Source organism: Pararhizobium sp. P1_E7, assembly GCF_056405855.1.
The window spans coordinates 115,344-170,714 of sequence record NZ_JBFUBH010000008.1 but is presented as its reverse complement, the minus strand read 5'-3'; the positions used below and the strand labels follow the sequence as shown (position 1 = coordinate 170,714).

The following is a 55,371-nucleotide window of genomic DNA, read 5'->3' as shown; positions in this document are numbered from 1 at the left end:
CTCGAAGCCGAAACGCAGGCGCAGGAAAAGCGCGTCAGCGATGCCCGCCAGGATCCCGACGTTGCCGCCATTCTCGCCAAATTCCCGGGCGCCAAGATTACGGACGTCAGGATCAAGGGACCGGAGCCGGAAGAGGAAGGCGAAGCGCCCGCCGTGGCGGCTGCCGAATCCGAAGAGGGCGACATCCTTCCCGGCGACGATATAGAGCATTAAATTCCAAGTACGACCACGAGATACACACAGGAGATGACGATGCGCGACATCATGGGCATGATGGGCAAGGTCAAGGAAATGCAGGCCAAGATGGAGAAGATGCAGGAAGAGATTTCTGCGCTCGAAGTCGATGGCGCCTCCGGCGGCGGCCTGGTCACCGTGCGCATGGACGGCAAAGGCAACCTCAAGGGCATCAAGATCGACCCGTCCTTGTTCAAGGAAGACGATGTCGAAATCCTCGAGGACCTGATCGTCGCCGCCCACAAGGACGGCAAGGACAAGGCCGAAGCCATCACCGCCGAAAAGACCAAGGCACTGACCGCCGGCCTGCCGATCCCGCCCGGCATGAAGCTGCCTTTCTAAAGAAGGCAGGTGCTGGCGGGACCTGAAGGTTCCCGCCAGTTCGAGCAAAGACCAATTGGCAGGTTAAGCCCCGCCGGAGATGCGGACCTTGCGGGCCCAGCGCGGGCACGACCTCGGGGCGCCGCGCAGAACGACACCCCCAGAAGCGCTATCTCCAAGGCACCGGCCCAGCCGGTTGAACCGTCTGTGAATTCGAAGGCAGCACATTTGCCGCCGCCGGCATTTTCGACGGTTTCTTTTCAGCGATTCCGTTCCCCGGTGATATGGAGTAGAAACGCCGCATGGCAAAGCGAGTCACCGGCCCCGAAATTGAAAAACTCATCCAGCTCCTGGCGAAGGTGCCCGGGCTCGGGCCGCGTTCGGCCCGGCGCGCCGCCCTTCACCTGGTCAAGAAGAAGGACCAGCTGCTCGGCCCTCTGGCCGAGGCCATGGGCGAAGCGCACCGCAAGGTCCGCATCTGCTCCTGCTGCGGCAATGTCGATACGATCGACCCCTGCAGCGTCTGCTCCGACGACCGGCGCGACAATTCCGTGATCATTGTCGTCGAAGACGTTTCCGATCTCTGGGCGCTTGAGCGGGCGAGCGCGATGAACACGGCCTATCACGTGCTCGGCGGCACACTGTCGCCGCTCGATGGCGTCGGACCTGACGATCTCAATATCAAAGGTCTGGTCGAGCGCGTGGCAAAGGGCGGCGTGCGCGAACTGATCATCGCGGTCAACGCCACCGTCGAGGGCCAGACGACCGCGCACTACATCACCGACCAGCTGGACGGGCTGGGCGTCAAGATCACCCGGCTGGCACACGGCGTTCCCGTGGGTGGCGAGCTGGACTATCTGGACGAGGGCACGCTGACGGCGGCGCTGAGGGCGAGGACGGCGATTTGAGGAAAGCTATGCGCATACCGTTGCTTACCCCCCTCTGTCACTTCGTGACATCTCCCCCACAAGGGGGGAGATCAGCCACGGCACTCTCGCGCATCAAAAGCGAAATAACCGATTTTTTGAGAGATCGGCTGGGGAAAGGAATAATCTCCCCCCTTGTGGGGGAGATGTCGGCCTTGCCGACAGAGGGGGGTAAAGCACGGCATATTCTGGCAGCAATGGTCGCTGCAATTGTCTCGCTGATGCCGCTGCCGGTCCTCGCCGCCTCCAAGGCCGACACCGAGGCGCAGTTCCGTCAATGGCTGCAGAGCGACCTCTGGCCTGAGGCGCAGAAATCCGGCATTTCGGCCGCTGCCTTCAAGGCTGCCTTTGCCGATGTGAAACTCAACTGGGACCTGCCGGACCTCGTTCCGCCAGGCACCAAGCCGCCGGGCGAACAGAAGCAAAGTCAGGCGGAGTTTTCTTCGCCCGGAGCCTATTTCTCCGAAAAGCGCCTGCAGGGCCTGGCAGCGACCGGCAGCAGCCTTGCCAAGGAAAATGCCGCGACACTACGCCGGATCGAGAAGACTTACGGCGTACCGGGACCGATCATCCTTGCCATCTGGGGCCGTGAATCCGGCTTCGGCCGGGCGAAAATCCCACATCCGATCATGGACGTACTCGCCACCAAAGCCTTCATGTCGACGCGTGGCGATCTTTTCCGGCGCGAGCTGATCGCAGCCCTCCATATTCTCGATAGCGGCGACGTGCGCGAGGCCGAGATGAAGGGCTCCTGGGCCGGCGCCATGGGCCAGCCGCAGTTCCTGCCGACCAGCTTTCTGAAATACGCCGTCGATTTCGATGGCGACGGGCGCCGCGACATCTGGAAATCGACGCCCGATACGCTCGCTTCGATCGCCAATTATCTGGCAAAAAAAGGCTGGCAGCGGGGCCGCGACTGGGGCTTTGAGGTTAGCATCCCGGCCAATGTCTCCTGCGCGCAGGAAGGCCCTGACCTTGCCAAACCGATTGGGCAATGGGCTGCCACCGGCATTGCGCGGGTATCCGGCAAGGCGTTTCCATCAGGCGAAGCCAAGGCCGATGGCATGATGCTGGTGCCGGCCGGCCGCCATGGTCCCGAATTCATCGTCACGCCGAATTTCTACGTCATCAAGGAATATAACAATTCCGACCTCTATGCCCTCTTCATCGGCAATCTCGCAGACCGGATTTCATCCGGCGGCGGCGCCTTCAAGGGAGAGTTCGGCAATGTCGGCAAGATGCTGCGTTCCGACGTCTTGAAGATGCAGAAGACGCTGGAGAGCCAAGGCTATGACATCGGCAAGGCGGACGGCCTGCCCGGCTTCAAGACCCGCCGCTCGATCGGCCGCTGGCAGACGGAGCACGGCCTGTCTGCGACCTGCTATCCGCAGGAAAGCCTGATGGGGAAATTCTGAGCAACCCAGCAAAGGTTTTGCGTCCGGACCTTGCTAAAGCGTATCGCGATCTTTCAGATTCGCGTATCGCGCTTTAGGTCTTTGATCTTACGCATGCCGTTATCGAAAAACCGCTGCACACTTTTGCGCGACATCGTGCGCGCCAATCTTGCTTTCGACAAAAGGGCAGGCTGGATGCCATCGACGTGGCTGCCCGCGAACGCGGCCTGACACGTTCGGCCTTTCTTGCCAGCGCCCGTAAGGAAATCGAAGCCGTCTGATCTCGGTGATAGAGACTTGGCATGAAGCGTCAGGCGGCCCACCAGACCGCCAGCAACACGGCCAAAACCACAACAGCGAAGATGCCGAACATCGTCATCTGCTTGCGGGCTTGCCCGAGCACCGCGCGGTCAACCGGCGCGCGGCCGGTCTGGAAGGCCAGGGGCACCTCCGAGGCACCGATCTCGCCTTCACCGCTCTTGATATCTTTGACGATGACTTCTGCGACGCCCTCGGTGACGGGCGGGCGATGTCCGGATCCATGAAGCATCGGCATACTCCACTTGCGCGCCGACATGGGCGCAGCTGCGAGAGCCTGAGCGTGTACCCGTTTCGTCAAGAAAGCAATTGCAAAAGCAAGCGCCTCAGCGCTTGCCCCAGAGCACCTTGAACCGCGCATTGCGGCAGGTCTCGCCCCATTCCTTGAAGGTTTCCGTCATCACCGTTTCATAGGCCAGGCCGCGATTGGCGACCAGCATCAGCCGCCCGCCGATCTTCAGCGCCTTGGCAGCCGCCTTGATCATCGAAGCACCCAGTGCCGGATCGGCAGCCTGCGTCTCGTGGAACGGCGGGTTCATGACGATCAGGTCGTATTTGTCGCGGGTTTCTTCCGACGTCAGGTCCTGCCAGAAGAAACGGGTGGGCACGTTCGGGCAATTGGCCTTCAGGTTCGCCCGGGCGGCTTCGAGGGAATGATAATCGGCCTCGAACAGGTCGATGCCCTTCAGGTTCGGCGCCTTCTCGGCCAGCATCACCGACAGATAACCCCAGCCGGCGCCGAAATCGGCGGCATGGCCCTTGAAATCGTCGGGAAGGCGCGAGGCCAGGAGTTCGGAGCCGGCATCGATCCGCTCATGCGAGAACATGCCAGGCGCTGCATCGAACCGGCCCTCGACGCGAACCGGCTTCTTGGAAAATTTGACGATGACGTCGCTTGCGTCTTCCGGACGGCCGAACCAGAAGGCGATGCCATGATATTTCGGCAGGCTGTCGCCGCCCCAGCCGAGCTGGTTGACGCGCTTGCGCAACGACTGGATGCCGTCGTCCTTGCCGCCGGCGACAACGATCAGGCCGCCGACCTTGACGCGCTTCAACGCTTCGGCGATCCGGTCCTCGTTCTCGCCCTTGTGCTTGCCGCAGAGGATCAGGGCCGCATCGTAGTCCTCGCCCTCGGCAAACGGTGTCACCGGTGCCCTTGCGGCTTCCAGGGCCTTGTACAGCGGCCTTGCGGCCTGCACGGCGGCAATCGAACCTGAAAACTCCGCCGGCAGCCGGTAGCCTGCTTCGGCTCCCAGAAACAGCACACGCTCGCCTTCGCCGGGTGCGGGAACAACGCCGGTCTCGAAAGGATGGAAAAGGGTCTTCAGCGTGTCGCGGCTCATGGTCGAGGTCCTTGGGCTTGTCGGGGAACTTGGAAAGCGGCTTCCCAAAAAGACAAACGATAATAAAGGGCGGTAACAAAGGGAATGAGAGACGTCGGGTTCAGACGGCTTTCACGGAAAATAAGAAAGGGCGCGGAACGATCCGCTCCGCGCCCGTGGTCTCTCAAACGGCCGAGCGCTTATTCAGCGGCTTCGCCGTCAGCCTTGGCAACTTCCTTGCCGGTTGCCTGGTCGACAACCTTCATGGAGAGGCGAACCTTGCCGCGCTCGTCGAAGCCCATCAGCTTGACCCAAACCTTGTCGCCTTCCTTGACGACGTCGGAGGTCTTGGCAACGCGCTCGGAAGCGAGCTGCGAGATGTGCACGAGGCCGTCACGCGGGCCGAAGAAGTTGACGAAAGCGCCGAAGTCGGCGGTCTTGACAACCGTGCCTTCATAGATCTGGCCGACTTCCGGTTCTGCAACGATCGAGTGGATCCACTTGCGGGCCGCTTCGATTTCCTTGGCAGAGGACGAAGCGATCTTGATCGTGCCGTCGTCTTCGATGTTGACCTTGGCGCCGGTCTTTTCGACGATTTCGCGGATGACCTTGCCGCCCGAACCGATGACTTCACGGATCTTGTCGACCGGGATGTTCATGACTTCGATGCGCGGGGCGAATTCGCCGAGCTGGCTGCGGCCTTCGGTGATGGCGTTGGCCATCTCGCCGAGGATGTGCTTGCGGCCGCCCTGCGCCTGGCTGAGCGCGACCTTCATGATCTCTTCGGTGATACCGGCGATCTTGATGTCCATCTGCAGCGAGGTGATGCCGTCGGCGGTGCCGGCGACCTTGAAGTCCATGTCGCCGAGATGATCTTCGTCGCCGAGGATGTCGGAGAGAACGGCGAAGCGTTCACCTTCGAGGATCAGGCCCATGGCGATACCGGCAACCGGCTTGGCCAGCGGAACGCCGGCATCCATCAGTGCGAGCGAGGTGCCGCAGACGGTTGCCATCGAGGACGAGCCGTTCGACTCGGTGATCTCGGAAACGACGCGCAGCGTGTAGGGGAACTGGTCGGCAGACGGCAGCATCGGACGGATGGCGCGCCATGCGAGCTTGCCATGGCCGATTTCGCGGCGGCCCGGAGAGCCCATGCGACCCGTTTCACCGACCGAATAGGGCGGGAAGTTGTAGTGCAGCAGGAACTTTTCCTTGTACATGCCGGTCAGGCTGTCGACGTACTGTTCGTCTTCGCCGGTGCCGAGCGTGGCAACGACGATCGCCTGCGTTTCGCCGCGGGTGAACAGCGCCGAACCGTGGGTGCGCGGCAGGATGCCGACTTCGGAAACGATGGCGCGAACGGTCTCGAGATCACGGCCGTCGATGCGGCTCTTGGTGTCGAGGATGTTCCAGCGAACGATCTTGGCCTGCAGGTGCTTGAAGACGGCGCCGATGACTTCGGCGGTGTACTTCGGCTCAACGCCTTCCGGGAAGAAGTGGGCCTTGACCTTTGCCTTGACCGCGTCGACGGCAGCATAGCGATCAGCCTTCTGGGTGATCTTGTAGGCGGCGCGCAGTTCGGTTTCGGCGATACCGAGCATTTCGGCTTCGAGTTCGGAATGATCTTCCGGGGTAAAGTCGCGCGGTTCCTTGGCGGCGACTTCAGCGAGCTTGATGATCGCGTCGATGACCGGCTGGAAACCCTTGTGACCGAACATGACGGCGCCGAGCATGACGTCTTCGTTCAGTTCCTTGGCTTCCGATTCAACCATCAGGACGGCGTCGTGGGTGCCGGCGACGACGAGGTCGAGGATCGATTCGTCCATCTCGTCGAGATGCGGGTTCAGAACATATTCACCGTTGATGTAGCCGACGCGTGCGCCGCCGACCGGGCCCATGAAGGGAACGCCGGAGATCGTCAGGGCAGCCGAAGCAGCAACCATCGACAGGACGTCCGGATCGTTTTCCAAGTCGTGCTGGACGACGGTGACGACGACCTGCGTGTCGTTCTTGTAGCCTTCCGGGAACAGCGGGCGGATCGGACGGTCGATCAGGCGGGAAACCAGCGTTTCCTTTTCCGACGGACGGCCTTCGCGCTTGAAATAGCCGCCCGGGATCTTGCCGGCAGCATAGGTCTTTTCCTGGTAGTTGACGGTCAGCGGGAAGAAATCCTGGCCCGGCTTCGGCGCCTTGGCCGAAACGACGGTGGCCAGAACGACGGTTTCGCCGTAGGTGGCGAGAACGGCGCCGTCAGCCTGACGGGCGATCTTGCCGGTTTCGAGCTTGAGCGGGCGGCCTGCCCATTCAATTTCGACTGTGTGGGTATCGAACATGTTTTGTCCTTCGTGTGCGGCAATGCCGCGCCGCAGCCAGTGTGGCGCGGGCGGCAGTGTTTTCGCTGATATGACACATCACGGGCAAGACAGCGGGAGGCTTCCAAAATCGGCCGGCGCGCGTTCCGCTCCCTTAAAGCCTGAAGCTCCGGGTGCGTGGAAAACGCGCAAGCGCCGAAGCATCCTGCAATCCTGCCCCATGACAGGTCATCGGTTGGTTCCGCAGAGCCGGCCCATCCGGTCTGCTGGGTGTCCGCTTCCAACGGCGCCGTTTCGGCTTGGCTGGAGACGCAAACGCGGGATCTCCCCCGCAAAAAACAAACCGGCGGGCCCCGTGTTGACGGGTCCCGCCGGTGTAAGGCTTAGCGGCGAATGCCGAGAGCAGTGATCAGCTTGGTGTACCGTGCCTCTTCCTTGCCCTTGACATAGTCAAGAAGCGAACGGCGGGTGGAAACCATTGCCAGAAGGCCACGACGCGAGTGGTTGTCCTTCTTGTGACCCTTGAAGTGTTCGGTCAGATTGTTGATCCGCTCGGTGAGGATCGCAACCTGGACTTCCGGAGAACCGGTGTCGCCTTCGACGATTGCGTATTCCTTGATAAGCGCAGCCTTGCGCTCTGCAGTGATCGACATCGTGTCATCCTTTCAATGTTTAGGATTTCGGGTCGCCAGCAGCCGGGATGTCGTCTAGCTGCGGCCATGAAGGCAAAAGTCCGCGAAGAGCGGGGTCTGATGCTGGCGCTGCCTATAAACCATCCGGCATTAAAAAGAAAGAGGGCGGATAAAGGCGCCGCAATGGCTCAACACGCCATCATTGCGGCGGGGTGCGCGGGTGCATCGGGGCAGATTTTGTGTTGTCATCCGCCATCGTGCAATCGAGATAGGCGGCGAAAACCCAGCCGAGCACCTTGCCATCAGCGGCGACCTTCACCCATCGCTTGGCGCCAAGTGCGCGCTCATCGAGGATCTCGACGAGCGCGCCGTTGTCGAGAATGGACAGGACACGGCCCTGGGGGCCGGATCGCACATTCAGCGGCGTTCCCGTCGGGTCGGCAACGACGCAATCCGCGCCAAGGGCCGCGCCTGCGGTCGCCGTGAGAGCCGCTGCAACGGCAAGGGCGGCCAATCCGGTACTTTTTCGCGGCATCGGCATTCCTTTCAGTCAAAGTAACCTGTCAAATAAGGCAACCCGTGACGGCGCGCAAAGCGCGTCTAGGGTTGAACCGAGAGATCGGCGCTCAGCTTTTCATCCGGGATTTTGACGCGCCATTCGATCCCGTCGTCGTGCATGATCCGCTCCAGCTTGGCATCCAGCGCCATGCCGAGCATGCGTTCCAGCACCATGGTGCCGAAGCCTTTTCGCACGCTGTCACTATCCGCCGCAGCAATGTCGGCACCCTTTTCTCTCCAGACGAACTCAAACGTGCCATCGGAGACAGACCATTTGAGGTCGATCACACCGCCACTGTTGGCAAGCGCTCCATACTTCGTCGCATTGGTGGCAAGTTCGTGCAGGGCCATGCCGAGCGTCTGCGACACCTGCGCATCCAGCCGCACCGGCGGTCCCGACAGATGAACCCTCCCCGGATCGTCGGGCGTGAACGGCTGCAGCTGGTTTTGCGCCAGTTCGCGAAAATCCACGCCCAGTGCGGCATTGGCGATCATCAGATCGGTCGAGCGGGCAAGGCCGGCGATACGCTTGCGGAAGGTTTCGGCGAAATCCACACGGCTTTCGGCCGCGTTGAGCGACTGGTTGAGCATCGACTGGATAACGGTCAGCTGGTTCTTCGAGCGGTGCGCCACTTCGCGCATCAGGAAGCGGATTTCGTTTTCGGCCTTTCTGCGCGCCTGCGCGGCTTCCGCGAGAGCGGAGGACACGGTCTCGATCTCGACGATCATATGTTTGCGCGGCGCAATCGGCCGGCCCGCCCCCAGCAGATGGGCATCACGGGCAAGTACCTTGACGCCTTGCGTCAGAAGCCCCGCGATGGTGGCGGATCCGGCTATGGCTATGCCGGCAAAGAGAAGCCCGCCCAACGACAACCAGAGATAGGACCACAGCACAGGCGCATCAACATCAGCGTTCTTCGCCCATGCAACGGTCTTCCAGCCGGTCAGCACCGAAAATTCGGTGACCGTGCGATATTCTATTCCATCGTGGACCGCCTCGCCGACACCGACACGCAAGGCCGGCACGATCTCCATGAAAAACGGCTTGCCGACCGAAAGCGCCGGATCGGAAGAGGCGACCACGTTGCCGGCGCTATCCAGCAGCGCCGCATTCCAGCCGGGCGACAGCACATCGCGGTTGACCGCCTTCGACATGCTTTCGGCGTTACGCGTGAGGGTCAAAAGATAGTCATTGTTGCCAAGGGGTGTGGTGATGGGCAAATAGACGTTAAAGACCCATTTCTGCGCGGTCTTTCCGAAGAAAACATCTGAAATATATGGCCCGCCGCTTCGGAATGCCCGATCGACCGAGGCCGGATCGGATGCCTTGCCCAGCGGGCTGCCAAACGGGACGCGGGTGTTGAAAAGCTGGTTATATCCTCGGTCGATCACCAGCAGGTTTGAGTCCGTATCGGCAAGCGATGAACGCGCGCGGTCATAAAATTGATCGAGTTTGTTGCCGTCATTCGCGCCAGCAGCAGACAGCACCTTGAGCATGGTCAGCATACCGTCGATCTCACGCTCGACCAGGCGGGTGACCGAGCCGGTCGATGCCTTGAGCAGCGCGGTCACAACACGCTCCTGCTCGTCGGCGCTGCGCTTCAGGATGATCATCGAAAACACGAAGGACGGAACGATTGCAACGAGCAGCAGCACGGTCAGATAAAATGACAGGGGGCGTCTCAATCGGGAACGCAGAAGCGTCCCCCAAGGATCACGCGGCGCACCCTTTCTATCCAGTCCGTCACTCAATCGTCCATCACCCAAAGCCCCATACCCGATGATCGGCAATGCGCCGATTTCGATTCGTGTCACACGCGGGTCACCCGGGATGTTCACGAATCCTAAGCACAGACCGGAACATGCGCCACCGATCCCAGGAAGGCAACCGATGCCGTGCGGCGAAATCTAAGAGGGACTATCCGGGTTTCAAGCGGTGACGAAGACGCGCTTCGGGCGGAATTCGCCTTCGCCGATCTCGCCGATCGCGACGAGCTTGCCACGCGAGGTCGCATAGGCTTCCGGCTCCGCCATCGGCGCATCACGGCCGCGCAGGATGATTGGATTGCCCATTTTCAAGCGGTGCGCCTGGTCTTCGGTGATGGCGATGTGCGGCAGGTTCGACAGCGCTTCGCCGGTATCGATCAGGAACGCATCGAGCGCTTCCAGCCGTTCGTCGTCGCTCTCGATCTTCTCCAGCGCCACCAGTTCGGCCAGCGGCACCATCGCTTCCTCCGCAAAGGGGGCCACGAAGCTACGGCGCAGCGAAGCGATATGGCCGAAACAGCCGAGATCGCGGCCGAAGTCCCGTGCGAGCGAGCGCACATAGGTGCCCTTGCCGCATTCGATCTCGAAATGCGCAAGGTTTGGCGTGCAGCCGAGCAGCGACAGGCGGAACACTTCCACTTCGCGGGCCGGGATATCGACGGTTTCGCCTTCGCGGGCCAGATCATAGGCGCGATTGCCGTCGATCTTGATTGCCGAAAACTGCGGCGGCACCTGGCTGATCACTCCGGTATATTTCGGCAGCAACGCGCGAATGTCTTCCTCGGTCGGACGGGCGCTGGACGACTGCGTCACCTCGCCTTCCAAATCGTCGGTCGAGCGCTCCTCGCCCCAGGCGACGGCGAATTCATAGATCTTGCGGCCGTCCATGACATAGGGAACCGTCTTCGTCGCATCACCAAGCGCGATCGGCAGCATGCCCGATGCCAAAGGGTCGAGTGTGCCGGCATGTCCGGCCTTCTGCGCCTTGAACAACCACTTGATCTTCGACACGGCCTCGGTCGAGCCGAAGTCCAGCGGCTTGTCGAGGATCAGCCAGCCGGAAATCGGGCGGCCCTTGGGCTTGCGGGGTTTTGACATGGTTCAGGCTCTTTTTTTGCGAAACGTCGCAGCCGTCTTGGCAACGCTGCCATCCGGCATTTTCTGGCTGTTGCCCTTTTCGAAACCGAGGGCATAGAGGCGGCGCGCGATCAGGTATCCGGCAGCGATGGTGGCACCATTGTCGGCGCGATAATCCTCGCCGAGGCCCTCGATCATCAAGGGCTCGATGGCACCGAGCGGCGGCTTGCCGGATGCGGCGGCTTCAAGCAGCAGCTTTTCATTATAGGGCGAATAGACGATGGCTTCGAGCGCCTTCATCTCGCGGTCGCCATGGGCGATTTCCTTGCCACGGCGAAACGGCAGGCCGGAAGCGACCATCATTTCGACCAGCCTGACGGCTTCGGCATTGTCGAAGCGGGCAAGGCCGCTGCGATAGAACGTCTGGCGCTGCTCGAACGTCCAGCCGTTGAGTTCGTCCAGAGTGATATGCTTTGCCATCACTCCCCTTTTTCATCTTTCAGGCCGTCTTCGTCCTTCAGGTCGCGCAGGACCTCCGGAGACCGGAGAAGCTCATCGATCTTCTTGTAGTTGTCGAAGCTGGTATCGTCCTTGAAGCGGACTTCCGGCATGTATTTCAACTGCCGGATATGCGGCGTCAGGCGGCCGCGAATATATTTGGCATGGCGGTTCAGCGCTTCGATAACGTTGGCATGATCGGCAACGCCGAGCGGCGTCACGAAGGCCGTGGCGACGCGCAGGTCCGTCGACATGCGGACTTCGGAAATCGAGATGACCGTCGTCTCGAGCAACGGATCGCGCACTTCGCCGCGCTGCAGCACCTGTGTCAGGCCTGCGCGAACCTGTTCGCCGACCCTCAGCATGCGCTGCGAGGGGGCAGAGGATGTCACTTTACTCATGGTTTTTCCGATGTCTGGCGTTTCAAGGAACGCGACCAAGGCGGTCCAATGCTACTTTCAGGCCAAAAGGTCAAGGCTTTCCGGTGATCCGGCCGGCCGCGCCGGCGCCGAAATCGGCCTGCAACCCTCTTGAAAGCAGGCCCGCGGCGTGGTCAACCTGATTGCAACGGCGAGCAGGCGGAGACAGGATGCGGGTTCTGGTAATTGAAAACATGGCGCATTCCGACCTTGGGCAGGTGGGTGTGGCGCTTGAGGAAGCAGGCGCCGGGATCGACCTGCGCCAGCCCTTCACCGGCCAAGCCCTGCCGGGCGACATTCACGGGCATGATGCCCTTGTGGTGCTCGGCGGAGAGCAGAGTGCCGTCGACGATCACGTCCACCCCTACCTGCCGGAACTTGCCCGCCTGATGCGCGCCTTCACCGATGCCGGCAAGTCGGTGCTCGGTATCTGCCTCGGCAGCCAGCTTCTGGCCCGCGCCCATGGCGGCGATAATCTGCTCGGCAAGACTCGGGAATTCGGCTGGCATGGCGTCGCGTTGACCGCAGAAGGCGAACGCGATCCGGTGCTGAGCGCCGCGGGCTCGTCCTTCAAAAGCTTCGAATGGCATTCCGACAGTTTTACGATTCCACCCGGTGCCGTTCATCTGGCCACAAACCCGGCCGTCGCCAACCAGGCTTTTCGCGTCGGCCGCGCCGCCTATGGCATGCAGTTTCATTTCGAAGCGGGAACGCGCGTTGTCGAGGGCTGGAACCGAACCTTCGCAGGGCCGATCAACCGTCTCGATCCGGACTGGCTGGAGCATTACTCGGAGCATGCCGCCCGGCATGCGCAACAGGCGGATGCAGCCGGTCTGGCGCTGGCCCGCGCCTGGGTGGCAACGATCCGGACCGCCGTTGACAACAGTACACGGGAAATGGCCGGCGTGAGCGCCTGACACATAAATGTGTTCAGCCATTTGCCGCAAAGACGTGTGGTTCCTATCTATTGCAACAGGACACACTTTTATAAGCGCAAGAAGTTTGCCCGGCTGAGGCAGACGGAGGAGCGGAGAAGCGCATGACGATATTTTCCATTAGGGACGGGCGCCGGACTGCCCCGGCAACTGGCAAAACCGGACAAATCCCGGCGCTCGCCGCCGCACTGCTTCCCGCCGTCGTGCTGGCGACCTCTCTTGCCGCCTCTTCACCGGCCACCGCCGCCTCTTGCAACGGCACGCCGGAGCCGGGGCTCGACTGGAGCGAGTGCACCAAGAAGAACCTGATGCTGCCTTCCAGCGACCTCCAAGGCGCCAACCTGTCCGGCGCCGACTTTTCGCTGACCGACCTCAGCGGTTCGAACCTGGCATCAGCCAACCTGGAAAAGGCCAATCTGGTCCGCGCATGGCTGGCCGGTGCAAAGGCTGAAAAGGCCAATTTTGCCCATGTTGAGGCCTATCGGTCGAGCTTTGCCAATATTGCCGCCGCCGGCGCTTCGTTTGCCGGCGCCGAACTGCAGCGCGCCGACTTCAGCGGCGCGGATCTCACCGGAGCCAATTTTGAAAAGGCGGAGGCAGGCCGCGTCACGTTCAAGGGCGCCGTGCTGACCGGCACGCGCTTTTCGCTGGCCAACCTGTCCCGTGCCAATCTCAGTGGCGCGACCTTCGAAGGCCCGCTGGACTTCGATCGGGCCTTCATGTTCCTCACCCGTATCGAAGGGCTGGACCTTTCCGCAGCCAAGGGTCTTGAACAGGCCCAGATCGAGCTTGCCTGCGGTGACAAGGAGACGAAGCTCCCAGAAGGGCTGACCACGCCCACCGGATGGCCTTGCGACACAGACTGAGCCGGCTAACGAACCACCGGTTTCATCAGCCGTACGGCCTCGCGTCAATCATTGGCGACACTGGACAAGAGCGGCATCTCCGCTAGCTTCAACAGCAGAATCGGAGGAGCGAAACATGAGCAAGCTGAATGTCCCCCAGGAAGGCGGCTGCCGTTGCGGTCAGGTGCGGCTGAAGATCAGCGTTCCGCCGATTCTGACCATGGCCTGCCACTGCACCGGCTGCCAGAAAATGTCCTCCAGCGCCTATTCGCTGAGCGCCGCCATCCCGGCAGACGGGTTTGAAGTCATTGCCGGCGAACCGGTGATCGGCGGCTTGCACGGCGCCTCGCGCCACTATTTTTGCCCGCACTGCATGACCTGGATGTTCACCCGCCCCGAAGGCATGGACTGGTTCGTCAACCTGCGCCCGACCATGCTGGACGACACAAGCGGGTTTTCCCCCTTTATCGAGACATTCACCAGCGAGAAACTGCCGTGGGCCACTACGGCGGCCGCGCACTCCTACGAGACATTTCCGCCGATGGAGGCCTATGAGGGGCTGTTGAAGGAATTTGCCGGGCAGACGGCGTCCGCCTAAAATCCCTGGAAGAGGAAATCCGTGGCTACGGTAATAGCGCTTGCTTGACCGGTGAGATCGGCCTCGGTCTCTCCGATTTCATTCAACGCCACAACCCCCATAAACTGAGTTGCCATGACATAGGTGCGGCCGCCAATTTCGAATTTTGGATTGAGGCGTGCGATCAGACGGGAGAGTTGTTCGGGCAAAAGAAGCGGCGCCACGTTTCGCGTTTGCAAGTCCGAGAGAAGATCAGCTTGCAGATCGAGCACCAGCGCGCCGCTTTGCCTGAGGCGATAGGCGTGAAATCTCGCCATCAGAATTGGCGATACTTCGCCAATGGCAGGCCATGCTCCTCGACATATTTATTGGACGCCGCGATCGCCTCGGCATTCTCCAGCCGCCAAAGACGTTCCTGCTCGGCCTTGACGGCACGTTCAATGCCATCTTCGGCTGCCCGCGAAAGATTGATCTTGAGATCGCGCGCCTGCGAGACGAGGTTGCTATCGAGGGACAAGTTGGCAGGCTTGCGGGACGGCTGAGACATGATCTTCTCCATCGGCTATGCGCTGAATGTATGCGCATAGCCGATGGAAGAAAAGATATTACTCGTCGCCCATCTTGAGCGCTGCGATGAACGCTTCCTGGGGGATTTCCACCTTGCCGAACTGGCGCATGCGCTTCTTGCCGGCCTTCTGCTTGTCGAGCAGCTTGCGCTTACGCGAGGCATCGCCGCCGTAGCACTTGGCGGTGACGTCCTTGCGAAGCGCCGAGATGGTTTCGCGGGCGATCACGTTGCCGCCGATGGCGGCCTGGATCGGGATCTTGAACATGTGCTTGGGGATCAGCTCCTTGAGCTTCTCGCACATGTCGCGGCCGCGCTTTTCGGCGGCCATGCGGTGAACCATCATCGACAGCGCATCGACCGGCTCGCCGTTGACGAGGATCGACATCTTGACCAGATGGCCTTCCTGATGCTGGGTGATCGCGTAGTCGAACGAAGCATAGCCCTTGGAAATCGACTTCAGCCGGTCGTAGAAATCGAACACGACTTCGTTGAGCGGCAGGTCGTAGGTCAGCATCGCGCGGGTGCCGACATAGGTCAGCTCGACCTGGATGCCGCGCCGGTCCTGGCAGAGCTTGAGGATACCGCCGAGATAATCGTCCGGCGTCAGGATGGTGGCGCGGATCCACGGCTCGTGGATTTCGGCGATCTTGACGACATCTGGCATATCGGCCGGATTGTGCAGCTCGCGCTCGGTGCCATCGGTCATGAACAGCTTGTAGACGACGGACGGGGCGGTCGCGATCAGGTCGAGATCGAATTCACGCTCAAGGCGTTCCTGAACGATTTCGAGATGCAGCAGGCCCAGGAACCCGCAACGGAAACCGAAGCCGAGAGCGGCGGACGATTCCATTTCGAAGGAGAAGGACGCGTCGTTGAGGCGCAGCTTGCCCATGGCGGCACGCAGGTCCTCGAAATCGGCGGCATCGACCGGGAACAGGCCGCAGAAAACCACCGGCTGGGCCGGCTTGAAGCCTGGCAGCATGTTGGCGGTCGGACGCTTGTCCTCGGTGATGGTATCGCCGACGCGGGTATCGGCGACTTCCTTGATCGACGCCGTGATGAAGCCGATCTCGCCCGGGCCGAGCGCATCGACGGTGACCATCTTCGGCGTGATGACGCCGACACGCTCCACCTGATACTTGGCGTCCGTGCCCATCATCCGCACGGTCTGGCCCTTTTTCAGGACGCCGTCGAGAATACGCACGAGAACGATGACGCCGAGATAGGTGTCATACCAGCTATCGACCAAAAGCGCCTTCAGCGGCGCGATCTCGCCGCCCTCGCTCTTCGGCGCGGGCAGCTGATGCACGATCGCTTCCAGCACGTCGGGAATGCCAAGCCCGGTCTTGGCCGAGATCAGCACCGCCTGCGATGCATCGATGCCGATGACTTCCTCGATCTGCTCGCGGATACGATCAGGCTCGGCGGCCGGCAGGTCGATCTTGTTGAGGACGGTGACGATTTCGTGGTTGTTGTCGATCGCCTGATAAACGTTGGCGAGCGTCTGGGCTTCGACGCCCTGGGATGCATCCACCACCAAAAGCGAGCCTTCGCAGGCCGACAGCGAGCGCGAGACTTCATAGGCGAAGTCGACATGGCCGGGCGTGTCGATCAGATTGAGGACATAGGTCTCGCCATTGTTGGCGACGTAATGCAGACGCACCGTCTGCGCCTTGATGGTGATGCCGCGTTCCTTCTCGATATCCATGTTATCGAGAACCTGCTCCGACATCTCGCGCGCGGCAAGGCCGCCCGTCGACTGGATCAGCCGGTCAGCCAGCGTCGACTTGCCATGGTCGATATGGGCGACGATCGAAAAATTGCGGATGTGCGACAGGGGCGTCTTTGAAGGTGTTGTGCTCATGCGCCCGCATACAATGGAACCTTAGAAACTGCAAAGAATTTTACCGATCGCGGCCGACGAAATGCAATGGAGCCCGGCTCTTTGCCGCAAAAGCCGAGACGCGCGGACGCCATTGGCCGGATTTCAGATGATCAGGAAATCGTCAGCCGTGAGTTTGAGCTGGCTGTCGAGCTGCGCAATCTGGACCGCCGCGACCTTGCCCGTTCCGTCGGCGTCGTAGAAGAGTTTGCCGGTCTTGCTATCGTAAATAACGCGGTCGCCGGCATCCGCCGCCTTGGTGCCGATGACGAAGGCCGAGGCTTTCAGGGCGCCGACCGGTAGCTTGGAAAAGATGTCGTGGTCCAAGAGAAGCTGATCATCGGTAACGCTGAAATCGGCGACCGTATCGACATTGCCGGTGGCGAGCTTGGTATCGAAGACGAATTGGTCTTTGCCGCTGCCGCCTGTGAGCGCATCTTTTCCCGCTCCGCCATAGAGCTTGTCATTCCCGGCTCCGCCGGAAATCTTGTCGTTGCCAAGCCCGCCCGACAAGGTGTCGTTTCCGTCTCCACCCGACAGCGCGTCGTTGCCTTCGCGCCCGGCAATCTTATCGTCGCCGCCCAGACCGTCGATCTTGTCGGCGAGCTTCGAGCCGCGCAGGGTATCCGCCTGCGCGGTTGGCCGGATATAGGCTGGGTCGCCGTCATAGGTACCGACCAGCCTGTCGAGATCCCGCTCGGGTGCTGCGAACGGAATGAACCCGTCGGCCAGGACCATCTTGTTGAACGCATCAACGCGCCCGGTGCCACTGATGTAATCCACCACAAAGACCGGTATGCCCTTGTCGACAAAGTCGCGCTTCAGGATTGCGATCGTCTCTTCGTCGGGCCTCAGCGGATTGTTCTCGTCCTTGTCGCCGCGATAATAAAGATCTTCGACCGCGATGCCGCCGATGACGTCCAGATAGGCCTGCTTGCGCGCGGTGTCGCTGCCAAGGTCGTTGAGGATCCAGGCGCCGTTCTGGGGGATGACGAAAAAGTCCGGATTGGTTTCGCGCGCATGTTCCGTCAGGGCGACCACGAAATCGACCATGCGCTGCGCGGCCTGTTTCTGGTTGACGGGATCGCCGGCCTGCCGATCGGCCTTCAAGACTTCGGCACCCCAGAAATAATAGGCGTCGATGATGTCGAGATAGGCGGCATCGAACCCGGCTTTGACGATGGCGTCGAGATCGCCGGTCTTTTGGTCGTTGAACATGGTGTTCTGCCAGTCCGGATCCCAGTAGCGCACCTTGCGCGACTCCGGCCAATCGGGATTGACAGGCCCGAGCCAGTCCGGCGCCTCGTCCGTCAGTTTGCCGGTGGCTTTACCCGTGGTGGTCCAGTCCTTGTCCCAGTAGTCGCGAAAATCAGACGCTTCGCCGATGGAGATATAGGAGACGACCACGGAGCGCCCGCCCATGCCATCCTTCATGCGGGTCACTTCGTCCACCGTGAAACGCCCGCTATTGGTGCCGTCACGCGAGGCATCGATGACGAGCAGATCATGAGTGGCGGAGATGAGCAGGTTGACGTTTTGCGGGTCGCCATTCAGCCCCTGCAACTGGTAGCCCCAGTTGTCGACATTGACGACACCGGTAGACGTCGTGAACTTGAGCATGATGCGGACCGGTTTCCTGTTTCCCGCGGAATGAATAGGAGATTTCCGGCGGATATGGATAGCCCGAACATGCAAATAGCATCAACGAAGTCTTCACATCCCGCTCCCTCGGTGGTCCGGGGAAGACTTTAGTGGAGCCTCCGCAAGACGGCCAAGCGTCACGGACCGCCGCTACCGGTTTTCTCGCCCTCGACCATCGCACCGGCATTCGGCATCTGCGCACTCTTCATTTCGAAACTTTCCCGCAGGTGCGGCGGCACCGTTTCGCGGAATTTCAGACGCACGGCCACGAACGCTGCATAGGCGAGCGCCGTTCCCATCGCCGCATAGATGAAGGTCTTCGGACCGAATACCGGCGTCAAAAGCGTGATCGACAAGGGAATGATCGTGGCGGCAATCGACCAGCACATCAGGAGCGTCGAGGCGAGCGGCACGAAATCGGCGGGTGCTGTGCGATCGTTGGCATGGGCATTGGCGATCGAATAGACGGTTTCGACGGCACCGGCGAAAACAGCGAATACCAGCATCAACAGGATCAGATTGGCGAACGAGACGGAGAGCGCCACGACAGCAGCGGCCGAAATCAGCAGGCAGACGAGGATCAGCACGATACGCCGGTCAATCCTGTCCGACAGAACGCCCATCGGATACTGGATGAAGATCAGACCGAACTGCATGACCAGCATCAACAGCGCCACATCGCCCTGACTGACCGAATTGGCCGCGGCATAGATCGGCGTAAACCCCTGCACGGCCATGGAAAGCCCGCCGGCGGCGAGAACGCCGACAAAGGCGACGGGGGAATTGCGCCAGACCATCGGCACATCGACACTGACTTTTGCCGGCGGCGGCGGGTTGGGCAGACGTGTCAGGCCGATCGGCAGGATCGCCATGGTGGTGAAGAAGATGGTCAGCAGCGGCGCCAGATTTCCGTCGGCGGGGATCTGGCCGAACAGCCAGGCACCGAGCCCGATGGCGATGACATAGACCATGTAAAACACCGACATCGCCTTGCCGCGCCAGCTGTTGGCGCTGGCATGGTTGAGCCAGCTCAGCGAGATGATGAAATTGATATTGCCGGCCGCACCATAAACACCGCGCGCGAAAACCCAGAGCAGCGGATGAAATCCGAGCGCGATCAGGAAGGCCGACAGCAGCACCAGCGCCATGGAGCAGGAAAACGCCCGCGCATGGCCGACCCTTCGGATCATCGGCCCGGCAATGACGCAGCCCGCCAGGCCGCCAAAGGCAAGGGCCGTCACTGCGGCACCGGCAACCCAGGGCGGGCTATCGCCGCGGGCCAGCAGGAACGGCACGTAGGCGAACATCATGCCGTTGCCGATGCCGACGCAGGCCATCGACAGTACGATGCTGGCGATCGACAGCACGGATGCCCGCGCCTGTTCGAACCGGATTTCTTCTACCGCTGCCATCTGCGCCCCCAAATATCCAGCAAGCCCGCCCCTGGGGCGTGCATGCGCAAGTATGCTCTAACATATTGATCGCATGGCTGTTTTGTCCGACCCAGCCGTCAATCGCACCATATCCACATTTGCTGTCTTCGACTGTCGCCGCAGCGGCGCGCAACGGATTTTTTCAACGATGGCCGAATGTGCGTTGACTCCATTATAAGAACGTATAATTCTCTTATAATGGAAAATGCATTCGAAACCGATATCGCCGAACGGATGAAGTCCCTGCGGCTGGCGCAGACGATGACCCTGGACGAGCTCGCCACCCGCGCCGGCGTCAGCCGGGCGATGATTTCACGCATCGAGCGCGGCGAAGCAAGCCCCACCGCCCAGCTTCTCGCCCGGCTCTGCAGCGCATTGGGCACGACCTTGTCGCGGTTTTTCGCCGACGGTGAAACCGCCGGAGATCCTCTTCTGCGCCGGAACGAGCAGCGTATCTGGCGCGATCCGGAAACCGGCTATCTGCGCCGTTCCGTCTCACCGGATGGAACGGGATCGCCCGTCGATATCGTCGAAGTCGAGTTTCCGCCGGGTGCGCGCGTCGTGTTCGAACAGCAGCAGTTCGACGCAGGGCTGACGCAACATCTCTGGCTGTTTCAAGGCAAGCTGACCATGACGGCCGGCGAGGAAACGCATGTGCTTGAAGCTGGCGACTGCCTGTTCATGCGGCTTGCCGAAGCCCATATCTTTCACAATCCCCATGGCGCGCCTGCACGCTACGCCATCATTCTCAATCGCAGCAGAGTCTAGCCCCGATGTCCCAAGTCACGATCCGCACGCTCGCCCCTTCCGAAACCGCCCGCGCCTTACCCGCGCTCGCAGAGGTCCTGTCCGATTGTGTCGAGGGCGGCGCATCCGTCGGCTTCATGTCGCCGCATACGCCTCAGGATGCCATGCCATACTGGGAAAGCGTTGCCGACGCTGTGGCCGAGGGAAACTCGGTACTGATCGTGGCGGAAAAGGGCGACGACATCCTCGGTACCGTTCAGCTCGGTATCGGCATGATGCCCAATCAACCGCACCGCGCCGACCTGAAGAAGCTGCTCGTCCATCGCAAGGCGCGCGGGCTGGGGCTTTCGCGACTACTGATGGATGCCGCAGAAGCCGAAGCCGCCAAGCATGGCCGGCACATCCTCGTGCTCGACACGGCAACTGGAAGTCCCGCAGAAACGATCTATGAGAAATTCGGCTGGCAGCGCGTCGGCGTCATTCCGCAATATGCGCTGATGCCCGATGGCAGCTATTGCGGATCGACATTTTTCTACAAAGCACTTGCCGCCATTTGAAGTGCACCGCGCGGCGGGACTTCCACCTATCCTTGTCACCAAAAATGGCCATATCGCGCGGAAAAAACAGCGAATTTCGCTTGGGAGGCCCATTCCGCCCCCTTAACCTTCGTGTTAGCTGATATTCGGCCGCAAGGCTGATATTCTTAAGGGGAACCCATGAAAACCATTCGTCAACGCGCGGGTCTGGCCGCGCTGTCCGTCCTTCTGGCACTTGGCAGCGTTTCTGCTGCTGCGGCCGCGGACGTTACCTTCCAGATGAAAAACAGCCATCCGAACGCCGTCGAAGTCGAGCTTTACAGCCAGGACCGCGACCATGTCTGGCCGGGCAACGACCAAGTCTACCTTCTCGACGATGGCGAAACCAAGCAGATTCCGCTCTCGTGCGACGACGGCGAGAAGATCTGCTATGGCGCCTGGATTTCCGGCGACAAGAGCACCTATTGGGGAACCGGCCCGGACAACGCCGAAACATGCTCGGATTGCTGCTACACCTGCACCGGCGGCAACACCGAAGAAATCGACCTGACCGAATAGCGGACAGGGGCGCGGGAGCCGTGTTACATGCGCTCCCGCGCCTGTTGTGAACGGTCTCGATGCCATTTGACCGTTATAATGGGCCTGTCCTCTTCATCTTCCTGCCGCAATCGGTAGTATGAAGCACAGTGAGCACCATTGAGGACCTTTGATTCCATGATCAAGAAATTCGCCGTATTGGCCATCGCCGCAGTCTATCTTTCAGGCTGCACCACGACCGACCCGTATACGGGCGAACAGAAGATGTCGAACACAGCCGGCGGTGCGCTGATCGGCGCTGGCCTTGGTGCCGCAACCGGCCTTCTGGTCGGCGGCAGCGCCGCCGGACGCCGCGACGCGGCGCTTGTCGGTGCCGGCATCGGGGCGCTGGGTGGTGGCCTGATCGGCAACTACATGGATAGCCAGGAATCCGAACTGCGCGCGCAGCTGCAGAACACCGGCGTTTCGGTGACCCGCGTTGGCGACCGGATCGTTCTCAACATGCCGGAGAACATTACGTTCGGCACCGACCGGGACCAGGTGAACCCCGGCGCCTATCCGACGCTGGACTCGGTCGCGATCGTGTTGCGCAAGTTCAACAAGACACTGATCGATGTTGACGGCCATACGGATTCGACCGGCAGCGCCAGCCACAACCAGGATCTTTCGGAACGGCGCGCCATATCGGTTGCCAACTATCTCGGATCGCGCGGTGTCGACCAGCGCCGCATGTCGGCCGTCGGCTACGGCCCCGACCGGCCGGTCGCCTCGAATGCCAGCCCGGCAGGACGCGCGCAGAACCGCCGCGTCGAAATCTCGATCGCACCGATCAAGGAGAGCTGATCCAGCGCATGGGTTAAAGGAGCCGGTCACTGCGAATGCAGTGACCGGCTTTTTTGTGGGCGATTTCTCATGAAACGGCATAGAACCAAAAATGGACCCTGAAGGTGCGCGCATGCCGGCCCTGCGCCATTGACGCAAGGAGCCCGGCAAACTTACAGTCGAATATTGCGAATGTGAGCAGATTCGAATGCGCGTCAACGCCGGACTCCTCTCTCAAGCCCTGGATCAGGTCCAGGCTGCAATTTTTGAACCCTCGCTATGGCTGCCGACAATTGAAGCCATCGGCAGGGCGAGCGGTGCCTTGGGTGCCAACATCATGGAGCCGACCGGCCGCGGCAGATTCGGCGCAGCGCTCACCACGGAAAACCTCGAAGGTCTTCTCGAAGGCTACGTGCGCGACGACTGGGGATCGCGGGATTTTCGCGCGCATCTTCTGCAGCCGCTCCAGCGTGCCGGCGTGGTGCTTGAAGCCGATTTCATCACGAAGGAGCAGTTCAGCCACCAGGAATACTATCGGTTTATGAGAAAATACGGCGTTGGTGATTGCGTCCTGATGGATATCTCTACAGGCAAGGACACGCTGTATTTCGTCCTCCAGAACAGGCTGGCGGATGTTTCCCCGCAGACGACGGACATGCCGCACTTCCATGCCATCCGGACCCGGCTGCTGACGGCCGTCCAGCTCGCCCAGCATATTGACGAAAGCAAGGTCACCGGCATGGCAACCGCCTTCCAGACCTCGAACATCGGCTGTATCTTCTTCGACCGGAAAGGCCTCGTCACGTTGACGAACCCGAAGGCCGATGCGCTGTTTTCGGATGATTTGCGCATTTTGCGAGGCGAAGTGCGCGCCGGCTCGGCGCATGAGACCGCGCGCTTCCACCGGGAGCTCAAAATTGCGCTGCAGGCACCCGGCGCGACGGCCGAGACATTGTCTGCGGTTCGCCTGTCGCGCACCGGCAGGCGGCCGCTCATCGTCCGGTTTGAACGGTTTGGCACGCAGCTCGCCGACGTATTTTCGCATTCCTGCGCCATGGCCCTGATCGAGGATCCGGACGACGAGATGCGGCTGAAACCGGAAACGCTGATGGCGCTGTTCGACCTGACCCCGGCGGAAACGCGGATATCGCTCAACGTCGCCTGCGGCATGAGCGCCGTAGACATCGCCAGGCAGCACGGCATCGGCTACGAAACGGTCAGAAGCCATATCCGGTCGATATTCCAGAAAACCGGCACCGGCCGGCAATCCGAACTTAGCGCCCTGTTCGGCAAAATCCGTCTTTAGACAGGCTGGCTCCTTGCGGATGTGGGCGGATACGTATGCTCCCCGCCGTTGAAATCCGAAACCGTGTAGCAGCCGCCGCCATTGTCCGCGATCGTCGTGGCACTGATCACCGTCTTGCCGTGGCCGCCGGGGATATCGAGGATATAGGCCGGCTGGCAAAGGCCGGAGACCCGGCCGCGCAAGGACGCCACCAGCGCCTGCCCCTCTTCGATCGTCAGGCGGAAATGGCTGGTTCCCGGTGCCAAATCGGGGTGATGCAGGTAATAGGGCTTGATCCGGTTTTCGACGAAGGCGCGCATCAGGCTGGCCAGCGTCTCCGGATCGTCGTTGACGCCCTTCAAGAGCACCGACTGGCTGACCATGACGATACCGCTATCGACCAGCCGGGCGCAGGCGGCGCGGGCATCGTCCGTCAGTTCGCGCGGATGATTGGCGTGCAGTGCCAGATAGGTGGTCTTGCCGCTGGCCTTGAGCGCTGCGATCAGGGCGCTATCCACCCGCTCGGGCTCGACCACGGGCACGCGGGTGTGGAAGCGGACGATCTTTACATGGTCGATCGTTGCCAAGCGTTCCATGATCGACGCGAGCCGGCGCGGCGACAGCACCAGCGGATCGCCGCCGGTGAGGATGACTTCCCATATCTCCTCGTGATCCGCGATATAGGCAAAGGCATTGTCCATCGCCTGCGCTGCAAGCGTGCCGAGCCCCTGCGGCCCGACCATTTCACGGCGGAAACAGAACCGGCAATAGACCGGGCAGACATGCACGGCCTTCAACAGTACGCGATCGGGATAACGATGGACGATGCCCTCGACAGGACTGTGTGCGCCGTCGCCGATCGGATCCTCGCGCTCTTCCGGCAGACGCGAGAGCTCCGCCGCATCCGGGATGAACTGGCGTGCGATCGGATCGTTKCGGTCGTTCGGATCGATCAGGGCTGCTATCGCCGGGGTAACGGCCACCGCATAACGGGCGGCAACCTCATCCAGTCCGGCGCGCCGGCCGGCGGAAACCAGGCCGGCCTCTTCCAGATCGTTGATCGTCTTTAAGGAACCAGGTGCGGTCACCGGTGGCCCTCGCTCATTGGCCCGGTCTCTGCCACCGGGGCCCAGATCACCTGATCGATCCGCGATGCGCCGGTTGCCAGCATCACCAGCCGATCAAACCCGAGCGCGCTGCCGCTGGCCTGCGGCATGATTTCGAGCGCTCTCAGAAAGTCCTCGTCCAGCGGATAGGTTTCGCCATAGACGCGGCTCTTCTCCGCCATCTCCATGCCGAAGCGGCGGCGCTGTTCGGCAGCATCGGTCAGTTCGCCAAAGGCATTGGCCAGCTCGACGCCGCAGGCATAAAGCTCGAAGCGTTCCGCCACGCGCGCATCATGCGGCGCCGGCCGCGCAAGGGCGGCTTCGGCAACGGGATACTGATAAAGGATCGTCGCCCGGCCGAAGCCTAGATTTGGCTCGACCTTCTCGACGATCACCCGGCTGAACATATCAGCCCAGGTATCATCCTCCGCGAACCGTAGCCCGGCGGTACGCAACGCGTCTGCCAGCTTTTCCCGGTCGGTTTCGCCATTCCGGCCGATGGAGCAGAGAAGATCGACACCCGCAAACCGCTCAAAGGCTTCGGCCACCGTGATGCGCTGCGGCTCCACAAACGGATCGGCCTGCGCCCCGCGATAGGTCAGCTGTTTTGCCCCCACCGTTTCGGCCGCCAGCCCCAAAATCTCGGCACAATCGCGCATCAGCGTCTCATAGGTCTCATCGGCCCGGTACCATTCCAGCATGGTGAATTCCGGATGGTGCAACGGCCCGCGCTCACGGTTGCGATAAACATGGGCGAAGCAGGCGATGCGCTGTTCGCCGGCCGAAAGCAGTTTCTTGCAGGCAAATTCCGGCGAGGTATGGAGATAGAGCGGCGCAATGCTTCCGTCATGATGGTGTGCCTGCGTTGCAAAGGCATGCAGATGCGCCTCGTTACCGGGCGACACCTGCAGCGTCGCGGTATCGACTTCGACAAAATCTTGATCCGCGAAGAACCCGCGCAACGCCGCCTGAATCCGGTTGCGGCCGATCAGGAAGCCACGGCGGTCGGCATGGACATCGGGGGTCCACCAGGGGGAGGCTTGAGGCATCTTCGTCCTATGTCCGGTTCTCAAGGCAATTCAATGCTTCGCGCAAATTCGCGTTTCTTCGAGCCGGAACCGCTGTCACACTGGCAATTTGCCCAAATATAGGATAGGTGCGGCCCGAAAACGCATTCTGGCGTCTTTGACGCGCATATTTCGTGCGCTCCTCTACGACGCATCAAGCTCAGTTACAAGGAAGACTTATGGTCAAGGTAATCGCCTCTTCAGTCCGCAAGGGCAACGTTCTCGAAGTGGACGGCAAGCTTTACGCCGTTCTCACCGCCCAGAACTTTCACCCCGGCAAGGGCACGCCCGTTACCCAGGTGGACATGCGGCGCATATCCGACGGCGTGAAGGTCTCCGAGCGCTGGCGCACCACCGAGCAGGTCGAACGCGCCTTCGTCGAAGATCGCGAACACACCTTCCTCTATGAGGACGGCGAAGGCTTCCACTTCATGAACCCGGAAAGCTACGACCAGGTCGCCGTGTCGCCGGATGTCATCGGCGACGACAAGGCTTACCTTCAGGAAGGCATGCTCGTTCAGCTGAAGATGTTCGAAGGCGTCGCACTTGCGATGGAGCTTCCGACCCGCATGACGCTTGAAATCGTCGAGACCGAGCCGGTCGTCAAGGGCCAGACGGCCTCGTCGTCCTACAAGCCGGCGATCCTGTCGAACGGCGTGCGCACCATGGTTCCGCCGCATATCGGCGTCGGCACCCGCGTCGTCATCCTGACGGAAGACGCATCCTACGTCGAACGCGCCAAGGACTGATCTTTGTTATCGGCATGAAAAGCGGGCGCGGCTTCAAACCGCGCCCGTTTTCGTTTGATCGAGCCGCCAGAAGCTAATGCTTCAGTTCCGGATAGGCTTTAGACATTTCATCAGCATTGCTCATCGTATCGTCATAGCCCTCAAGGGTGACGCAAACGCTGGCATGCACATCCAGGCCACCTTCCCGGCGCACTGCGATGCGGGAGCCATTGTGGCGGATGAGAACCGCCTCGCCGTTGAAACCCTGTTTCAGCAACCAGTCACGCGGCGCATTCAGGCGAATACGGACCCGACGGCTATCGTCTTCCTCGCGCGCTTCCACAAGCTCATAGGAAACCGGCTGGGAATTGCCGTTGATTTCCAGCTTGCCCTGGCCACTGCCCTCTGCTGCGAATGTCAACATGATTGTCTCCTTTGAAAAGAGTTCACCGGCGCACGGCGCGGCCGACGGCGATCAGGATGCAGGCGCCGATAAAGCCGATGACCAGATAGGCGAGCCAGCCGGCAAAACCGATGCCGGCAAGGGCAAGGATGGCATTGAGGACTATGGCCCCGACAATGCCGAGAATGATGTTCATGAACACGCCCATGTCGGATTTCATGAACCGTTCGGCCAGCCAACCGGCAAAGCCGCCGATGATGATTGCCGCGATCCAGCCTACGCCGTTGACGTCCGTGTTTTTACCCTCGCTTGAAAACACAGCTCTTGCTGCAACCGATAACGGACGAGTGGGCAATATGTTCCAACCGGCTCGGCGAGCACTATCAAATACACTTATGTTAACCCCCACAAATATGAATTTGCCTGAAGTATCCGCTTTCGCTAGAGCCGGTCTGGGCGTGAACAGCACGGCCCGTTGGAGGAGAGCGTCTTGGACCAGCAGACAGCAACCTGTGGCAATGAAGACTTCATTTCGCCCGCACCGGCGCTGCCGAATACCGGCACCGCAGCCGCCCTGACCGGCGGGCTGATGTGTCTCCTGTCGATGTCGAGCGTGCAGTTCGGTTCAGCACTGTCAGCCCCGGCAATTGCTACCTTTGGGCCCTCAGGCACCACCTGGCTGCGGTTGGCCTGGGCTGCCGTTCTGCTTGCCATCGTCGTGCGCCCGCCTGTCCTTCGCTATTCGCGGGCACAGTGGCAGATGGCGGGGCTGCTGGGCGCGTGCATGGCGGGCATGACCCTGTGCTTCTTTGCGGCGATCGAACGGATTCCGCTCGGGCTCGCCGTTGCCATCGATTTCCTCGGTCCGCTGGCCGTTGCGACCTTTGCCTTCGGCCTCGGCTGGCGGCTGGTCTGGCCGCTTCTTGCCGGCGCCGGCGTGCTGTTGCTGGCCCAYGACGGCAATGGCTGGATCGGCGATTCCACCGGCATTCTCTTCGCCTTCGGTGCCGCCGCCGGCTGGGGGCTTTACATTATCCTGATGAAGAAGGCGGGAAGCGCCTTCGAGGGCCTGCAGGGCCTTTCCATGTCGCTGATCGTCGCGGCGGTCGTCGCCACGCCGTTCGGGCTTATGGATGCGCCACGCCTGACGCTCGAGGGTACCGTGACGATCGCGGGGCTCGCGCTGCTCGTGCCGCTGATCCCCTACGCGCTGGAAATGATCGCGCTGCGCCGGATGAGCACGTCTTCCTTCGGCATTCTGATGAGCCTTGAACCGGCGCTCGGCGCCATTGCGGGCTTTCTGGTGCTGAGCCAGCCGATGACGGCCCTGCAGATTACGGGCACCGTTCTCGTCGTCGCGGCAAGCGCCGGAGCCACCGCCACCGGCCGTTGAACGCCCAAGAATTATTGCCGCGCTTTTTGCAAACCCGATGATAGAGTGCTGCTTCGAAAGCGTCGCTTTTTCCATCGAGGTGTGCATGTTTCCACTATCGCATATGATGAAAGCCTTTATTCGCAAGGGCCAGCTGACAGTCATCGACGCCGATGACAAGCCGCATGTTTTCAAGGGCGAACCTGGTCCTGAAGTGACGATGCGGCTGACCGATCGCAAGCTTTACCGCACCCTCGTCTTCAATTCCGAACTGGCCGCCGGCGAGGCCTATATGGACGGCACGCTGCGCTTCGAGGACGGCTCGACGCTGCGCGATTTCCTGACGCTGTTTTCGATCAACCGGCTGTCGCTCGGCTCCTACCCCATCCAGAAGGCGCTCCGCGCCATCAAGATGCGTTTCCGCAAGCGCCAGCAGTCCAACGTCAAGGGTGAGGCGCAGCGCAACGTTGCCCATCACTACGACCTCGGCAACGATTTCTACAAGCTCTTCCTCGACGAGCACATGCTCTATTCCTGCGCCTATTTTCGCGAACCGGACGAGACGCTGGAGCAGGCGCAGCGCAACAAGCTGAGGCTGCTTGCCTCCAAGCTATGCCTCAGGCCCGGCATGAAAGTGCTCGATGTCGGCTGCGGCTGGGGGGATCTGGCGCTTTATCTCGCCCAGCTCGAAGATGTCGAGGTCCTGGGCGTCACGCTATCCAAGGAACAACAGGCACTGGCGACGCAACGCGCCAAGGATGCCGGGCTTGAGGGCCGCGTCCGCTTCGAGCTGCGCGACTACCGCGAGGTCAACGAGAGCTTCGATCGCATCGTCTCGGTCGGCATGTTCGAACATGTCGGCGTCAGCCACTACGATGAATTCTTCAAGAAGCTGAACACGTTGATGCCGGACGACGGCATCGCCGTGCTGCATTCGATCGGCCATATGAGCCCGCCCGGCATGGCCAGCGCGTGGCTGCGCAAATACATATTTCCGGGCGCCTATTCCCCCGCCCTGTCGGAGGTTTTCGAGGTGGTCGAGCGCAACAGCCTGTGGGTGAGCGATCTCGAATTTCTGCGGGTTCACTACGCAACGACGCTCAAGCATTGGGTCGAGCGCTTCGAGAAGAACCGGGCCAAGGTCGTCGAAATGTATGACGAGCGCTTCGCCCGCATGTGGGAATTCTACCTGGTCAGCTGCGAAATGATGTTTCGCACCGGCAGCCAGCTGGTGTTTCACATGCAGTTGTCGCGCTCGCGCGATGCAGCACCGATCGTGCGCGACTATATCACCGACCGGCAGAAGGCCTATATCGTGCGCGAGCAGACGCTGAACATCACTCTATGAGGGGCGCCCCGTCGCTGCCTCCCCACTGCAGGCGCTTGTAATCGAAGCCGTATTCGAGCGTCGGCTTGACGATCGCGAAATAGGGCGAAAGGTCGAAATCGCGCGGCGTGTAGAGCGAATGATGGCGGATGTGAAGGATTTCGGCGCGGGAATAGTGAGAGGTCGCCGACGCCCGGCCGGGCGCGCGCGTAATCTCCGGCAGGATCGGATAGCGGATCTGCTCGAAGGCTTGGGCGATCAGCGTCGAGCAGATGGCGCGCGTCGGATCGCCAGACCCGAAAGCCAGCATGCGGCGGCGAAAGCGCACCGGGACCGGCGGTGCCGGCAGGAAGAAACGCAACATGTCGAAAATGTTCTTCATGTCGTACTTGAGGCCCAGCCGCGAGATCATGAAGGACACCACCGAATTCCGGTCTTCCGGCGTCAGCCCGATCGGCCGGCAGATGCGGGTGTTGTAGGTGGAATATTTGCGGAGCGGCACCGCGATGCAGCCCTTGCCGAGGTTCACCTCGATCAGTTGTGGACGATCAATGACCGGAAGCGTCGCCTCATCGAGTGTCAGCGGGATTTCGTCGCCGGCGAAAAAGGCGGCATGCGACCAGGTCGATTGGGTCAGGTATTTGATCGCCGCCGACACTTTCTGATTGCCCTCGATCAGGAGAATGTCTCCGGGCCGGAGTGTACGGGCGAGCGTTTCGGGGGCGGACGGCGTATAGGGCTCATAGCCCGACGTCTTTGCCGTCAGCTTTCCGGCCAACGCCATGCCGATGCGATCGAGAAGGGTATCCTTGCTGGTCAGAAGCGGGTTCATGCGAGAGCAGCCTTCTTCCGGGCGTTCATCGTACTGTTTATGTAGGAATTTATCCTGCCGTCTGTCGAGTCATGCGGCTTCGCGTGGGGTTGACCTTCACGCGACGGCGGCTTAGATTTAGAACCGTTCTAAACTAGGTTATTCATGTCATGTTCTCCAGCCTGTTTTCGCGCTTCAAGCGTTCGCTGTCCTCTCTCTCCGAACAGGAGGTTCTAGCCCTTGCCATTTCCTCGGAAGAGGATGACGGGCGCATCTACCTCGCCTATGCCAATGCCTTGAAAGACACCTATCCGGACAGCGCCCGGGTCTTCGAAGACATGGCCGAGGTGGAAAACACACACAAGAACATGCTGATCGACATGCATCGCCGCCGTTTCGGCGAACGCATTCCCTTGATCCGGCGCGAACATGTCAGCGGTTTCCTTACCCGCAAGCCGGACTGGCTGCGCAACAACCAGTCGCTCGACGCCATGCGGCGGGAGACCGAATCCATGGAAACCGAGGCTTACAACTTCTATGTCGAGGCCGCGAAGTGCACCTCCGACGCTGCAACCCGGCAACTGCTGGGCGAACTGGCGCTGGCCGAACAGGGCCATGAAGACATCGCGCGCGGCCTGACGGAAAAACATGTCCCCGAAGGCGTGCGTAAAAAGGAAGACGAGAAGGCCCACCGCCAGTTCCTGCTCACCTATGTGCAGCCGGGTCTCGCCGGACTGATGGACGGCTCGGTCTCGACACTGGCGCCGATCTTCGCCGCCGCCTTTGCCACCCAGGACACCTGGCAGACGTTCCTTGTGGGCCTGTCCGCATCGGTCGGCGCCGGCATATCCATGGGCTTCACCGAGGTGGCCCATGACGACGGCAAGCTTTCGGGACGCGGCTCGCCGCTCAAGCGCGGCCTTGCCTGCGGCATCATGACGACGCTGGGCGGACTTGGCCACGCCCTGCCCTATCTCATTCCGCACTTCTGGACAGCTACGATCACCGCCGGCATCATCGTGTTCTTCGAACTCTGGGCCATCGCCTTCATCCAGAACAAATACATGGAGACGCCATTTTTACGCGCCGCCTTCCAGGTGGTGCTTGGCGGAAGCCTGGTTCTGGCGGCGGGTGTTTTGATCGGGAACGCGTAAGGGCAGCAGCCTTCTTCTGGCTGAGGTGCGATTGGCAGCGGCCCCTGATCAGCGACCGGCAAACGCCCGGCCGGCGCAAGGCCTGTTGCCAGGTACTGCCTGAAAATGGATGACGCCCGAAGAGGCTCTGATCAGTTCCCGACCGAACCGACCAGCACTTCCGCGCCGTTCTCGATGGTGACCCAGCGGCCGGTGTTGACCGAGGCCTGACGCTTCAAAAAGCGGTAGGGTGTCTTGGTCCAGAGCTTTATTTCGTTTTCGAGATTGTCGAGGATGAAGTCGCCCTGTGCGGTGCGGACCGTGAGCACGGCGTGGCCTTCGCCATCCGGCTTGCGCACGACGGTGATCAAAAGGTCAGCGGGAGAGAAACCCTTTTCCATCAGGCGCTTGCGCTTCAGGAGAACGAAATCCTCGCAATCGCCGGCGCCGTCCGGATAGGCCCAGACTTCGTCCTTGCCGAACAGGTCCATGTCGGTCATCGGGGTGATTTCGCTGTTGACGGCCAGATTGACCTGGCGGATGACCGACCAGCCGAAATCGGTGACGCGCGGCGCGGTCGTCGATTTGGTCTTGATCTCGCATTCCGGGCGATGGGTCTGGCAGAATTCGTAATGACCGATCGGCTGCGACGTGATGGCGCCGGTCTGCATCGACAGTGCGGTTGCCGACGGTGCCGGGATTGCAGCACCTGCCGATGCGAAAACAGCCGCAATTGCCACGACCGCTTTCCTGATGCCCATCACCTGCGCCATACATGTCCCCTGTGGCGCGGTCCTCTTCTGAAACAGTCAGGAAGAATCCCCGCGAAAATCTGAAACCTGACGTCAGCTTTCGCGGTCAAACCCCGCCGCGCGCCGCTCTAATCGTTAACAAAGAGTTAACAATGCGGCCGAAACGAAGTCAATCTGCAGAATCCGGGATCGCCGGATATGGTTAAAATGCCCGGCAAATCCTGTGTGTGGTGGGTGCGGCTTTCAGCCTGCCAGCATGGCGTCCACGGCGGTCAGAATCCGCTCGATATCCTCCGGCCGCGACAGGCGATGATCGCCGTCGCGGATGAGCGTCATCACCACATCGTCCGATGGCAGATGCTCCATCAGTTTCAGGGCATGGCTATAGGGAACGTCGGGATCCTGCATGCCTTGCAGGATATGCACAGGGCAGCCTGTCTCGATGATGCCGGTCATAACCCGGTTCCGCCTGCCGTCCTCGATCAGCCCCGCAGTGTAGATGTTCGGATCCGGACCATAGGGCGTCGGCTCCTCGAAATAACCGCGCTCGGCCAGCGAGGCCCGTTCGGCATCCGTTAGGTTCGGCTCGATCAGATCGCTGGTAAAATCCGGGGCAGGCGCAATCAGCACGAGACCGGCAATCTTTGCGCCCTCGCCACGGGCGCGCAGCTTGGCGATCAGCCGGAGCGCTACCCAGCACCCCATCGACGAGCCGACCAGCACCATGCGCTCAGGCCCAACATGATCGATAACCGCGAGACTTTCCTCCAGCCATCTTGAAATCGTGCCGTCGGCAAAGGCGCCGCCCGAGGCGCCGTGGCCGGAATAATCGAAACGGATGCACGCGGAACCGGCGGCGGCGGCATGCCGCTCCAGCTCGACGGCCTTGGTGCCCGTCATGTCCGACCGGTAGCCGCCCAGCCAGACCAGCACCGGCAGGGCGTTGCCGCTCTTTGCCGGCAGGATGCGCATGGCGATACGGCGCGATTCGCTGCCGCTGCCGACTTCGAGATAGTCGGGATCGGCGTTCGACACTGGCAATGACATGCGATTTTCCCTATTTTTGAGCGCTTCCCGCCGATTTTCTTTCTAAAACAGATTCTTCGAATGCCTGACAGGTGGTGATTTTCGCAAACAGCTGTGTTATTGACTTTTCCGCAGCAATTTCCACATGAAGACCAAGCGGCAGTTGAACGGCGTTTTTGCCGGGATATCGCGCTATCATCCGACATTGCATTCGTAACAGCTCGAGGAGAGTACGACCATTCGCAGACCGTTCAAAACGGACGCCCCTGTCAAAGACGGGCCCCGCTCTAACAAGGAAATCCGGTCCCTCCGGGTTCAGCTCATCGACGCCGAAGGCGTCAACCACGGCAACGTTCCCACCGATCAGGCGCTCCGCATGGCGGAAGAACTGGGCCTCGACCTCGTCGAGATCTCGCCGAACGCGGAACCGCCGGTGTGCAAGATCCTTGATCTGGGCAAACTGAAATACGCCACGCAGAAGAAAGCCGCCGAAGCGCGCAAGAAGCAGAAGATCATCGAGATCAAGGAGATCAAGATGCGTCCGAACATCGACACGCATGACTACGACGTCAAGATGCGCGCGATGAACCGCTTCTTTGAAGAAGGCGACAAGGTCAAGGTAACGCTGAAATTCCGCGGCCGCGAAATGGCCCACCAGGAACTGGGCATGAAACTGCTCCTCCAGGTGAAGGAAGACACCACGGCGATCGCCAAGGTCGAAGCCGAGCCGAAGTTGGAAGGTCGCCAGATGATGATGGTGCTGGCACCAAGGTAAGCGGCTGTTATCAGGATCGCATAGGATGAAGCCGCCTCCAGGGCGGCTTTTTCCGTTTCAGGCGCTTGTCGTAAGACGTGCCCCGTAACCTGACAGAATGCTGACAGACGCGCTCAGTGGCCTGTCAGTTGCCGGATGCCAGTCTCCCCCCGTCCCGAAACAAGGAAAAGGATGAAGACATGCATAGTGCATTCAAGAAGATGTTGCTCGTTTCGACAATCGGCATTCTCGGTGTTGCTGGAGGACCAGTAACGGCCTCCGTCCTTGCGCTTGGTCCGAGCCACCCCCTGGCGGCGACGGCGTTGGCAGAGAGTGGAACCGTCAGCAGCTTCGAAGCCGGCCCGAATGGCGGCTATGATACCAGCTCTAGCGGCGGCAGTGAAACAGGCACAGGTGGTGCCAGTGGTGAAACAGGCACAGGCGGTGTCGGCAGCGACACGGGCGCTGGCGGTGCCAGCAGTGACACAGGTGCAGGCGGTGCCAGCAGTGACACGGGCGCTGGCGGTGTCAGCAGCGACACGGGCGCAGGCGGTGCCAGCAGTGACACAGGCGCGGGCGGTGCCAGCAGTGACACGGGCGCAGGTGGTGCCAGCAGCGACACGGGCGCAGGTGGTGCCAGCAGCGACACGGGCGCGGGCGGTGCCAGCAGTGACACAGGCGCAGGTGGTGCCAGCAGCGACACGGGCGCAGGCGGTGCCAGCAGTGACACAGGCGCAGGCGGTGCCAGCAGCGACACGGGCGCAGGCGGTGCCAGCAGCGACACGGGCGCGGGTGGTGCCGGCGGTGAAACAGGCACAGTTGGTACCGGCACGGGTGGTGCTGACTAATCGAGCCTGGAGCTAACCGTTTGGGGGCGCCAGGTTCGTCGCCTCCACCGAGCGGACCATGTCCCGCGTGTGCGCCCCGCATCAAACCTGAAGCGGGGCGCACACGGTTTCGACGAAAAATTATCTGCTGGCCCGTGTTTCGTCACTTTTATGGTCAATTCTGCTGGCGACTGTCGAGGAATAATGAAAATTCGTGGGCAACGGGATCTGGCGAGATTGCGCGATGCTGCGCCGCTGAAGCGACGGCATGGTGGCGTTCTTCTTTGCTGGTCCCTTGCCTTGTCCCTGGCCCAACTGCCCGGAGGCGGCAAAGCGTTCGCAGATGGTGGCGCGAAAAGCAGCCAAGCGGATACCGGTGCGAACGGCGAGCGGGGCTCAGGCGACCCGCAGGCGGACAATGGACGTGAGGACGATAGCGGTGACGGCCAGACGATCCAAAAACAATCGGAAGTCGGGGAAGGTACGGACCAGGAAAATGCGTGGGAAGCCGTTGCTCAAGGACGAGTCCTGCCTCTGAAGACTGTGCTCGCTCAGATCGATCCGGAGAGATACGGCACGGTCATTGCCGTCGATCTGCGGCGATACAAGGGCAAGGACGTCTATCGCTTGAAGACGCGGGACAAAATGGGCGTGATCCGCGAACTCAGAATCGATGCACAGACCGGCAAATTCATGAACGTCTTCGGACTTTGAGGCACAGATGCGCATACTTCTGGCAGAGGATGATCCCTATATCGCCGGTCATGTGCGTGGAAAACTGGAAGCCGAAGGCTATGCGGTCGATACGCTGGCGCACGGCCCCGACATCTGGGAGCGGGGTGAGGACGCCAGCTATGCGGCGATCATCCTTGATCTCGGTCTACCGGGTCTGGATGGACTGTCGATCCTGAAACGCTGGCGGCAAGAGGGGGTGGAAACGCCCGTCGTCGTGCTAACGGCCCGCGGATCGTGGATGGAACGGGTCGATGGTTTCGACGCCGGCGCCGACGACTACATACCAAAGCCATTTCGAGCGGAAGAACTGGTGGCGCGATTGAGGGCGCTTCTGCGCCGCGCCGGACCACGGTTTCAGGCCGTCAAGTCGGCAGGCCGCTTCACCCTGGACGAGACAACCCGTCGTGTTACCTTCGATGGCGGAGCGCTCGAACTCAGTCCCCTGGAATATCGCATGGTCGCGTATTTCATCGAAAGGAAGGGCGAGGTGCTGACCCAGCTCGAACTGGCAAGCCATGTTCAGGGGCGGGACGACGATTCAGCGAAAAATGCCGTCGAGGCGATGGTTGCGCGATTGCGCCGCAAAACCGAAAGCGCTGCCATCGAGACACGGCGCGGCTTCGGCTATCTATTGCCGGAAACGCCTTCATGATGCGCTCGCTGCGGCTGCGGCTGGCGGTCGGGGCGGTGATCGCGATCGGTCTGGTGGTGCTCGTGGTTTGGCTGTCGCTCGCCCGGTTCTTCACTGATTACGTTGTTGCTCAATATCGCGGGGAAATGACCACCATCATCGACACGCTCGCCGTCGAGGTTACGTTGCGCGACGGCGAACTGACGTTAGGCCGCGAACCTGCAGATCCGCGTTTCGACCTTCCGGCGGGCGGGCGCTACTGGCAGATTTCGCCCATCAAGGGCAAAACGATGCGGTCGCGCTCGCTGTGGGATACGGCGATCGAGGTCGGCACGCCGGCTGTCTCCCATTATGAGGGATTTTCCGTCAGCGAAGGCCCGGATGGCCAGCCGCTGCTCGTCCATAGTCAGGTTCTGTCACTCGGCGAAAACGCGCCTTCGGTCCGTTTCGTCGCGTCTGCGGCGTTTCCGCAAAAGGAGCTGGATGCCGCACTCGGTGATTTTCAGGGGCGTTTGAGGCTGATGCTGGTTGCGACCGCCGGCGTTTTGGCCGCCGCGGCCTTTTTTCAGGGCGCCATCGGGTTGGTGCCCCTTCGTCGCCTCAGCGAGCGGGCAGCGTCGGTGCGAGCCGGCCGCGTCCGCGATTTTGGAACATCGGGCCCAAGCGAGGTGCAGCCGCTGGTCAGCGAGATCAACCTGCTGCTGGAGGAGCGAGAAGTTGCCGTGGAACGCGCCAGGGCGCGGGCCAGCGACCTTGCCCATGGTCTGAAGACGCCGCTGACGGTTCTTGCGCAGCTTGCCGAACACCTCCCACATGAAGAGCGGACGCTGGCGCTTCGGCAAGTCGAGCTTGCCCGTCAGCGTGCCGACCGTCAATTGCAGGCGGCCCGCATGGGCGTCGAACGAATGGCGACGACATCCGTCATGGGCCTCGGCGGCAAGCTTGTCAGTGTATTGCGGCCTGTCACCGCCGAAAGGGATATCGCCTGGCAGGTCTCCATCGACAGCTCGCTGTCTCTCGACGTCGATCCCGCCGACCTGGCCGAATGCCTCGGCAACCTGCTCGACAACGCGGCAAAATGGGCGCGCTCGTTCATCCGGTTCTCCGCACATCGGTCAAATCAAGACATTGCGATCCTTATCGAGGACGACGGCCCCGGGATTGCCGAACACGATCGTCAATCCATCCTTCAAAGAGGCGCGCGGCTTGACAACGCAGACGACAGGGAGCCAGAAGGAACGGGGCTTGGCTTGGCGATCAGCGCGGATATCGCCGATGCCTACGGCGCCTCCTTGACGCTCGGACAATCCGATCTGGGCGGACTGAAGGCAATCTTGACCTTTCCGCTGAAGGTCGCTCGACGGCCGGTGCGCGATCCTGCCTGACGGCATGGCATCCAAGCGCGATCAATCGCCGGCGGGTGGGTTGCGCTTTTCAGGGACTTCGGGTAAAAGCCCCCATCCGAACGGTCCGGCAGGGCATGCCGTGGCCGTTCTTTACGCTGGAGACGACCTCGTCAGTCGATCTCAAATCAAGAAGAATGGAGTAGCAAAATGCCCAAGATGAAGACGAAATCCTCGGCCAAGAAGCGGTTCAAGATCACCGCGACCGGCAAGGTGATGGCAGCTGCCGCAGGCAAGCGCCATGGCATGATCAAGCGGTCCAACAAGTTCATTCGCGATGCACGCGGCACCATGGTGCTTGCAGAGCCTGATGGCAAGAAGGTCATCAAGAACTACCTGCCCAACGGTCTCTAAGACGTCTGGCACTTTTGGATTTTTAAGGAGATCATGACATGGCACGTGTAAAACGCGGCGTAGCAGCTCACGCCAAGCACAAGAAGACACTCAAGGCAGCCAAGGGCTTCTACGGCCGCCGCAAGAACACCATCCGCGCAGCCAAGGCTGCCGTGGATCGCTCGAAGGCTTTTGCCTATCGCGACCGTAAGGTCAACAAGCGCAACTTCCGCGCTCTCTGGATCCAGCGCATCAACGCTGCCGTTCGCGAACATGGCCTGACCTACGGCCGTTTCATCGACGGTCTGTCGAAGGCTGGCATCGAAGTCGACCGCAAGGTTCTCTCCGACATGGCTATCCATGAGACGGAAGCATTCGGCGCACTCGTCGCTGCTGCCAAGAAGGCGCTTGAATACCTCAAGGACGCAGGCACCACCAACGAGTTTGAAAGCGCGGTTCGTTAAGACCAGCGCTTCCCAAGCCTTTGATATTTTAGTTGGGAAACCCGCGCTGGTACGGCTGGCGCGGGTTTTTCTTTGACCGATCACGGGAAATGAACCATGTCCGATCTGCATGCACTGAAAGAAAAGCTGCTGACCGAGGTTACCGGAGCCGATGACGAAGCCGCGATCGAAGCCGTGCGCGTCAATGCACTCGGCAAGAAGGGCTCGATCTCCGAACTCCTGAAGACGCTCGGCACCATGACGCCGGAAGAGCGCCAGACGCGCGGTGCCGCGATCAACGCGCTGAAGACTGATGTCTTCGAAGCCATCACGGCCCGCAAGTCGGCGCTGAAGGACGCGGCAATTGCCGAGCGGCTGGCCCGCGAGACCGTCGATATCTCGCTGCCGGTGCGGTCTTCCCCGGCGGAACGCGGCCGCATCCATCCGATCAGCCAGATCATCGACGAGATCACCGCGATCTTCGCCGATATGGGTTTCTCGATCGCCGAAGGTCCGGATATCGAGACCGACTATTACAATTTCACCGCGCTGAACTTCCCCGAGGGTCACCCGGCCCGCGAAATGCACGACACGTTCTTCTTCAATCCGGACGAGAAGGGCGAGCGCAAGGTTCTGCGCACCCATACCTCGCCGGTGCAGGTGCGCACGATGGAGGCCCAGAAGCCGCCGATCCGCATCATCATCCCGGGCAAGACCTACCGTCAGGATTCGGACGCCACCCATTCGCCGATGTTCCACCAAGTCGAAGGCCTCGTCGTCGACACCAAGTCGAACGTCGCCAACATGCGCTGGATTCTTGAAGAATTCTGCAAGACCTTCTTCGAGGTCGACGATGTGACGATGCGCTTTCGCCCGTCCTTCTTCCCGTTCACCGAGCCGTCCTTCGAGGTCGATATCCAGTGCGACCGCTCCTCCGGCCCGATCGTCAAGTTCGGCGAAGGCACCGACTGGATGGAAATCCTCGGCTGCGGCATGGTCCACCCGAACGTCCTGCGCGCCGGCGGCCTCGATCCCGATGTCTACCAGGGCTTTGCCTGGGGCATGGGTCTCGACCGTATCGCCATGCTGAAATACGGCATGCCGGACCTCAGAAACTTCTTCGACGCTGACGTGCGCTGGATGAGCCACTACGGTTTCCGCCCGCTCGACATGCCGACGCTGTTTGGCGGATTGAGCGCCTGAGATCAGGAAACCGACGATGAGTGCTGCGGCCGAAACGAACGCGACCCACACCGGCGGATGCCGGTGCGGAGCCGTGCGGTTTGAGGCCAAAGCCGATCCCGTCCATGTCAGCTATTGCCATTGCAGCGATTGCCGGCGCGCAAGCGGAGCGCCCGTTTCGGCCTTTGTCGGTTTTCGCGCGGATGACGTGACCTTTCGCGAAACGGTACCGGCTTCGCGCTTCGGTGTTTCGCCGATCACGCGCACGTTCTGTGGCGTCTGCGGATCACCGGTTTCCTATGCCGATGAGCGGCTCGACGGACAGATTTTTTTGATGCTGGGCGCGATGGACCGCCCGCAGAACTATCCGCCAAGCGTGCATGGTTATGTGAGCGAACAGCTTCCCTTTTTCCATATTGACGACGGTCTCCAGCGCAGGGAAACGACCACCGTGCCGAGAGACCCGAAGGAGTAAGACAATGAAATTCACACTCTCCTGGCTGAAAGACCATCTGGAAACCGATGCGACCCTCGAACAGATCTGCGAGCGCCTGACGGCGATCGGGCTCGAGGTCGAGGATGTCGACGACAAGGCCGCCTTCAAGCCGTTCGTCATCGCCAAGGTCGTCTCGGCCGAAAAACATCCGCAGGCCGACAAGCTGAAGGTGCTGATGGTCGATACCGGCTCGGGCGCGCCCGTTCAGGTGGTCTGCGGCGCGCCGAACGCGCGGGCTGGCCTCGTTGGCGCGTTCGCGGCACCGGGCGCCTATGTGCCCGGCATCAACGTGACGCTGGCGATCGGCACCATCCGTGGCGTCGAAAGCCGCGGCATGATGTGCTCGGAAAAAGAGTTGCAGATGTCGGACAGCCATGACGGCATCATCGATCTACCGGACAATGCGCCCGTCGGCACCAGCTTTGCCGCTTACGCCGGGCTCGACGATCCGATGATCGAGATCAACCTGACGCCGAACCGTCCGGACTGCACCTCGATCTACGGTATTGCCCGCGATCTCGCCGCATCCGGCCTTGGTACGCTGAAGGCTCCGGCGGCGCCATCTTTCAAGGTTGAAGGCGAAACGACGACCAAGGTCAAGCTCGACCTCGGCGAGGACACACACCTGTGCCCCGGCTTTGCGCTGCGCCTGGTGCGCGGCGTCAAAAATGGTCCAAGCCCGAAATGGATGCAGCAGCGCCTGCTCGCCATTGGCCTTCGCCCGATCAATGCGCTGGTCGATGTCACCAACTACATGACCTTCGACCAGGGCCGGCCGCTGCACGTCTTCGATGCCGCCAAGGTCACGGGGAACCTTATCGTCCGCCGCGCTGTGGAAGGCGAAAAGGTCCTGGCGCTCGATACGCGCGAATATACTCTTTCGCCGGCTAACGTCGTCATCGCCGACGAGGACGGCATCGAGTCGATCGGCGGCATCATGGGCGGCGAACATTCCGGCTGCGACGAAAACACCGTGAACGTGCTGATCGAGTCCGCGCTGTGGGACCCGATGAACATCGCCAAGAGCGGCCGGGCGCTGGGGATCATCACCGATGCGCGCTACCGCTTCGAGCGCGGCGCCGATCCGGAATACATGATCCCGGGCATCGAACGCGCCACCCAGTTGATCGTCGATATCTGCGGCGGTACGGCGGCAAGGACCGATATTGTCGGCTACCACGGCTATACGGCCAAGGTCGTCGATTTCCCCGTTTCGGAGGTCAAGCGCCTGACGGGTCTCGATGTCGGCTCCGAAGAAGCCATTTCGATCCTGAAGGGCCTGGGCTTTGGCGTCGAAGGCTCCGGCAACCAAGTCTCGGTTTCCGTCCCCTCCTGGCGGCCGGATGTCGATGGCAAGGCGGACCTCGTCGAAGAGGTCATGCGCATCCATGGCGTCGACAATATCAAGCCTGAACCGATCGAAAGCCTCGGCGCGGTCAACGGCAAGATCCTGACGACGCTGCAGATTCGCACCCGGCTTGCCAAGCGGGCGCTCGCTTCGCGCGGCATGCTCGAAGCCGTCACCTGGTCGTTCGTCTCGAAGGCGCAGGCCGAGCTTTTCGGTGGCGGCGCGGCAGGCCTGTCGCTGGCAAATCCGATCGCTGCCGACATGTCCGATATGCGGCCATCGCTGCTGCCCGGTCTTTTGACCGCCGCGCAGCGCAATGCCGACAAGGGCTTTGGCGACGTGGCGATCTTCGAGGTCTCCGGTACCTATGAGAACGACACGCCATCCGGCCAGCGCCGCGTTGCCGGCGGGATTCGCCGTGGCACGGCATCGCTTGCCGGTGCCGGCCGCTCCTGGTCGAATGCCACGAAGGGCGGCGGCAAGCCGGTCGATGTCTTCGACGCCAAGGCCGACGCCATTGCCGTTCTCGAAGCCTGCGGCGTGCCGATGGGCAATGTCCAGTTCGAAGCCGGCGGCCCGTCCTGGTACCATCCCGGCCGTTCCGGCACGATCAAGCTCGGCCCGAAAACCATCCTTGGTTACTTCGGTGAATTCCATCCGAAGGTGCTGGAAGCGCTCGATGTTTCCGGAGCGCTTTCAGGCTTCGAAGTCTATGTCGACGCGATGCCCGAGCCGAAGAAGAAGGCCACCCGCACCAAGCCGGCGCTGGAGCTTTCGCCCTTCCAGGCCGTCAAGCGCGACTTCGCCTTCGTGGTGGATAAGACCGTCGAAGCCGGCGCGATCCTGAAGGCCGCATCGAGCGCCGATCGCAAGCTGGTCACCGGCGTCAACGTCTTCGACATTTTCGAGGGCGCATCGGTCGGCGAAGGCAAGAAGTCGGTCGCCATCGAAGTCGTCATCCAGCCGGCCGAGCGCACGCTGACCGACGAGGACTTTGAGGCCCTGACCGGCAAGATCATCGCCAACGTGACCAAGAACACGGGCGGGGTTCTGCGGGCTTGACGACATATCGGAAGGGGCGGTTTTTTCGCCCCTTTTTGTCTGCCTGAGATACAACCGGCCACCGTGTTTGAGCAAAGGACCGACGTAATTGGTCTGGTGTCCGCCGATAGCGGGCACCAGACCATCGGCCGTGGTCGCAGCCGGAGATTTTGCACGGGGTCGTTTGCCGATATCGGGGCCGCGAGCCCCCCAGATGCATCGCCAGGCTTGGCGCGGACCGCGCACTCCGTCTCTCCCCACAAATCCCATAAACGACCCGTTCAGGATGCGGCTCACGACGACGTGATAGGGAATCGGGGAATATCGGCGGCAGCTGGCGAGTCGTACCGTGGGGCAGAAAACAAAGGAGTTTTGCGATGAAGATGTACACCTTGATGACCGCGTCGGCGGCCTTGCTGATCTCCCTCTGCGCCGTTGCCCAGGCGGACGACCACCTTTTCCAGGCGCAACAGCACGGATTGAAGTCCGGCGGCACCGCCTCTTCCACGACGCACGCCTTTACGACCAACAGTGCCGGTCACAGTGGGACCTTGGCGCCTGGCCAGGGAAGTCCATTCACAGGTCACGACACCAAGACACCGGCCACTGACACGGATGCCGCCAATCAGCACGCCAACGTGAAGCTCCGCTGACGAGCGTCACCGGTCGCTCAGCGCCGATTGCACTAAGGCCCAGTCGGTTCGGTAGATCGATTTTGAAGGCGTAAGTTTATCTTTCTTGCGCCTTCATCATGTATGGCAGCACCCCCAGCGCCTACTGGATTTCACACATCGCGTGCGGCCCCCTACCGATGCAGATGATACAGTTTGTTGACGATCACCCAATGCCCGTCGATCTTCAGCAGCGACAGATAATCGGAGAAACGCATCCCGGCAAACTCGTCGGTGACCTTGACGAAAGCGGCGTCACCCTCGATGTCGGTGATCTCGATATCCATCAGCGGCTGGGTTCCGGGAGGGGCCGGCTCCTCTGCGAGGATAGCGGCGATGAAATCGTCGCGGGACATCCATTCGACGGCGCCCTCGTAATTGCCGATGATCTTGGCATCTGGATGGAAGGCCTTGCGCAGCGCCGCCTCGTTGCAAAATGCCATGCCATCGACATAGAGGTGAACGATCGTACCAATTGCCTGTGCGTCGGGCATTCTTCTCTCCCTTGCTGACCGGTCGATCCTATCATGACGGGCGAAGGGAACAAGAACGAAGCTGGGCCGGCGTCGCATCGCCGCGGGAGCGTCTCGCCCCGCTGCATAATCCCCCCGATCGATTCCGATTAGAGGAATTATGCGGCAAGTTTAAAGTGCTACAGCTCCGCGCGTTATGAATAACGCGCGGCGCTGTAGAAGGGCGAAACAGCGGATTGATCAGGCATGTGCGCCTATCTGTTCGTCAACGCCAGCGACGCCTCCGAGTAGCGATTGCCGGCCACGCGGGTGGGTGACAGGATTTCGCTGAGTACCGTCAGTTCTTCGGCAGACAGGACGATCCCGGCCGCTACAACATTCTGCTCGAGATGGTCGAGCTTGCGGGCGCCGGGGATCGGCACGATGAAATCACCCTGATGCAGCACCCAGGCAAGCGCCAGCTGCGCCGCCGTCACGCCCTTGTTACCGGCGATCCCGGCCAGCGTTCCGACAAGCGCCGCGTTGGCATCGAGATTTTCCGCCTGGAACCGCGGCAGGTTGCGGCGGAAGTCGTTCTCTGCCAGATCGTCCAAGGTGCGGATGGCGCCGGTCAGCATGCCGCGTCCGAGCGGACTATAGGGCACGAAGCCGATGCCGAGTTCGCGGCAAACATCCAGCACCTCGTCTTCCGGATCGCGGCTCCACAGCGAGTACTCGCTCTGGACGGCGGCGATCGGATGCACGGCATGGGCGCGGCGGATGGTGGCGGCACTCGCCTCCGACAGGCCAAGGGTACGCACCTTGCCTTCGCGCACCAATTCGGCCATTGCGCCGACGGTTTCCTCGATCGGCACGGCGGGATCGACGCGGTGCTGGTAATAGAGGTCGATGACATCGGTACCGAGGCGCTTCAACGAGGCTTCGGCCACGGCCTTGGCGTTTTCGGGGCGGCCATCAACGCCTGTAATGGTCTCGCTGGGGGATTTGCCGGTGGCGATGCGGAAGCCGAACTTGGTGGCGATGGTGACTTTACCACGAACATCCCTAAGGGCCTTGCCCAGCAGGATTTCGTTTTCATAAGGGCCATAAACCTCGGCAGTGTCAAAGAACGTCACGCCGAGATCGACGGCGCGGTGCAGGGTGCGGATCGATGCCTGTTCGTCGGCCGGGCCATAGGCAAAGCTCATGCCCATGCAGCCGAGGCCGACGGCCGAGACGGTGAGATCCTGTCCAAGTGTGCGGGTTTTCATAGGGAGTGCTCCTTTTGAGCCGGAAGGGGAACGCAGGCGCCATCGGGCGTCTGCGATACACCGCCAAATTAATGCACACTGAACCGTTTGATAATGGCTGCAAATCCTAACGGGTTGTTCTATCATTTCGATCAATGAACCGGAATCAACTTGCTCAACTTGCCGTCCTTTCCACCGTCGCCGCGCATCGCAGTTTTCGCGCCGCCGCGCGGGAGCTCGGCATTGCTCCCTCGGCTGTCAGCCATGCCGTTTCGACGCTCGAGGAAAGCCTTGGCGTGCGGCTGCTTGCCCGCACCACGCGCAGTGTCGCGCCGACGGAAGAAGGCTTGCTGTTGCTGGAGCGGTTGCGTCCGGCATTGGAGGAAATCGGCATCGCCCTGGCAGCCGTCGTCGAGGCGAAGGGACAGCCTTCCGGCAATCTGCGCATTACGGCACCGCGATTTGCCGCCGACCTGCTGATCGCACCGCGGCTGGGCAAATTCCTTGGCCTCTACCCCGGTATCACGCTGGAAATCGCCGACGAAGACGGGTTTACCGATATTGTTCGCGAGGGCTTCGATGCCGGCATCCGGCTGGAGGAAAGCCTGGAGGCCGACATGATCGCGGTGAAGATCGGCCCGCCCTTGCGTGGCGCCATCGTCGCCTCTCCTTCCTATTTCGACCAGTTTCCGATCCCGCAGCATCCCCGCGACCTTGTCCGCCATCGCTGTATCCGCCGCCGGTTTTCCAACGGTACGCTCTACAATTGGGAATTCGAAAAGGATGGACAGGAATTGACCATTCCAATCGAGGGACCGCTGATCCTCGGCGAGGACCGGCCGATCATTACCGCAGCAATCGGCGGCGCAGGACTGACCTATGCCTTCGAGGCGCGCGTGATCGAGCATATCGAAGCAGGACGGCTGATCAGGGTCCTGGACGATTGGTGCGCACCCTATCCCGGCCCCTATCTTTACTATGCCAGCCGCCGGCAGATGCGCCCGGCGCTACGCGCCTTCATCGATTTCTTCCGCTATTCAGGCTGAGGGAAAACGGGTGGCACGCAACAGTCCGGCGGCATAATCTTGTGAAAACGGGAGACACGCGCATGAAAAAGCCGGGATCGATGAAAGCGCTTGAGGATATGGGCCGGGCGCGGTTGTCGGAGAATTTCTTTTTGCGCGACTTCCTGCATTCGGAGATCGCCGATTTCTATGGCATGCCGAACATTCCCGACGATCCGCAGCTGGCGATCGCCGCCGGCACCAAGCTCTGCGAGGAATTGCTTGAGCCGCTGCAACGGACATTCGGGCGGCTGCATATCCGTTCCGGCTACCGGTCGCGCTCGGTCAACGATTTCGGCAACCGCAACAAGCTCAACTGCTCGACCAATGCGGCCAGTGCCGCCGACCATATCTGGGACATGCGCGATGCCGACGGCTGCATGGGTGCGACCGCCTGCATCGTCGTTCCCTGGGTCTGGGACCGGCGTGCAACCGTTGGCGGCTGGCAATCGCTGGCCTGGTGGATCCACGACCACCTGCCCTATGCCTCGCTCTGCTTTTTCCCGAAACTCTGGGCCGTCAACATCCAGTGGCATGAACGGCCGCCCCGGCGCATCCGCAGTTATATCGCGCCCGCCGGGCTTCTGACCAAGGAGGGCATGGCCAACCATTCCGGCAGCCATGCCGATGTCTATCGGGGGTTTCCGGAGCTGGTGAAGGCGCCGTAGCGCTTATGCGAATCCGGGCCGAACGCGCGGCGTTGCGGCGACACGTGCTAGAAACTTATCCGATAGCGCACATGACCATCGGCCTCGGTGTACCGGTCATAGAGTTTTCGCGCGGTCTGGTTGCCCTCGTCGGTGTGCCAGTACAGGCGCGCCCAGCCGTTGGCTTTGGCTTTGGCGACGAGATCGTCGAGCAGGGCCCTGCCGATGCCCTTCCCGCGCGCCACCTCGTCGAGGAACAGATCCTCCAGATAACACACCGGCTCCTTGACCCAGGTCGCCTCATGCAAAAGGCAGATGGCAAAGCCGACCACCTGGCCCTCCAGAACGGCGACCCGCATGAAAAGCGGTGTCGCCGGATCGATGATCCGGGCCCAGGTCGTGGCCGTCACTTCCTGGGATACGGCCACCCTGTAGAAGGCGACATAGCCTGCCCAGAGCCTGCGCCAATCGGCCTCGTCGCCTGCCGCCGCATCGCGTATCTCAACCGTCATGTTCCGTCCCTCCCTCCGGGCCTATTCGCTCGCTTCGTTTAGCAGCTGGCAGGCTTCATCGGAAAGGGTGATCGAAGCCGATTTCGCCAGGCTTTCAAGCTGCGCCAGGTTGGTGGCGCTGGCGATCGGGGCCGTCACGCCCTTGCGCGCCATGATCCAGGCGAGAGCAATTTCCGCCTGCGTATTGCCGGTATCGGCCGCGACCTCGTCCAGCGCGCCGAGAATGCGCATGCCGCGCCCGTCCAGATACTTGCCGACGCCGCTGCCGCGCGCCGAGCCTTCGAGGTCCTTGTGCGAGCGATACTTGCCCGACAGAAACCCCCGCGCCAGGCCGAAATAGCTGATGACACCGATATCTTCGGCGATGCAGAGGTTGCGCAGCGGCCCATCGAAGGAGGCCCGGTCATAGAGATTGTATTCCGGCTGCAGCACGTCGTAGCGCGGCAGCGTCTTGGCTGCGGAAACATCCAGTGCTGCGCGCAACTGCGCCGCATTGAGATTGGAAGCGCCGGCATGGCGGATCTTGCCCTGCTGCAGAAGCTTGTCGTAGGCGCCGAGCGTTTCCTCATAGGGCGTTTCGTCATCCGGCCAATGGGAGAGATAGATATCGATATGATCGGTCTGTAGCCGGCGAAGGGAATCCTCGACCGCCTGCATGATCCACCCGGAAGACAGACCCTTCTTGCCCGGCCCCATATCGGACCCGACCTTGGTGATAATGACGGCCTCGTCTCTGGTCCGGCCCGGCTGTTTCAGCCATTTGCCGATGATCGTCTCGGATTCGCCACCGCTATTGCCGGGAAACCAGGAAGAATAGACATCTGCGGTATCGATCGCATTGAACCCCGCATCGAAAAAGGCATCGAGCAATTGGAAGGATGTCTTTTCATCGGCGGTCCAGCCGAAGACATTGCCGCCGAAGACCAGCGGCGCGATCGACAGGCCCGTGCGGCCAAGAGTTCGCTTTTGCATAAGGTCGCTCCAGATTGTTTGGGATACATCACTTGGGAGGCGTGAAGTCTGCACCGGGAACATAGGCCCGGTACAGCGATTTTACATGCTCGGCTGCAATTTATTCCGGCAGGGAAAGCTTGATAGGCACGTACCTCGCGGTTACTGTGCCGCCAAAACGGAGGACACACCATGTTGCGTTTCGGTATTCTATCGACAGCAAAGATCGGCCGCGAACTGGTTGTTCCGGCCATCCAGGACGCGGAAAACTGCGTCGTGACGGCAATTGCCAGCCGCGACCTGTCCAAAGCACGCGAGATGGCCGACCGCTTTTCGGTGCCGCACGCCTTTGGCTCCTACGAGGAGATGCTCGCCTCCGACCTGCTCGACGCCGTCTACATTCCACTGCCGACGTCGCAGCATGTGGAATGGACGATCAAGGCCGCAAATGCCGGAAAGCATGTGCTCTGCGAAAAACCGATCGCCCTGAAAGCCTCGGAAATCGACGCTTTGATCGAGGCGCGCGACCGCAACAAGGTTCTGGTTTCCGAAGCCTACATGGTCACCTACAGCCCGGTCTGGCGCAAGGTCCGCTCGCTGCTGGCCGAAGGCGCGATCGGCAGGCTGCGCCATGTGCAGGGCGCCTTCACCTATTTCAACCGCGATGCCGGCAACATGCGCAACAAGCCGGAACTCGGCGGCGGCGGGCTGCCGGATATCGGCGTCTATCCGACGATCTCGACCCGTTTCGTCACCGGCAAGGAACCGCTGCGAGTCCAGGCCAGCACCGACCGCGATCCGGAGTTCGGTACCGACATCTATTCGAGCGTGCGGGCCGATTTCGGCGATTTCGAACTGAGCTTCTACATTTCCACCCAGCTCGCCGCCCGGCAGATCATGGTGTTCCATGGCGACAAGGGTTTCATCGAGGTCAAATCCCCCTTCAACGCCGACCGTTATGGTGCGGAAGAGCTGGAACTGACCAACCAGAACCATTCGCAGTCGCAGCTTTTCCGCTTTCAGGATGCGCGCCAGTACAAGCTGGAGGCCGAGGCGTTTTCCCGCGCCGCGAAAGGCGAAAAGGAAGAGGTCGTGACGCTCGAAAGCTCGATCAACAACCAGAAATTGATCGACGCCATCTACCGCGCCAGCGAGAAGGATGGCTGGGAAACGGTCTGAGCCGCTTTCCCGCCAAACGAGAATCCGCCGGTACCAGCACGAGGCGGAACAGGCGTCCATTTGGACGCCAGAAACCCGGCAGTGCGGAAAGGTCTGTTGAGCGCAAAAGCGAAGACTGGCTATCCGCCGCCGGGCACGGCAAAATAGCCGGATGAGCTCGTTCTTCGAATCCGATTCGCCCTCCAATCTCGCCGAATATTCGGTCTCCGAACTGTCCGGCTCCATCAAGCGCACGGTCGAGCAGGCCTTTGACCAGGTACGGGTGCGTGGCGAGATTTCCGGCTATCGCGGCCCGCATTCATCGGGTCACGCCTATTTTGCCCTGAAGGACGACAAGGCGCGCATCGATGCCGTCATCTGGAAGGGTACGATGAGCCGGCTGAAGTTCCGGCCCGAAGAAGGTATGGAAGTCATCGCCACCGGCAAGGTGACGACGTTCCCCGGCTCCTCCAAATACCAGATCGTCATCGAAACGCTGGAACCGGCCGGCGCCGGTGCCCTGATGGCGCTGATCGAGGAGCGCAAGCGCAAGCTCGGCGCTGAAGGGTTGTTCGATCCGTCGCGCAAGCGGCCGCTGCCCTATATGCCGAAAGTCATCGGTGTCATCACCTCGCCGACCGGCGCCGTCATCCGCGATATCCTGCACCGGATAGCGGACCGGTTTCCGGTCCATGTCATCGTCTGGCCGGTGCGCGTGCAGGGCGAAGGTTCCGGAAATGAGGTCACCGCTGCGATCGAGGGCTTCAATGCCTTTACCCCAGGCGGGCCGATTGCCCGGCCGGATCTCTTGATCGTCGCGCGCGGCGGTGGCAGCCTGGAGGATCTCTGGAGTTTCAACGACGAAGCCGTGGTGCGGGCGGCCGCCAATTCACAGATACCGCTGATTTCGGCCGTCGGCCACGAGACCGACTGGACCTTGATCGACTATGCCAGCGACCAGCGGGCGCCGACCCCGACTGGAGCCGCGGAAATGGCCGTGCCGGTGAAGGCCGATCTGGACGCTGCCGTTTCGGCGCTGTCCGCCCGGCTGAAATCGGCCGTGACGCGGCAGATGGACAATCGCCGGCAGAGCGTGCGGGCGCTGACCCGTGCCCTGCCCTCCCTCGATCAGCTGCTGGCTCTGCCGCGGCGCCGTTTCGACGAGGCCTCGGCTGGGCTCGGACGCGGTTTGCAGATGAACACCACCAACAAGCGGCGGGCCTTTGAACGCACAGCTGCACATCTCCGACCCGACGTCCTGTCGAACCGGATCAACGAACGGCGGCAGAAGCTTGGCGAGCGGATGATCCGCGCCGAGCGCATCGTCGAGCGATTGCTGCAGCGGTCCGCCTCGCGGATATCTTCCGCCGATGCCGCCCTGCGCACGCTGCCTGCCCGTTTATTGAGCCAGATTCATCGGTCTCAGGATCGCCTGACCGGTCTTTCCGGCAGGGCCGACAGCGCGCTTCTGGCCGACCTGCGGCGCCGGCGCAGCACGGTGACGGCGCATGACCGCATCCTGCAATCGTTGTCCTATCGCAACGTCTTGAAACGCGGCTATGCGTTGGTGCGCGACGAAACTGGCGCGCCGGTGAAGGGCGCTTCGGCGTTGTCTCTCAACCAGACGATCGCCATCGAATTTGCCGACGGCTCGATCAATGCGGTGACCACCGAGGGCAGTGCCCCGCCGCCGCCACAGCCGGCGAAGAAACGCGCCGAAAAGCCGGCGGCTGCGGCACCGCCGAAACAGGGCAGCCTGTTTTAGGATGCGCATTCTCCTCGTTCTCGCCCACCCGCTCACCGACAGTTTTGCCGCAGGCGTCGCCGCAACGGCGAAGGCGTCACTGGAGAAAAGTGGGCACAGCGTCGATCTGCTCGATCTCTACAGGGAAGACTTCGATCCACGACTGCAAGAAGAGGAACGGCGAGGTTATTTCGACACTCCTTACGATACCACGGCCGTAGACGACATCGTCGCCCGGCTGCGGGCAGCCGATGGGCTGATCCTGGTCTTTCCGCAATGGTGGTTCAATTTTCCGGCGATCCTCAAGGGCTTCTTCGACCGCGTCTTTGCGCCCGGCGTCGCCTTCGACCACGAGCAATCCGGCGGCCGCATCCTTCCGCGCCTCACCAATATCAAGCTGTTTTGGGCGCTGACGACGACGGGTTCGCCCTGGTGGGTTGTGAAGCTCTATATGGGAAGCCCGGTGCGCCGCCTGCTGAAACGCGGCATCGCGTCCTTCTGCGCCAAGGATGTGAAATTCCGGATGATCTCGCTGCACGACATGGACCGGGTGACACCATCGCAACGCACTGCGCACCTGGCAAGGATCGAAAAGGCCGTCGCGCAGATTTGAGGGTGCCAACGAACAGCCCCCGAAAAGAAACGGTTCCGTAACGGTCGGACTGCTAAAATGGGGGCCGATTGAACCGAGGGCGTCCGATGCCGGTGGAATTATCAGCTTCGCAAGCCCTGAACCTCTGGCACAGCGTCTCGCTTGAACAGGTGCGGGTCGACAATCGTGACCTGACGCTGCGACAACTGTCTATTCTGCTGCATATCTACCTCGTTCCGCCGCCCCATACGGTGCGTGGGCTTGCCGCAGTTCTGGGCGTCACCAAGCCGGTCATCACCCGCGCACTCGACACGATGGGCGATCTTGGCCTGGTGACCCGGACCCGCGACGAGCGCGACAGACGCAATGTGATCATCAAGCGCACAGTCGAAGGTGCGCTTTATCTTGAAAAACTTGGCGATCTGATCATTGATCAGGGACGCAAACTGTCTATCTGAGAAAACGATGCTTGATCTTCCAGACCGCCGGCTGAATGCCTACCGCCCCGATCTTGCCGAGGAACGCCTGCGCGGCGTCGTCGAGGCGCCCAGCTATGTCAGCGGTTCGCCGGGCGTGATCTGCGTGCCCGTGGTGCAGGTGCGGGCAAGGCCGGAACTCGAATGCGGCACCGATACGGAGCTGCTGCTCGGTGAAACGGTCCGCGTGCTCGATACCAATGGCGGCTGGGCCTGGGTAAAGGCCGATTTCGACGGCTATGTCGGCTATATTCCGGACGATGCCGTCTCCCCGGTGATCCGCAGCCTCACCCATATCGTCACCGCACCGCGCACCTTCGTCTATTCCGGGCCGGACCTCAAATTTCCGGCGGTGCAGGCGCTGTCGATGGGCAATCGGATCGCCGTCGTCGACGAGCGCGAGACACGCGGCACGCGCTATTTCCTTTTGGAAGGCGGGCAGGCGGTGATCGCCAACCATTGCGCTGAGGTTGGGCAGCCGCTGGCCGGCGATTATGTCGCCATTGCCGGACGGTTTCTCGAAACCCCCTATCTCTGGGGCGGCCGCTCCGGCTTCGGCATCGACTGTTCCGGCCTTGTGCAGCTGTCGATGATGATGGTTGGCCAGAGCGCGCCGCGCGATACCGACATGCAAGCCAAGGGCCTCGGCATCGAAATCGGCCGTGACGAGCTCCGCCGCGGCGACCTCGTCTTCTGGAAGGGCCATGTCGCGATCATGAAAGACGACAGGACGCTGCTGCACGCCAACGGCCACACGATGAACGTTGCTCTCGAAGGGCTGGATGACGCAATCGCGCGCATCGGCTGGCTCTATGATCAGCCGACCGGTTTCCGCCGGCCCTGATCAATAGCCGGCTTTGCGATCCACCAGATGCTCCAGCGGCAGGCCGCTTTCGAAGCGGGCCATCTGCTGTTCGGCGTGAACGAACAGCGCTTTCACGTCCGAGGATGCTGCCACATGCGGCGTGACATAGACATTGTCCATGTCCCAGAACGGGCTGTCCCGGTCCAATGGCTCCTGTTCGAAGACATCGAGCGAAGCGCCGCCGAGTACGCCCGATTTGAGGGCTGCGATGATGTCAGTACCGACCTGACTGCCGCCGCGGCCGCCGTTGATCAGGACCGGAGCACCAAATGGGCCCTTGCGGCTGAGCTTTGAAAAAAGGGAGGCGTTCAGGATGCCTTTCGTCTCTGCCGTCAACGGCAGCAGGCTGACGAGAAAATCGGTTCTGGCCAGGAATGCATCCAGCGCATCGCAGTCAAAGGTCTCGACTGCATCGATCGCCTTTTTCGAGCGCGACCAGCCGATCGTCTTGAAGCCGATGACGCCGAGTTTGCGGATGGCGTCCTGGCCGAGCACACCGAGGCCCATGACGCCGACGGTCACATCGGCCGCTTCCGGCTGGCTCAGATCCTCCCAGACATGGGCTTTCGCCCGCGCCTCATAGGCGCGATGCTGGCGCAGGTGCATGAGGCAGTTCATGACAACCCATTCGCTCATCCGCGTCGTCAGGCTGCGATCAACGAAGCGGACCAGCGGCACGTCCGGCAGGCCCGGAAGCGTCAGGACGTGATCGACGCCGGCGCCGCCGGAGAAAACCACCTTGAGATCCGGCGCGCGGGAAAACAGGTCCGGATCGGATTTCCAGACGACGGCATAATCGATACCGGAGAGGTCGCGGCCCTTGTGTGCGGGGTCAGCGAGATTGAGCACCTCGCGTCCGGAAAAAGCGCCCTTCAGGCCGTCCTCCACCTCGCGTGGAATGAACTTCAGATCGACGATAACGGGGCTCTTGGACGGCATGATAACAAACTCTATTGGCGGACGGCGGGCACATCGACCGCCTCCAAGTTGAACGCTGCGGCCATCAGGGCCTTGGTGTAATCTTCCTGCGGCGCGGTGAAGATGCGTTCGGAGGGGCCCTGTTCGACGACTTTGCCGAGCCGCATGACGATCATGTCATTGGCAAGGGCGCGCACCACCTTCAGGTCATGGCTGATGAAGAGGTAGGCGAGCGCATGTTTTGCCTGCAGATCGCGCAGGAGATCGACCACCTGCGCCTGCACGCTCATATCCAGCGCCGATGTCGGCTCGTCGAGCATGACGAACTGCGGTTTCAGCACCATGGCGCGGGCAATGGCGATGCGCTGGCGCTGGCCACCGGAGAATTCATGCGGATAACGCCAGCGGGTCGCCGCATCGAGGCCGACTTCTTCAAGCGCCGCTGCCACGCGGGCATCCCGCTCCTTGTCGGAGAGACGGGGCTCATGCACCTTCAATCCCTCTGCGATGATATCGCTGACGGCCATGCGGGGGCTGAGCGAGCCGAAGGGATCCTGGAAGACGATCTGCATGCGGTTGCGCAGCGGGCGCATCTGCTTGAACGAATAGCCGGTTATCTCGTTGCCGATGAAGCTGATGCGGCCCTTCGAGGAAATCAGCCGTGTCAGCGCCAGGCCAAGCGTCGTCTTGCCGGAGCCGGATTCACCGACGACGCCGAGCGTCTGGCCGGCGCGCAGCGTCAGGTCTATGCCATCGACCGCCTTCACATGATCGACCACCTTGCGCAGGAAGCCGGCCTTGATCGGGAACCAGACCTTCATGTCTTCAGCCTGCATCACCACCGGCTTCGACGTGTCGGAAACGGGAGGTACCCCCTTTGGCTCGGAGGCAAGCAGGTGGCGGGTATAGGCATGTTGCGGGTTGGCGAAAATCTCGGCTGTCGGGCCGGTTTCGACGATCTTGCCCTTGGTCATCACGCAGACCCGGTCGGCGATCTTGCGGACGATGCCAAGGTCATGGGTGATGAACAGCATCGACATGCCGTGGTCGTCCTTGAGCTTTTTCAGAAGATCGAGGATCTGCGCCTGCACCGTCACATCAAGCGCCGTCGTCGGCTCATCGGCGATCAAAAGTTCAGGCCGGTTGGCGAGCGCCATGGCGATCATCACGCGCTGGCGCTGGCCGCCAGACAGTTCATGCGGATAGGCGGCAAGGCGCTTTTCCGGCTCGCGGATGCCGACCTGATTGAGCAGTTCCAAAACGCGGGTCCGCGCCGCAGCCCCGGTGATGCCCTGGTGCAGGTCGAGGATTTCGGCGATCTGCCGCTCGATCGAATGCAGCGGATTGAGCGAGGTCATCGGCTCCTGGAAGATCATCGTGATGTCGTTGCCGCGCACCCGGCGCAGCTCGGCATCCGAGGCCGTCATTAGGTCCTTGCCGTTGAACAGGATTTCGCCGCCCGGGTGGCTGGCGGCCGGATAGGGCAGAAGCTTCAGGATCGAATTGGCCGAGACCGATTTTCCCGAGCCGGATTCGCCGACCAGCGCCACCACTTCGCCGCGCTTGA

The 55,371-nt window shown here is 61.4% G+C and carries 62 protein-coding genes (2 of these 62 running past the window's edge); 34 read left to right on the top strand and 28 right to left on the bottom strand.

All coding sequences use genetic code 11. The annotated features are described in order from the left end of the window. From AC1D17_RS11965 to AC1D17_RS11950, 4 genes are all read left to right on the top strand, one after another. A protein-coding gene (locus AC1D17_RS11965; RefSeq protein WP_477565626.1) for a DNA polymerase III subunit gamma/tau crosses the window boundary here: on the top strand, positions 1-213 show its end. Its footprint begins 1,668 nt before the window's first position; 213 of the gene's 1,881 nt are visible here — the last part of the coding sequence; its start codon lies beyond the left edge, outside the window; it ends in the stop codon at positions 211-213. 39 nt (positions 214-252) lie between these two features. Continuing rightward, complete coding sequence (locus AC1D17_RS11960; RefSeq protein ID WP_477565625.1) at positions 253-576, top strand: YbaB/EbfC family nucleoid-associated protein; 324 nt, start codon at positions 253-255, stop codon at positions 574-576. A gap of 281 nt (positions 577-857) precedes the next feature. Further along, complete coding sequence (gene recR / locus AC1D17_RS11955; RefSeq protein ID WP_477565624.1) at positions 858-1,463, top strand: recombination mediator RecR; 606 nt, start codon at positions 858-860, stop codon at positions 1,461-1,463. Positions 1,464-1,678: 215 nt separating this feature from the next. Next, positions 1,679-2,896 carry a lytic murein transglycosylase gene (locus AC1D17_RS11950; RefSeq protein WP_477565667.1) on the top strand — a complete coding sequence of 406 codons (1,218 nt, stop codon included), beginning with the start codon at positions 1,679-1,681 and terminating at the stop codon, positions 2,894-2,896. 289 nt (positions 2,897-3,185) lie between these two features. On the opposite strand, the gene AC1D17_RS11945 is transcribed toward AC1D17_RS11950, so the two are convergent. The 9 genes from AC1D17_RS11945 to rbfA form a co-directional block, all read right to left on the bottom strand. After that, entirely contained in the window at positions 3,186-3,425 is a 240-nt protein-coding gene (locus tag AC1D17_RS11945; protein ID WP_477565623.1) for a hypothetical protein, read from the bottom strand. 94 nt (positions 3,426-3,519) lie between these two features. Next, positions 3,520-4,536 carry a class I SAM-dependent methyltransferase gene (locus AC1D17_RS11940; RefSeq protein ID WP_477565622.1) on the bottom strand — a complete coding sequence of 339 codons (1,017 nt, stop codon included), beginning with the start codon at positions 4,534-4,536 and terminating at the stop codon, positions 3,520-3,522. Between the two features lie 179 nt (positions 4,537-4,715). After that, positions 4,716-6,848, bottom strand: a complete 2,133-nt coding sequence (pnp, locus tag AC1D17_RS11935) for a polyribonucleotide nucleotidyltransferase (RefSeq protein ID WP_264223008.1) — start codon at positions 6,846-6,848, stop codon at positions 4,716-4,718. A gap of 362 nt (positions 6,849-7,210) precedes the next feature. After that, a complete protein-coding gene (gene rpsO, locus AC1D17_RS11930) occupies positions 7,211-7,480 on the bottom strand; it encodes a 30S ribosomal protein S15 (protein WP_037103961.1) in 270 nt (89 codons plus the stop codon). A gap of 178 nt (positions 7,481-7,658) precedes the next feature. Next, the gene (locus AC1D17_RS11925) at positions 7,659-7,994 is read right to left on the bottom strand and encodes an SH3 domain-containing protein (protein ID WP_477565621.1); all 336 of its coding nucleotides are present in this window, start codon (positions 7,992-7,994) and stop codon (positions 7,659-7,661) included. A 65-nt stretch (positions 7,995-8,059) separates the two neighbouring features. Then, the gene (locus tag AC1D17_RS11920; RefSeq protein WP_477565666.1) at positions 8,060-9,769 is read right to left on the bottom strand and encodes a sensor histidine kinase; all 1,710 of its coding nucleotides are present in this window, start codon (positions 9,767-9,769) and stop codon (positions 8,060-8,062) included. A 177-nt stretch (positions 9,770-9,946) separates the two neighbouring features. Then, the gene (truB, locus tag AC1D17_RS11915) at positions 9,947-10,882 is read right to left on the bottom strand and encodes a tRNA pseudouridine(55) synthase TruB (protein WP_477565620.1); all 936 of its coding nucleotides are present in this window, start codon (positions 10,880-10,882) and stop codon (positions 9,947-9,949) included. Positions 10,883-10,885: 3 nt separating this feature from the next. Next, positions 10,886-11,341 (bottom strand): hypothetical protein, encoded by a 456-nt coding sequence (locus AC1D17_RS11910; RefSeq protein ID WP_037167412.1) that lies wholly within the window; start codon positions 11,339-11,341, stop codon positions 10,886-10,888. After that, on the bottom strand, positions 11,341-11,760 hold the full coding sequence (rbfA, locus tag AC1D17_RS11905) for a 30S ribosome-binding factor RbfA (RefSeq protein ID WP_477565619.1): 420 nt from the start codon (positions 11,758-11,760) through the stop codon (positions 11,341-11,343). The genes AC1D17_RS11910 and rbfA overlap by 1 nt, the downstream gene beginning before the upstream one ends. 188 nt (positions 11,761-11,948) lie before the next feature. Between rbfA and AC1D17_RS11900 the strand changes: the two genes are divergently transcribed. From AC1D17_RS11900 to AC1D17_RS11890, 3 genes are all read left to right on the top strand, one after another. Beyond that, positions 11,949-12,695, top strand: coding sequence for a type 1 glutamine amidotransferase (locus tag AC1D17_RS11900; RefSeq protein WP_477565618.1), 747 nt, complete (start codon positions 11,949-11,951; stop codon positions 12,693-12,695). A gap of 122 nt (positions 12,696-12,817) precedes the next feature. Further along, complete coding sequence (locus AC1D17_RS11895; RefSeq protein ID WP_477565617.1) at positions 12,818-13,579, top strand: pentapeptide repeat-containing protein; 762 nt, start codon at positions 12,818-12,820, stop codon at positions 13,577-13,579. 115 nt (positions 13,580-13,694) lie between these two features. Continuing rightward, a complete protein-coding gene (locus AC1D17_RS11890; protein ID WP_477565616.1) occupies positions 13,695-14,156 on the top strand; it encodes a GFA family protein in 462 nt (153 codons plus the stop codon). Here the strand turns inward: AC1D17_RS11890 and AC1D17_RS11885 are convergent. From AC1D17_RS11885 to AC1D17_RS11865, 5 genes are all read right to left on the bottom strand, one after another. Next, a complete protein-coding gene (locus AC1D17_RS11885; RefSeq protein WP_477565615.1) occupies positions 14,153-14,452 on the bottom strand; it encodes a CcdB family protein in 300 nt (99 codons plus the stop codon). The genes AC1D17_RS11890 and AC1D17_RS11885 overlap by 4 nt on opposite strands. Further along, complete coding sequence (locus AC1D17_RS11880) at positions 14,452-14,682, bottom strand: type II toxin-antitoxin system CcdA family antitoxin (RefSeq protein WP_477565614.1); 231 nt, start codon at positions 14,680-14,682, stop codon at positions 14,452-14,454. The genes AC1D17_RS11885 and AC1D17_RS11880 overlap by 1 nt, the downstream gene beginning before the upstream one ends. 58 nt (positions 14,683-14,740) lie before the next feature. Then, a complete protein-coding gene (gene lepA / locus AC1D17_RS11875; protein WP_477565613.1) occupies positions 14,741-16,567 on the bottom strand; it encodes a translation elongation factor 4 in 1,827 nt (608 codons plus the stop codon). Between the two features lie 123 nt (positions 16,568-16,690). Beyond that, positions 16,691-18,205 (bottom strand): MJ1477/TM1410 family putative glycoside hydrolase, encoded by a 1,515-nt coding sequence (locus AC1D17_RS11870; protein ID WP_477565612.1) that lies wholly within the window; start codon positions 18,203-18,205, stop codon positions 16,691-16,693. Positions 18,206-18,363: 158 nt separating this feature from the next. Continuing rightward, positions 18,364-19,638 (bottom strand): MFS transporter, encoded by a 1,275-nt coding sequence (locus AC1D17_RS11865; protein WP_477565611.1) that lies wholly within the window; start codon positions 19,636-19,638, stop codon positions 18,364-18,366. Positions 19,639-19,857: 219 nt separating this feature from the next. On the opposite strand from AC1D17_RS11865, the gene AC1D17_RS11860 reads away from it, so the two are divergent. The 5 genes from AC1D17_RS11860 (at position 19,858) to AC1D17_RS11840 (ending at position 23,607) form a co-directional block, all read left to right on the top strand. Then, positions 19,858-20,427, top strand: coding sequence for a helix-turn-helix domain-containing protein (locus AC1D17_RS11860; RefSeq protein WP_477565610.1), 570 nt, complete (start codon positions 19,858-19,860; stop codon positions 20,425-20,427). Between the two features lie 5 nt (positions 20,428-20,432). Next, entirely contained in the window at positions 20,433-20,963 is a 531-nt protein-coding gene (locus AC1D17_RS11855) for an N-acetyltransferase family protein (protein WP_477565609.1), read from the top strand. A 159-nt stretch (positions 20,964-21,122) separates the two neighbouring features. Next, the gene (locus AC1D17_RS11850) at positions 21,123-21,500 is read left to right on the top strand and encodes a hypothetical protein (RefSeq protein ID WP_477565608.1); all 378 of its coding nucleotides are present in this window, start codon (positions 21,123-21,125) and stop codon (positions 21,498-21,500) included. A 156-nt stretch (positions 21,501-21,656) separates the two neighbouring features. Beyond that, entirely contained in the window at positions 21,657-22,322 is a 666-nt protein-coding gene (locus tag AC1D17_RS11845) for a YiaD family glycine zipper/OmpA-like lipoprotein (protein WP_477565607.1), read from the top strand. Positions 22,323-22,509: 187 nt separating this feature from the next. Next, positions 22,510-23,607, top strand: coding sequence for a helix-turn-helix transcriptional regulator (locus AC1D17_RS11840; RefSeq protein WP_477565606.1), 1,098 nt, complete (start codon positions 22,510-22,512; stop codon positions 23,605-23,607). Here AC1D17_RS11840 and AC1D17_RS11835 read toward each other — a convergent pair. Further along, positions 23,604-24,674, bottom strand: a complete 1,071-nt coding sequence (locus AC1D17_RS11835; protein WP_477565605.1) for a lysine-2,3-aminomutase-like protein — start codon at positions 24,672-24,674, stop codon at positions 23,604-23,606. The genes AC1D17_RS11840 and AC1D17_RS11835 overlap by 4 nt on opposite strands. Further along, entirely contained in the window at positions 24,671-25,741 is a 1,071-nt protein-coding gene (epmA, locus tag AC1D17_RS11830; protein WP_477565604.1) for an EF-P lysine aminoacylase EpmA, read from the bottom strand. The genes AC1D17_RS11835 and epmA overlap by 4 nt, the downstream gene beginning before the upstream one ends. 197 nt (positions 25,742-25,938) lie before the next feature. Here epmA and efp point away from each other — a divergent pair, with 197 nt between their 5' ends. Beyond that, positions 25,939-26,508 (top strand): elongation factor P, encoded by a 570-nt coding sequence (gene efp, locus AC1D17_RS11825; protein WP_264222990.1) that lies wholly within the window; start codon positions 25,939-25,941, stop codon positions 26,506-26,508. 73 nt (positions 26,509-26,581) lie between these two features. Here efp and AC1D17_RS11820 read toward each other — a convergent pair whose 3' ends face one another. Then, on the bottom strand, positions 26,582-26,911 hold the full coding sequence (locus AC1D17_RS11820; RefSeq protein ID WP_477565603.1) for a hypothetical protein: 330 nt from the start codon (positions 26,909-26,911) through the stop codon (positions 26,582-26,584). A gap of 22 nt (positions 26,912-26,933) precedes the next feature. Then, complete coding sequence (locus AC1D17_RS11815; protein WP_477565602.1) at positions 26,934-27,209, bottom strand: GlsB/YeaQ/YmgE family stress response membrane protein; 276 nt, start codon at positions 27,207-27,209, stop codon at positions 26,934-26,936. A gap of 270 nt (positions 27,210-27,479) precedes the next feature. Here AC1D17_RS11815 and AC1D17_RS11810 point away from each other — a divergent pair, with 270 nt between their 5' ends. Then, entirely contained in the window at positions 27,480-28,283 is an 804-nt protein-coding gene (locus AC1D17_RS11810; protein ID WP_477565665.1) for an EamA family transporter, read from the top strand. A gap of 85 nt (positions 28,284-28,368) precedes the next feature. Further along, positions 28,369-29,610: a class I SAM-dependent methyltransferase gene (locus AC1D17_RS11805; RefSeq protein ID WP_477565601.1), complete on the top strand. Its 1,242-nt coding sequence runs from the start codon at positions 28,369-28,371 to the stop codon at positions 29,608-29,610. Here AC1D17_RS11805 and AC1D17_RS11800 read toward each other — a convergent pair. Further along, complete coding sequence (locus AC1D17_RS11800) at positions 29,600-30,421, bottom strand: C40 family peptidase (protein ID WP_477565600.1); 822 nt, start codon at positions 30,419-30,421, stop codon at positions 29,600-29,602. The two genes, AC1D17_RS11805 and AC1D17_RS11800, sit on opposite strands and share 11 nt — an antisense overlap. A gap of 149 nt (positions 30,422-30,570) precedes the next feature. Here AC1D17_RS11800 and mbfA point away from each other — a divergent pair, with 149 nt between their 5' ends. After that, positions 30,571-31,554, top strand: coding sequence for an iron exporter MbfA (gene mbfA, locus AC1D17_RS11795; RefSeq protein WP_477565599.1), 984 nt, complete (start codon positions 30,571-30,573; stop codon positions 31,552-31,554). Between the two features lie 131 nt (positions 31,555-31,685). Here mbfA and AC1D17_RS11790 read toward each other — a convergent pair whose 3' ends face one another. The 3 genes from AC1D17_RS11790 to AC1D17_RS11780 form a co-directional block, all read right to left on the bottom strand. Further along, positions 31,686-32,306: a transglutaminase-like cysteine peptidase gene (locus tag AC1D17_RS11790; RefSeq protein WP_477565598.1), complete on the bottom strand. Its 621-nt coding sequence runs from the start codon at positions 32,304-32,306 to the stop codon at positions 31,686-31,688. Between the two features lie 222 nt (positions 32,307-32,528). Then, positions 32,529-33,332, bottom strand: a complete 804-nt coding sequence (locus tag AC1D17_RS11785) for an alpha/beta hydrolase (RefSeq protein WP_477565597.1) — start codon at positions 33,330-33,332, stop codon at positions 32,529-32,531. A 10-nt stretch (positions 33,333-33,342) separates the two neighbouring features. Next, the gene (locus AC1D17_RS11780; protein WP_477565596.1) at positions 33,343-33,657 is read right to left on the bottom strand and encodes a hypothetical protein; all 315 of its coding nucleotides are present in this window, start codon (positions 33,655-33,657) and stop codon (positions 33,343-33,345) included. Here AC1D17_RS11780 and infC point away from each other — a divergent pair. From infC to AC1D17_RS11725, 11 genes are all read left to right on the top strand, one after another. After that, positions 33,550-34,086, top strand: coding sequence for a translation initiation factor IF-3 (infC, locus tag AC1D17_RS11775; protein ID WP_264223048.1), 537 nt, complete (start codon positions 33,550-33,552; stop codon positions 34,084-34,086). The two genes, AC1D17_RS11780 and infC, sit on opposite strands and share 108 nt — an antisense overlap. 179 nt (positions 34,087-34,265) lie before the next feature. Further along, entirely contained in the window at positions 34,266-34,913 is a 648-nt protein-coding gene (locus AC1D17_RS11770) for a calcium-binding protein (RefSeq protein ID WP_477565595.1), read from the top strand. 216 nt (positions 34,914-35,129) lie between these two features. Further along, positions 35,130-35,606, top strand: coding sequence for a PepSY domain-containing protein (locus AC1D17_RS11765; RefSeq protein ID WP_477565594.1), 477 nt, complete (start codon positions 35,130-35,132; stop codon positions 35,604-35,606). Between the two features lie 7 nt (positions 35,607-35,613). Further along, complete coding sequence (locus tag AC1D17_RS11760; RefSeq protein WP_477565593.1) at positions 35,614-36,279, top strand: response regulator transcription factor; 666 nt, start codon at positions 35,614-35,616, stop codon at positions 36,277-36,279. After that, positions 36,276-37,643: a sensor histidine kinase gene (locus AC1D17_RS11755; RefSeq protein WP_477565592.1), complete on the top strand. Its 1,368-nt coding sequence runs from the start codon at positions 36,276-36,278 to the stop codon at positions 37,641-37,643. Before AC1D17_RS11760 ends, AC1D17_RS11755 begins: the two co-directional genes overlap by 4 nt. Positions 37,644-37,811: 168 nt before the next feature. Beyond that, complete coding sequence (gene rpmI / locus AC1D17_RS11750) at positions 37,812-38,015, top strand: 50S ribosomal protein L35 (RefSeq protein WP_018323613.1); 204 nt, start codon at positions 37,812-37,814, stop codon at positions 38,013-38,015. Between the two features lie 38 nt (positions 38,016-38,053). After that, positions 38,054-38,458, top strand: coding sequence for a 50S ribosomal protein L20 (gene rplT / locus AC1D17_RS11745; protein WP_037129295.1), 405 nt, complete (start codon positions 38,054-38,056; stop codon positions 38,456-38,458). A gap of 96 nt (positions 38,459-38,554) precedes the next feature. Continuing rightward, on the top strand, positions 38,555-39,640 hold the full coding sequence (gene pheS / locus AC1D17_RS11740; protein WP_477565591.1) for a phenylalanine--tRNA ligase subunit alpha: 1,086 nt from the start codon (positions 38,555-38,557) through the stop codon (positions 39,638-39,640). 16 nt (positions 39,641-39,656) lie between these two features. Continuing rightward, positions 39,657-40,094, top strand: coding sequence for a GFA family protein (locus tag AC1D17_RS11735; protein ID WP_477565590.1), 438 nt, complete (start codon positions 39,657-39,659; stop codon positions 40,092-40,094). Positions 40,095-40,098: 4 nt separating this feature from the next. Beyond that, entirely contained in the window at positions 40,099-42,525 is a 2,427-nt protein-coding gene (gene pheT, locus AC1D17_RS11730) for a phenylalanine--tRNA ligase subunit beta (protein WP_477565589.1), read from the top strand. A gap of 356 nt (positions 42,526-42,881) precedes the next feature. Then, the gene (locus AC1D17_RS11725; protein WP_477565588.1) at positions 42,882-43,157 is read left to right on the top strand and encodes a hypothetical protein; all 276 of its coding nucleotides are present in this window, start codon (positions 42,882-42,884) and stop codon (positions 43,155-43,157) included. Between the two features lie 152 nt (positions 43,158-43,309). Here the strand turns inward: AC1D17_RS11725 and AC1D17_RS11720 are convergent, their stop codons facing one another. Further along, the gene (locus AC1D17_RS11720; protein WP_477565587.1) at positions 43,310-43,669 is read right to left on the bottom strand and encodes a nuclear transport factor 2 family protein; all 360 of its coding nucleotides are present in this window, start codon (positions 43,667-43,669) and stop codon (positions 43,310-43,312) included. Between the two features lie 233 nt (positions 43,670-43,902). Then, positions 43,903-44,898 (bottom strand): aldo/keto reductase, encoded by a 996-nt coding sequence (locus AC1D17_RS11715; protein ID WP_477565586.1) that lies wholly within the window; start codon positions 44,896-44,898, stop codon positions 43,903-43,905. A 134-nt stretch (positions 44,899-45,032) separates the two neighbouring features. On the opposite strand from AC1D17_RS11715, the gene AC1D17_RS11710 reads away from it, so the two are divergent. Further along, complete coding sequence (locus AC1D17_RS11710; RefSeq protein WP_477565585.1) at positions 45,033-45,923, top strand: LysR family transcriptional regulator; 891 nt, start codon at positions 45,033-45,035, stop codon at positions 45,921-45,923. A gap of 62 nt (positions 45,924-45,985) precedes the next feature. Then, positions 45,986-46,609: a hypothetical protein gene (locus tag AC1D17_RS11705; protein ID WP_477565584.1), complete on the top strand. Its 624-nt coding sequence runs from the start codon at positions 45,986-45,988 to the stop codon at positions 46,607-46,609. Positions 46,610-46,656: 47 nt separating this feature from the next. Here the strand turns inward: AC1D17_RS11705 and AC1D17_RS11700 are convergent, their stop codons facing one another. Further along, complete coding sequence (locus AC1D17_RS11700; RefSeq protein ID WP_477565583.1) at positions 46,657-47,100, bottom strand: N-acetyltransferase family protein; 444 nt, start codon at positions 47,098-47,100, stop codon at positions 46,657-46,659. A gap of 21 nt (positions 47,101-47,121) precedes the next feature. Further along, positions 47,122-48,072: an aldo/keto reductase gene (locus tag AC1D17_RS11695; protein WP_477565582.1), complete on the bottom strand. Its 951-nt coding sequence runs from the start codon at positions 48,070-48,072 to the stop codon at positions 47,122-47,124. Positions 48,073-48,243: 171 nt separating this feature from the next. On the opposite strand from AC1D17_RS11695, the gene AC1D17_RS11690 reads away from it, so the two are divergent. The 5 genes from AC1D17_RS11690 to AC1D17_RS11670 all read left to right on the top strand — a co-directional run bounded on the left by AC1D17_RS11690 (position 48,244) and on the right by AC1D17_RS11670 (position 52,865). Continuing rightward, the gene (locus AC1D17_RS11690) at positions 48,244-49,230 is read left to right on the top strand and encodes a Gfo/Idh/MocA family protein (RefSeq protein WP_477565581.1); all 987 of its coding nucleotides are present in this window, start codon (positions 48,244-48,246) and stop codon (positions 49,228-49,230) included. A 151-nt stretch (positions 49,231-49,381) separates the two neighbouring features. After that, positions 49,382-50,974, top strand: coding sequence for an exodeoxyribonuclease VII large subunit (gene xseA, locus AC1D17_RS11685; RefSeq protein WP_477565580.1), 1,593 nt, complete (start codon positions 49,382-49,384; stop codon positions 50,972-50,974). A gap of 1 nt (position 50,975) precedes the next feature. Then, positions 50,976-51,566 (top strand): NAD(P)H-dependent oxidoreductase, encoded by a 591-nt coding sequence (locus AC1D17_RS11680; protein ID WP_477565579.1) that lies wholly within the window; start codon positions 50,976-50,978, stop codon positions 51,564-51,566. Positions 51,567-51,652: 86 nt separating this feature from the next. After that, positions 51,653-52,003 (top strand): MarR family transcriptional regulator, encoded by a 351-nt coding sequence (locus AC1D17_RS11675; protein WP_477565578.1) that lies wholly within the window; start codon positions 51,653-51,655, stop codon positions 52,001-52,003. A gap of 7 nt (positions 52,004-52,010) precedes the next feature. After that, the gene (locus AC1D17_RS11670; protein ID WP_477565577.1) at positions 52,011-52,865 is read left to right on the top strand and encodes a C40 family peptidase; all 855 of its coding nucleotides are present in this window, start codon (positions 52,011-52,013) and stop codon (positions 52,863-52,865) included. Here AC1D17_RS11670 and AC1D17_RS11665 read toward each other — a convergent pair whose 3' ends face one another. Both AC1D17_RS11665 and AC1D17_RS11660 read right to left on the bottom strand, forming a co-directional pair. Continuing rightward, entirely contained in the window at positions 52,866-53,825 is a 960-nt protein-coding gene (locus AC1D17_RS11665) for a 2-hydroxyacid dehydrogenase (protein ID WP_477565576.1), read from the bottom strand. An 11-nt stretch (positions 53,826-53,836) separates the two neighbouring features. After that, positions 53,837-55,371: the 3' portion of an ABC transporter ATP-binding protein gene (locus tag AC1D17_RS11660; protein WP_477565575.1), read on the bottom strand. Its footprint extends 94 nt past the window's final position; 1,535 of the gene's 1,629 nt are visible here — the last part of the coding sequence; its start codon lies off the right edge, out of view — the gene reads right to left on this strand; it ends in the stop codon at positions 53,837-53,839.

Bases quoted from the DNA above. Each gene is read 5' to 3' on its own strand.
- AC1D17_RS11865 (WP_477565611.1), bottom strand. From the start codon at position 19,638: ATGGCAGCGGTAGAAGAAATCCGGTTCGAACAGGCGCGGGCATCCGTG.
- pheT (WP_477565589.1), top strand. From the start codon at position 40,099: ATGAAATTCACACTCTCCTGGCTGAAAGACCATCTGGAAACCGATGCG.
- AC1D17_RS11715 (WP_477565586.1), bottom strand. From the start codon at position 44,898: ATGAAAACCCGCACACTTGGACAGGATCTCACCGTCTCGGCCGTCGGC.
- AC1D17_RS11895 (WP_477565617.1), top strand. From the start codon at position 12,818: ATGACGATATTTTCCATTAGGGACGGGCGCCGGACTGCCCCGGCAACT.
- AC1D17_RS11690 (WP_477565581.1), top strand. From the start codon at position 48,244: ATGTTGCGTTTCGGTATTCTATCGACAGCAAAGATCGGCCGCGAACTG.
- AC1D17_RS11890 (WP_477565616.1), top strand. From the start codon at position 13,695: ATGAGCAAGCTGAATGTCCCCCAGGAAGGCGGCTGCCGTTGCGGTCAG.
- recR (WP_477565624.1), top strand. From the start codon at position 858: ATGGCAAAGCGAGTCACCGGCCCCGAAATTGAAAAACTCATCCAGCTC.
- AC1D17_RS11705 (WP_477565584.1), top strand. From the start codon at position 45,986: ATGAAAAAGCCGGGATCGATGAAAGCGCTTGAGGATATGGGCCGGGCG.
- AC1D17_RS11670 (WP_477565577.1), top strand. From the start codon at position 52,011: ATGCTTGATCTTCCAGACCGCCGGCTGAATGCCTACCGCCCCGATCTT.
- AC1D17_RS11910 (WP_037167412.1), bottom strand. From the start codon at position 11,341: ATGGCAAAGCATATCACTCTGGACGAACTCAACGGCTGGACGTTCGAG.
- AC1D17_RS11725 (WP_477565588.1), top strand. From the start codon at position 42,882: ATGAAGATGTACACCTTGATGACCGCGTCGGCGGCCTTGCTGATCTCC.
- epmA (WP_477565604.1), bottom strand. From the start codon at position 25,741: ATGCCTCAAGCCTCCCCCTGGTGGACCCCCGATGTCCATGCCGACCGC.
- pnp (WP_264223008.1), bottom strand. From the start codon at position 6,848: ATGTTCGATACCCACACAGTCGAAATTGAATGGGCAGGCCGCCCGCTC.
- AC1D17_RS11820 (WP_477565603.1), bottom strand. From the start codon at position 26,911: ATGTTGACATTCGCAGCAGAGGGCAGTGGCCAGGGCAAGCTGGAAATC.
- mbfA (WP_477565599.1), top strand. From the start codon at position 30,571: ATGTTCTCCAGCCTGTTTTCGCGCTTCAAGCGTTCGCTGTCCTCTCTC.
- AC1D17_RS11760 (WP_477565593.1), top strand. From the start codon at position 35,614: ATGCGCATACTTCTGGCAGAGGATGATCCCTATATCGCCGGTCATGTG.
- AC1D17_RS11785 (WP_477565597.1), bottom strand. From the start codon at position 33,332: ATGTCATTGCCAGTGTCGAACGCCGATCCCGACTATCTCGAAGTCGGC.
- efp (WP_264222990.1), top strand. From the start codon at position 25,939: ATGGTCAAGGTAATCGCCTCTTCAGTCCGCAAGGGCAACGTTCTCGAA.
- rplT (WP_037129295.1), top strand. From the start codon at position 38,054: ATGGCACGTGTAAAACGCGGCGTAGCAGCTCACGCCAAGCACAAGAAG.
- AC1D17_RS11710 (WP_477565585.1), top strand. From the start codon at position 45,033: ATGAACCGGAATCAACTTGCTCAACTTGCCGTCCTTTCCACCGTCGCC.
- AC1D17_RS11870 (WP_477565612.1), bottom strand. From the start codon at position 18,205: ATGCTCAAGTTCACGACGTCTACCGGTGTCGTCAATGTCGACAACTGG.
- AC1D17_RS11770 (WP_477565595.1), top strand. From the start codon at position 34,266: ATGCATAGTGCATTCAAGAAGATGTTGCTCGTTTCGACAATCGGCATT.
- AC1D17_RS11950 (WP_477565667.1), top strand. From the start codon at position 1,679: ATGGTCGCTGCAATTGTCTCGCTGATGCCGCTGCCGGTCCTCGCCGCC.
- rpsO (WP_037103961.1), bottom strand. From the start codon at position 7,480: ATGTCGATCACTGCAGAGCGCAAGGCTGCGCTTATCAAGGAATACGCA.
- rpmI (WP_018323613.1), top strand. From the start codon at position 37,812: ATGCCCAAGATGAAGACGAAATCCTCGGCCAAGAAGCGGTTCAAGATC.
- AC1D17_RS11700 (WP_477565583.1), bottom strand. From the start codon at position 47,100: ATGACGGTTGAGATACGCGATGCGGCGGCAGGCGACGAGGCCGATTGG.
- AC1D17_RS11720 (WP_477565587.1), bottom strand. From the start codon at position 43,669: ATGCCCGACGCACAGGCAATTGGTACGATCGTTCACCTCTATGTCGAT.
- AC1D17_RS11900 (WP_477565618.1), top strand. From the start codon at position 11,949: ATGCGGGTTCTGGTAATTGAAAACATGGCGCATTCCGACCTTGGGCAG.
- AC1D17_RS11845 (WP_477565607.1), top strand. From the start codon at position 21,657: ATGATCAAGAAATTCGCCGTATTGGCCATCGCCGCAGTCTATCTTTCA.
- AC1D17_RS11840 (WP_477565606.1), top strand. From the start codon at position 22,510: ATGCGCGTCAACGCCGGACTCCTCTCTCAAGCCCTGGATCAGGTCCAG.
- AC1D17_RS11695 (WP_477565582.1), bottom strand. From the start codon at position 48,072: ATGCAAAAGCGAACTCTTGGCCGCACGGGCCTGTCGATCGCGCCGCTG.
- AC1D17_RS11680 (WP_477565579.1), top strand. From the start codon at position 50,976: ATGCGCATTCTCCTCGTTCTCGCCCACCCGCTCACCGACAGTTTTGCC.
- AC1D17_RS11790 (WP_477565598.1), bottom strand. From the start codon at position 32,306: ATGGCGCAGGTGATGGGCATCAGGAAAGCGGTCGTGGCAATTGCGGCT.
- AC1D17_RS11855 (WP_477565609.1), top strand. From the start codon at position 20,433: ATGTCCCAAGTCACGATCCGCACGCTCGCCCCTTCCGAAACCGCCCGC.
- truB (WP_477565620.1), bottom strand. From the start codon at position 10,882: ATGTCAAAACCCCGCAAGCCCAAGGGCCGCCCGATTTCCGGCTGGCTG.
- AC1D17_RS11860 (WP_477565610.1), top strand. From the start codon at position 19,858: ATGGAAAATGCATTCGAAACCGATATCGCCGAACGGATGAAGTCCCTG.
- AC1D17_RS11945 (WP_477565623.1), bottom strand. From the start codon at position 3,425: ATGCTTCATGGATCCGGACATCGCCCGCCCGTCACCGAGGGCGTCGCA.
- rbfA (WP_477565619.1), bottom strand. From the start codon at position 11,760: ATGAGTAAAGTGACATCCTCTGCCCCCTCGCAGCGCATGCTGAGGGTC.
- AC1D17_RS11735 (WP_477565590.1), top strand. From the start codon at position 39,657: ATGAGTGCTGCGGCCGAAACGAACGCGACCCACACCGGCGGATGCCGG.
- AC1D17_RS11940 (WP_477565622.1), bottom strand. From the start codon at position 4,536: ATGAGCCGCGACACGCTGAAGACCCTTTTCCATCCTTTCGAGACCGGC.
- AC1D17_RS11885 (WP_477565615.1), bottom strand. From the start codon at position 14,452: ATGGCGAGATTTCACGCCTATCGCCTCAGGCAAAGCGGCGCGCTGGTG.
- lepA (WP_477565613.1), bottom strand. From the start codon at position 16,567: ATGAGCACAACACCTTCAAAGACGCCCCTGTCGCACATCCGCAATTTT.
- xseA (WP_477565580.1), top strand. From the start codon at position 49,382: ATGAGCTCGTTCTTCGAATCCGATTCGCCCTCCAATCTCGCCGAATAT.
- AC1D17_RS11925 (WP_477565621.1), bottom strand. From the start codon at position 7,994: ATGCCGCGAAAAAGTACCGGATTGGCCGCCCTTGCCGTTGCAGCGGCT.
- AC1D17_RS11665 (WP_477565576.1), bottom strand. From the start codon at position 53,825: ATGCCGTCCAAGAGCCCCGTTATCGTCGATCTGAAGTTCATTCCACGC.
- pheS (WP_477565591.1), top strand. From the start codon at position 38,555: ATGTCCGATCTGCATGCACTGAAAGAAAAGCTGCTGACCGAGGTTACC.
- AC1D17_RS11880 (WP_477565614.1), bottom strand. From the start codon at position 14,682: ATGTCTCAGCCGTCCCGCAAGCCTGCCAACTTGTCCCTCGATAGCAAC.
- AC1D17_RS11805 (WP_477565601.1), top strand. From the start codon at position 28,369: ATGTTTCCACTATCGCATATGATGAAAGCCTTTATTCGCAAGGGCCAG.
- AC1D17_RS11800 (WP_477565600.1), bottom strand. From the start codon at position 30,421: ATGAACCCGCTTCTGACCAGCAAGGATACCCTTCTCGATCGCATCGGC.
- AC1D17_RS11755 (WP_477565592.1), top strand. From the start codon at position 36,276: ATGATGCGCTCGCTGCGGCTGCGGCTGGCGGTCGGGGCGGTGATCGCG.
- AC1D17_RS11960 (WP_477565625.1), top strand. From the start codon at position 253: ATGCGCGACATCATGGGCATGATGGGCAAGGTCAAGGAAATGCAGGCC.
- AC1D17_RS11850 (WP_477565608.1), top strand. From the start codon at position 21,123: ATGAAAACCATTCGTCAACGCGCGGGTCTGGCCGCGCTGTCCGTCCTT.
- AC1D17_RS11675 (WP_477565578.1), top strand. From the start codon at position 51,653: ATGCCGGTGGAATTATCAGCTTCGCAAGCCCTGAACCTCTGGCACAGC.